Source organism: Anaeromassilibacillus sp. An200 (genome assembly GCF_002160025.1).
GTDB classification, from domain to species: Bacteria; Bacillota; Clostridia; order Oscillospirales; family Acutalibacteraceae; genus Caccousia; species Caccousia stercoris.
The window spans coordinates 1-56,497 of record NZ_NFJU01000021.1 but is presented as its reverse complement, the minus strand read 5'-3'; the positions used below and the strand labels follow the sequence as shown (position 1 = coordinate 56,497).

At 54.8% G+C, this 56,497-nt stretch carries 62 protein-coding genes (1 of these 62 cut by a window edge); 9 read left to right on the top strand and 53 right to left on the bottom strand.

Features of this window, described 5'->3' with window-relative positions; genetic code table 11:
* The 6 genes from B5F35_RS11485 to B5F35_RS11460 form a co-directional block, all read right to left on the bottom strand.
* Nucleotides 1-1,205 carry the start of an EAL domain-containing protein gene (locus B5F35_RS11485; RefSeq protein WP_087241083.1) on the bottom strand. 1,867 nt of this gene lie to the left of the window's left edge, so only the first 1,205 of its 3,072 coding nucleotides appear in the window; its start codon is at nt 1,203-1,205; its stop codon lies beyond the left edge, outside the window.
* A gap of 146 nt (nt 1,206-1,351) precedes the next feature.
* A complete protein-coding gene (locus tag B5F35_RS11480; RefSeq protein WP_087241081.1) occupies nt 1,352-1,753 on the bottom strand; it encodes a bacteriohemerythrin in 402 nt (133 codons plus the stop codon).
* Between the two features lie 123 nt (nt 1,754-1,876).
* Entirely contained in the window at nt 1,877-2,629 is a 753-nt protein-coding gene (locus tag B5F35_RS11475) for a hypothetical protein (RefSeq protein ID WP_087241079.1), read from the bottom strand.
* Nucleotides 2,630-4,591 (bottom strand): cell division FtsA domain-containing protein, encoded by a 1,962-nt coding sequence (locus tag B5F35_RS11470; protein ID WP_242969500.1) that lies wholly within the window; start codon nt 4,589-4,591, stop codon nt 2,630-2,632.
* A gap of 93 nt (nt 4,592-4,684) precedes the next feature.
* Nucleotides 4,685-6,442 carry a methyl-accepting chemotaxis protein gene (locus tag B5F35_RS11465; protein WP_087241077.1) on the bottom strand — a complete coding sequence of 586 codons (1,758 nt, stop codon included), beginning with the start codon at nt 6,440-6,442 and terminating at the stop codon, nt 4,685-4,687.
* A gap of 43 nt (nt 6,443-6,485) precedes the next feature.
* Nucleotides 6,486-7,184, bottom strand: coding sequence for a cell division ATP-binding protein FtsE (locus B5F35_RS11460; protein WP_087241075.1), 699 nt, complete (start codon nt 7,182-7,184; stop codon nt 6,486-6,488).
* Nucleotides 7,185-7,263: 79 nt separating this feature from the next.
* Here B5F35_RS11460 and B5F35_RS11455 point away from each other — a divergent pair, with 79 nt between their 5' ends.
* The gene (locus B5F35_RS11455) at nt 7,264-8,145 is read left to right on the top strand and encodes a C39 family peptidase (protein ID WP_242969499.1); all 882 of its coding nucleotides are present in this window, start codon (nt 7,264-7,266) and stop codon (nt 8,143-8,145) included.
* An 80-nt stretch (nt 8,146-8,225) separates the two neighbouring features.
* Here the strand turns inward: B5F35_RS11455 and B5F35_RS11450 are convergent, their stop codons facing one another.
* The 3 genes from B5F35_RS11450 to fliD are packed head-to-tail and all read right to left on the bottom strand — an operon-like array spanning nt 8,226 to nt 11,653.
* Entirely contained in the window at nt 8,226-8,633 is a 408-nt protein-coding gene (locus B5F35_RS11450) for a hypothetical protein (protein ID WP_087241073.1), read from the bottom strand.
* 12 nt (nt 8,634-8,645) lie between these two features.
* Nucleotides 8,646-9,029: a flagellar export chaperone FliS gene (gene fliS, locus B5F35_RS11445; RefSeq protein ID WP_087241071.1), complete on the bottom strand. Its 384-nt coding sequence runs from the start codon at nt 9,027-9,029 to the stop codon at nt 8,646-8,648.
* Between the two features lie 35 nt (nt 9,030-9,064).
* Entirely contained in the window at nt 9,065-11,653 is a 2,589-nt protein-coding gene (fliD, locus tag B5F35_RS11440; protein WP_087241069.1) for a flagellar filament capping protein FliD, read from the bottom strand.
* 263 nt (nt 11,654-11,916) lie between these two features.
* Between fliD and B5F35_RS11435 the strand changes: the two genes are divergently transcribed.
* The 4 genes from B5F35_RS11435 (at nt 11,917) to B5F35_RS11420 (ending at nt 15,723) form a co-directional block, all read left to right on the top strand.
* Complete coding sequence (locus B5F35_RS11435) at nt 11,917-12,705, top strand: ParA family protein (protein ID WP_087241067.1); 789 nt, start codon at nt 11,917-11,919, stop codon at nt 12,703-12,705.
* Between the two features lie 2 nt (nt 12,706-12,707).
* Nucleotides 12,708-13,514 (top strand): late competence development ComFB family protein, encoded by an 807-nt coding sequence (locus B5F35_RS11430; protein WP_087241065.1) that lies wholly within the window; start codon nt 12,708-12,710, stop codon nt 13,512-13,514.
* A gap of 191 nt (nt 13,515-13,705) precedes the next feature.
* Nucleotides 13,706-14,659, top strand: coding sequence for a PDC sensor domain-containing protein (locus B5F35_RS11425; RefSeq protein WP_162611408.1), 954 nt, complete (start codon nt 13,706-13,708; stop codon nt 14,657-14,659).
* Nucleotides 14,660-14,751: 92 nt separating this feature from the next.
* The gene (locus tag B5F35_RS11420) at nt 14,752-15,723 is read left to right on the top strand and encodes a methyl-accepting chemotaxis protein (RefSeq protein ID WP_242969498.1); all 972 of its coding nucleotides are present in this window, start codon (nt 14,752-14,754) and stop codon (nt 15,721-15,723) included.
* Here B5F35_RS11420 and B5F35_RS18460 read toward each other — a convergent pair.
* The 42 genes from B5F35_RS18460 to B5F35_RS11210 form a co-directional block, all read right to left on the bottom strand.
* On the bottom strand, nt 15,690-15,893 hold the full coding sequence (locus B5F35_RS18460; RefSeq protein WP_140401207.1) for a hypothetical protein: 204 nt from the start codon (nt 15,891-15,893) through the stop codon (nt 15,690-15,692). The genes B5F35_RS11420 and B5F35_RS18460 overlap by 34 nt on opposite strands.
* Before the next feature lie 88 nt (nt 15,894-15,981).
* On the bottom strand, nt 15,982-16,170 hold the full coding sequence (locus tag B5F35_RS11415) for a YjfB family protein (protein WP_087241061.1): 189 nt from the start codon (nt 16,168-16,170) through the stop codon (nt 15,982-15,984).
* Nucleotides 16,171-16,175: 5 nt separating this feature from the next.
* Entirely contained in the window at nt 16,176-16,442 is a 267-nt protein-coding gene (locus tag B5F35_RS11410) for a carbon storage regulator (RefSeq protein WP_087241059.1), read from the bottom strand.
* Complete coding sequence (gene fliW / locus B5F35_RS11405) at nt 16,436-16,888, bottom strand: flagellar assembly protein FliW (protein WP_087241057.1); 453 nt, start codon at nt 16,886-16,888, stop codon at nt 16,436-16,438. The genes B5F35_RS11410 and fliW overlap by 7 nt, the downstream gene beginning before the upstream one ends.
* A gap of 15 nt (nt 16,889-16,903) precedes the next feature.
* Nucleotides 16,904-17,509 carry a DUF6470 family protein gene (locus B5F35_RS11400; RefSeq protein ID WP_087241055.1) on the bottom strand — a complete coding sequence of 202 codons (606 nt, stop codon included), beginning with the start codon at nt 17,507-17,509 and terminating at the stop codon, nt 16,904-16,906.
* A gap of 72 nt (nt 17,510-17,581) precedes the next feature.
* On the bottom strand, nt 17,582-18,694 hold the full coding sequence (locus B5F35_RS11395) for a flagellin family protein (protein ID WP_087241053.1): 1,113 nt from the start codon (nt 18,692-18,694) through the stop codon (nt 17,582-17,584).
* Between the two features lie 17 nt (nt 18,695-18,711).
* Nucleotides 18,712-20,349, bottom strand: coding sequence for a flagellar hook-associated protein FlgK (gene flgK, locus B5F35_RS11390; protein ID WP_087241051.1), 1,638 nt, complete (start codon nt 20,347-20,349; stop codon nt 18,712-18,714).
* 12 nt (nt 20,350-20,361) lie between these two features.
* Nucleotides 20,362-20,829, bottom strand: a complete 468-nt coding sequence (gene flgN / locus B5F35_RS11385; RefSeq protein ID WP_087241049.1) for a flagellar export chaperone FlgN — start codon at nt 20,827-20,829, stop codon at nt 20,362-20,364.
* 4 nt (nt 20,830-20,833) lie between these two features.
* Nucleotides 20,834-21,145, bottom strand: a complete 312-nt coding sequence (locus B5F35_RS11380) for a flagellar biosynthesis anti-sigma factor FlgM (protein WP_087241047.1) — start codon at nt 21,143-21,145, stop codon at nt 20,834-20,836.
* Between the two features lie 342 nt (nt 21,146-21,487).
* The gene (locus tag B5F35_RS11375) at nt 21,488-22,423 is read right to left on the bottom strand and encodes a chemotaxis protein (protein ID WP_087241045.1); all 936 of its coding nucleotides are present in this window, start codon (nt 22,421-22,423) and stop codon (nt 21,488-21,490) included.
* Nucleotides 22,424-22,455: 32 nt separating this feature from the next.
* The gene (locus tag B5F35_RS11370; protein ID WP_087241043.1) at nt 22,456-22,938 is read right to left on the bottom strand and encodes a chemotaxis protein CheD; all 483 of its coding nucleotides are present in this window, start codon (nt 22,936-22,938) and stop codon (nt 22,456-22,458) included.
* On the bottom strand, nt 22,931-23,551 hold the full coding sequence (locus tag B5F35_RS11365; protein WP_087241041.1) for a chemotaxis protein CheC: 621 nt from the start codon (nt 23,549-23,551) through the stop codon (nt 22,931-22,933). The genes B5F35_RS11370 and B5F35_RS11365 overlap by 8 nt, the downstream gene beginning before the upstream one ends.
* Before the next feature lie 15 nt (nt 23,552-23,566).
* The gene (locus B5F35_RS11360; RefSeq protein WP_087241039.1) at nt 23,567-24,283 is read right to left on the bottom strand and encodes a flagellar hook-basal body protein; all 717 of its coding nucleotides are present in this window, start codon (nt 24,281-24,283) and stop codon (nt 23,567-23,569) included.
* A 22-nt stretch (nt 24,284-24,305) separates the two neighbouring features.
* Complete coding sequence (locus B5F35_RS11355) at nt 24,306-25,061, bottom strand: flagellar hook-basal body protein (RefSeq protein ID WP_087241037.1); 756 nt, start codon at nt 25,059-25,061, stop codon at nt 24,306-24,308.
* Between the two features lie 39 nt (nt 25,062-25,100).
* On the bottom strand, nt 25,101-25,922 hold the full coding sequence (locus tag B5F35_RS11350; protein WP_087241035.1) for a sigma-70 family RNA polymerase sigma factor: 822 nt from the start codon (nt 25,920-25,922) through the stop codon (nt 25,101-25,103).
* Nucleotides 25,923-25,937: 15 nt separating this feature from the next.
* A complete protein-coding gene (gene flhA, locus B5F35_RS11345; RefSeq protein ID WP_087241033.1) occupies nt 25,938-28,037 on the bottom strand; it encodes a flagellar biosynthesis protein FlhA in 2,100 nt (699 codons plus the stop codon).
* A gap of 13 nt (nt 28,038-28,050) precedes the next feature.
* Nucleotides 28,051-29,118 carry a flagellar biosynthesis protein FlhB gene (gene flhB, locus B5F35_RS11340; RefSeq protein ID WP_087241031.1) on the bottom strand — a complete coding sequence of 356 codons (1,068 nt, stop codon included), beginning with the start codon at nt 29,116-29,118 and terminating at the stop codon, nt 28,051-28,053.
* A gap of 46 nt (nt 29,119-29,164) precedes the next feature.
* Nucleotides 29,165-29,938: a flagellar biosynthetic protein FliR gene (locus tag B5F35_RS11335; RefSeq protein ID WP_087241029.1), complete on the bottom strand. Its 774-nt coding sequence runs from the start codon at nt 29,936-29,938 to the stop codon at nt 29,165-29,167.
* A 9-nt stretch (nt 29,939-29,947) separates the two neighbouring features.
* Nucleotides 29,948-30,190: a flagellar biosynthetic protein FliQ gene (locus B5F35_RS11330; RefSeq protein ID WP_087241027.1), complete on the bottom strand. Its 243-nt coding sequence runs from the start codon at nt 30,188-30,190 to the stop codon at nt 29,948-29,950.
* An 18-nt stretch (nt 30,191-30,208) separates the two neighbouring features.
* Nucleotides 30,209-30,868, bottom strand: a complete 660-nt coding sequence (gene fliP / locus B5F35_RS11325) for a flagellar type III secretion system pore protein FliP (RefSeq protein ID WP_087241025.1) — start codon at nt 30,866-30,868, stop codon at nt 30,209-30,211.
* A 1-nt stretch (nt 30,869) separates the two neighbouring features.
* Complete coding sequence (fliO, locus tag B5F35_RS11320; RefSeq protein ID WP_087241023.1) at nt 30,870-31,247, bottom strand: flagellar biosynthetic protein FliO; 378 nt, start codon at nt 31,245-31,247, stop codon at nt 30,870-30,872.
* A complete protein-coding gene (locus tag B5F35_RS11315; RefSeq protein WP_087241021.1) occupies nt 31,240-31,605 on the bottom strand; it encodes a response regulator in 366 nt (121 codons plus the stop codon). The genes fliO and B5F35_RS11315 overlap by 8 nt, the downstream gene beginning before the upstream one ends.
* A gap of 36 nt (nt 31,606-31,641) precedes the next feature.
* On the bottom strand, nt 31,642-32,967 hold the full coding sequence (gene fliN, locus B5F35_RS11310) for a flagellar motor switch protein FliN (protein ID WP_330396269.1): 1,326 nt from the start codon (nt 32,965-32,967) through the stop codon (nt 31,642-31,644).
* Nucleotides 32,939-33,976 carry a flagellar motor switch protein FliM gene (locus B5F35_RS11305; protein WP_087241019.1) on the bottom strand — a complete coding sequence of 346 codons (1,038 nt, stop codon included), beginning with the start codon at nt 33,974-33,976 and terminating at the stop codon, nt 32,939-32,941. Before B5F35_RS11305 ends, fliN begins: the two co-directional genes overlap by 29 nt.
* Nucleotides 33,977-34,046: 70 nt before the next feature.
* Nucleotides 34,047-34,940 (bottom strand): OmpA/MotB family protein, encoded by an 894-nt coding sequence (locus B5F35_RS11300; RefSeq protein WP_087241017.1) that lies wholly within the window; start codon nt 34,938-34,940, stop codon nt 34,047-34,049.
* Between the two features lie 30 nt (nt 34,941-34,970).
* A complete protein-coding gene (locus B5F35_RS11295; protein ID WP_087241015.1) occupies nt 34,971-35,822 on the bottom strand; it encodes a motility protein A in 852 nt (283 codons plus the stop codon).
* 53 nt (nt 35,823-35,875) lie between these two features.
* Nucleotides 35,876-36,094: a flagellar FlbD family protein gene (locus B5F35_RS11290; RefSeq protein WP_087241013.1), complete on the bottom strand. Its 219-nt coding sequence runs from the start codon at nt 36,092-36,094 to the stop codon at nt 35,876-35,878.
* A gap of 114 nt (nt 36,095-36,208) precedes the next feature.
* Complete coding sequence (locus tag B5F35_RS11285) at nt 36,209-37,279, bottom strand: flagellar hook-basal body complex protein (protein WP_087241011.1); 1,071 nt, start codon at nt 37,277-37,279, stop codon at nt 36,209-36,211.
* A 96-nt stretch (nt 37,280-37,375) separates the two neighbouring features.
* Nucleotides 37,376-37,753 (bottom strand): TIGR02530 family flagellar biosynthesis protein, encoded by a 378-nt coding sequence (locus B5F35_RS11280; RefSeq protein ID WP_087241009.1) that lies wholly within the window; start codon nt 37,751-37,753, stop codon nt 37,376-37,378.
* Between the two features lie 27 nt (nt 37,754-37,780).
* Entirely contained in the window at nt 37,781-38,416 is a 636-nt protein-coding gene (locus B5F35_RS11275; protein ID WP_242969497.1) for a flagellar hook assembly protein FlgD, read from the bottom strand.
* A gap of 2 nt (nt 38,417-38,418) precedes the next feature.
* Entirely contained in the window at nt 38,419-39,570 is a 1,152-nt protein-coding gene (locus B5F35_RS11270; RefSeq protein ID WP_087241007.1) for a flagellar hook-length control protein FliK, read from the bottom strand.
* 45 nt (nt 39,571-39,615) lie between these two features.
* Nucleotides 39,616-40,065, bottom strand: a complete 450-nt coding sequence (fliJ, locus tag B5F35_RS11265; RefSeq protein ID WP_087241006.1) for a flagellar export protein FliJ — start codon at nt 40,063-40,065, stop codon at nt 39,616-39,618.
* Between the two features lie 51 nt (nt 40,066-40,116).
* Nucleotides 40,117-41,418, bottom strand: a complete 1,302-nt coding sequence (locus B5F35_RS11260) for a FliI/YscN family ATPase (protein WP_087241004.1) — start codon at nt 41,416-41,418, stop codon at nt 40,117-40,119.
* A gap of 36 nt (nt 41,419-41,454) precedes the next feature.
* Nucleotides 41,455-42,282, bottom strand: a complete 828-nt coding sequence (locus B5F35_RS11255) for a FliH/SctL family protein (RefSeq protein ID WP_087241002.1) — start codon at nt 42,280-42,282, stop codon at nt 41,455-41,457.
* A complete protein-coding gene (gene fliG / locus B5F35_RS11250) occupies nt 42,275-43,321 on the bottom strand; it encodes a flagellar motor switch protein FliG (protein WP_087241000.1) in 1,047 nt (348 codons plus the stop codon). Before fliG ends, B5F35_RS11255 begins: the two co-directional genes overlap by 8 nt.
* On the bottom strand, nt 43,318-44,916 hold the full coding sequence (gene fliF, locus B5F35_RS11245; protein WP_242969496.1) for a flagellar basal-body MS-ring/collar protein FliF: 1,599 nt from the start codon (nt 44,914-44,916) through the stop codon (nt 43,318-43,320). The genes fliG and fliF overlap by 4 nt, the downstream gene beginning before the upstream one ends.
* Nucleotides 44,917-44,965: 49 nt before the next feature.
* On the bottom strand, nt 44,966-45,277 hold the full coding sequence (gene fliE, locus B5F35_RS11240) for a flagellar hook-basal body complex protein FliE (protein WP_242969495.1): 312 nt from the start codon (nt 45,275-45,277) through the stop codon (nt 44,966-44,968).
* A gap of 54 nt (nt 45,278-45,331) precedes the next feature.
* A complete protein-coding gene (gene flgC, locus B5F35_RS11235; protein WP_087240998.1) occupies nt 45,332-45,778 on the bottom strand; it encodes a flagellar basal body rod protein FlgC in 447 nt (148 codons plus the stop codon).
* 17 nt (nt 45,779-45,795) lie between these two features.
* Nucleotides 45,796-46,182, bottom strand: a complete 387-nt coding sequence (gene flgB, locus B5F35_RS11230; protein ID WP_087240996.1) for a flagellar basal body rod protein FlgB — start codon at nt 46,180-46,182, stop codon at nt 45,796-45,798.
* A gap of 445 nt (nt 46,183-46,627) precedes the next feature.
* Nucleotides 46,628-47,230 (bottom strand): PilZ domain-containing protein, encoded by a 603-nt coding sequence (locus B5F35_RS11220; protein WP_162611407.1) that lies wholly within the window; start codon nt 47,228-47,230, stop codon nt 46,628-46,630.
* Complete coding sequence (locus B5F35_RS11215) at nt 47,223-47,618, bottom strand: EscU/YscU/HrcU family type III secretion system export apparatus switch protein (RefSeq protein WP_087240990.1); 396 nt, start codon at nt 47,616-47,618, stop codon at nt 47,223-47,225. The genes B5F35_RS11220 and B5F35_RS11215 overlap by 8 nt, the downstream gene beginning before the upstream one ends.
* A complete protein-coding gene (locus B5F35_RS11210) occupies nt 47,605-49,044 on the bottom strand; it encodes a hypothetical protein (protein ID WP_206424041.1) in 1,440 nt (479 codons plus the stop codon). Before B5F35_RS11210 ends, B5F35_RS11215 begins: the two co-directional genes overlap by 14 nt.
* Nucleotides 49,045-49,271: 227 nt before the next feature.
* On the opposite strand from B5F35_RS11210, the gene B5F35_RS11205 reads away from it, so the two are divergent.
* The 4 genes from B5F35_RS11205 to cheB are packed head-to-tail and all read left to right on the top strand — an operon-like array spanning nt 49,272 to nt 53,904.
* Entirely contained in the window at nt 49,272-51,377 is a 2,106-nt protein-coding gene (locus tag B5F35_RS11205; RefSeq protein WP_087240988.1) for a chemotaxis protein CheA, read from the top strand.
* A gap of 59 nt (nt 51,378-51,436) precedes the next feature.
* The gene (locus tag B5F35_RS11200) at nt 51,437-51,916 is read left to right on the top strand and encodes a chemotaxis protein CheW (protein ID WP_242969494.1); all 480 of its coding nucleotides are present in this window, start codon (nt 51,437-51,439) and stop codon (nt 51,914-51,916) included.
* Between the two features lie 55 nt (nt 51,917-51,971).
* Complete coding sequence (locus B5F35_RS11195; protein WP_275532262.1) at nt 51,972-52,799, top strand: CheR family methyltransferase; 828 nt, start codon at nt 51,972-51,974, stop codon at nt 52,797-52,799.
* A gap of 46 nt (nt 52,800-52,845) precedes the next feature.
* Complete coding sequence (gene cheB / locus B5F35_RS11190) at nt 52,846-53,904, top strand: protein-glutamate methylesterase/protein-glutamine glutaminase (protein ID WP_087240986.1); 1,059 nt, start codon at nt 52,846-52,848, stop codon at nt 53,902-53,904.
* A gap of 79 nt (nt 53,905-53,983) precedes the next feature.
* Here the strand turns inward: cheB and B5F35_RS11185 are convergent, their stop codons facing one another.
* Both B5F35_RS11185 and B5F35_RS11180 read right to left on the bottom strand, forming a co-directional pair.
* Nucleotides 53,984-54,769 carry an alkaline phosphatase family protein gene (locus B5F35_RS11185; protein ID WP_162611406.1) on the bottom strand — a complete coding sequence of 262 codons (786 nt, stop codon included), beginning with the start codon at nt 54,767-54,769 and terminating at the stop codon, nt 53,984-53,986.
* Between the two features lie 88 nt (nt 54,770-54,857).
* A complete protein-coding gene (locus B5F35_RS11180; protein ID WP_087240982.1) occupies nt 54,858-56,165 on the bottom strand; it encodes a CapA family protein in 1,308 nt (435 codons plus the stop codon).
* Nucleotides 56,166-56,497: the final 332 nt, after the last annotated feature.

The window sequence follows — 56,497 nt, the reverse complement described above, 5'->3', positions numbered from 1 at the left end:
CAGCCGATGGAAAGCTCACAGTTGCGGGACACAATCTCGCGCCGCAAGCGCTCCACCCGCCGGCCAAACTCGGCTTCATCCCCACTTGTGAACAGGACAACAAATTCGTCCCCGCCAATCCGGTACACCTGCTCCTCGGAGAATGCACTGGCAATGGCTTTATAGCAGCTCAGGATGGTTCTGTCTCCACCGTCATGTCCCAGCATATCGTTGATATTTTTCAGGCCGACGATATCGCAGTATACCATGCCAAGCGGCAGCTGGAACGATTCGCTGCGAATAAACTCATCGAGCGCGTGCCGGTTCAGCGCACCCGTAAGCTGATCGTGATGGCTCATGCGCCGCAGATGGGTAAAGAGCTCTCGTCTCTGCCAGATGGACACGATAAAATGCGACAGGATCTTGCAGACCTCCACCGCTTCGCCGACACGTTCCGTACCGGGATTGTCCAGACGAAGGAACCCGCCCACCCGATCCTTGTGCAGAAGGGGAACCAGCAGGACTGTCTCCGCCGCACCGGGCTTTAAATAGGCGTACAGCTCGGGGGAATCCTTTTTAAACTGCTCCATATTGTTGAGGATGATCGGCTCATTGTGCAGGAACGTCTCATACCAGCTGTACAGGTAAGAAAGATGCTCCGCCGGCATCGCTTCCTTGGAGCAAGGAAGCTCTTCGCTGCTCCAATGGTAAGTATGCAGCAGAGCGCCATCGTAGCCGTTTTCATAGATATCCGTCCGATCGCACAGCAGCTTCTGGCCTAGAAAGCGGAGCAGGATATTCATCGACTTGTTCGGATCCACGGTGGAATGTGTCTGGATCAGGCAGTCGTTTACCATCGCCTCATAGTTGGGATTGCGTCCGGATGCATTGGGGCACTCAATGTTCATAGCCATTTCCATCCGGCAGCGCCGCCCCTCCCAATAGATCAGCGTATCCTTGAGGAAAAGCGTTTTCTTCAGAACGGGGTTGCGGTAGCTCCACTCGTAAAATTCATTTTCCCTGAGGCTTTCGTTTGTGCAGAAGGGGCAGACCTGAGAAAGCCCTTGCAGGACGTCATAGCATTTTTTACCGCGATACCCATCCTCTGTTTCTATCTCGAATTGCTCCCGTGCAAAACGATTCATGTAAAGCAGCTCATAGGTATCGCAGTCGGCCACATACACAGACTCGTGAAGATCCTCAAAATATTCCCATGGCGCCTTCATTTCTCCTACCCCCTTTCCAACCTGTGCCGTCCCAGTTTCCAAGATCCGCACAGGCCCTATAACCCCGAAAGGCAGGCCGGCGTCCCACACCGTCTGCCTTTCGGGAACCTGCCCGCCCCCTCATGCGGGGCAAGCATTTCTATGTTTTAGCTGTGCTGCTTGATATGGGCCGCCAACCGCTTATCCTCCACGCGGATATGGCTTATCAAAATCGCTACAACACCATTAAACTTGCCCAGTGTCGAGATGGTCGGTCCGTTTTTCTCAATCTCTCCCACAGCGGCGGAAAGCTTCTCTTTGTAGCTCTCGTGGAACTGCTTGTGGGTGGGATAGCCGGGGTATTTGCTGGTGGTCTGAAGGCGTTCCTCATCCGCGAAATGCTTTGCTACATAGTTCACCAGAAAACCAGCTGTCTGTTTTAAAGAATCGCGTCCCTTGCCTTTTTCGCAATCCTCCGTAAGCTGATTGATTGCCTGGAAAAGCTGACGATGCTCTGTATCGATCAGTGCATTCCCTGTCAAAAGGTCAGGGGTCAGTTCATATTTCATCAAAATCCTCCTTTGTTCTCCGCAAAACAAGTTTACCAAAAAGGCGGCTGTCCAACTTCAAGCATCACGACGCCGCCTTCCTCCTGTTATATACCTTTTTCTATCATACCACTCTTTTTTCTTTTATGCCAGAGCTAATTCCGAAACTTGCTGGGTGGAGCGATCCAGGCTGTAAACATGCTTACCGTCCGAAGAGATGAGAAAAGTTCCCGCAAAACGGCTGGAAACCTTTTCATAGATATTCACCCGAAAGCCCGGAGTTTCATCCACCAGAATATACCCCTCCTCGGGCACAATGGTGTAATCCGACATCTTGTCACCCGCAAGCCCCAGCTGCTGGGGGGTATACGACTCAAAGCGGTCGATCACCTCGTTGAGCGTCATTTCCTGGATCTCCGGCTCCGGCTCAGACTGGATCTGAATTCCTTCATCGTAAGCAGGGGAAATCGTGCAGGAATCCTCGTCCCAGGTAATTTTCAGCAGCATAACGCCGCCTTCGGGAGCCTCACGCCCCACCAGAACATTTCCGCTGCCCGCAGAAAGATCCATCTCTTCCTGCACCATACCGTTTTCATCCACCACAGAGCAGGACTCGTCCTTCTCCAAAGCGGAAACATACTGCGAGACGGTCTCACTGCCGCTTTCCAGATCGGAATACGTGTATGACGTTTCCTCCGTATCGGGATCGGTGGATTCGCTGAAGCTCATTTCCTCTTCGGAAAGGGGTACGGCTTCCTGCAAAGCAGGGAAGGACTCTCCACCCTCCTCTTCTCCAACCGTATAGGACGCGGGAGGCTCCGGGGCCTGCCCCTGTGAGCAGCCTCCTGCAAAAAGTACCATCGTAAGCAACAGACAAAGCCATGTCACATGGCGCATTTACAATTCTCCTTCCTTTGGACCAGCTTGTGTGATCTCCACTTCATCCCCAGGGGAGATCACCTGCTGGAACAGGCTCTCCACTCCGTTCACCAGAAGGCTGACCGGACCGGAAAGATGATCAAAATCAAGGCCTGAATGCTCAAGCAGATCCATCAGATAATACGGTGTACCGTCCTGCTTGGGAGGCAGAATCAGCTCATTGCCGTTCAGGCGCAGACAAAGCGATTGAGGGATGATGGCCTCTGCGGGTTCCTCCGGCGCAGGCTTCACCGGAGCAGCAGGCACAGCAGGCTCCGTCTGGGCAGGGCTTTCTTCCTCCTCCGGCGCCGGCTGGTGGGAAACCGTGCGAGACACGGGCGGGACCGTGGTGATCCTGTCCCCGGATCGAAGCGCGCGGTCAGGCGGAAGCGGTTCCCCGTGTGAATACACAGTCTCCACCGAAAGCAGGCTTGCCAGCTCTCCGGCCGTCATCGCGCGATCCTCGCCGTCCACAGCCGGGACAAACTCGATATTGTCCCCGGCATATATAATCCGGGAGGGCTGCACCTCCACACCGTTGACCGCAAGATGCGCTGCCGTGGGCGGGGATCCGTGATAGGAGATCCGTTTCCCGTCCACATACAGGGAAAGGCTTTTTCCCGTGCGCCCAATCAGATTCGCGTAGCTGTAGCCGTTCATCATGAGAAGCTCCAGAAGCGTCAGCTGGCCGCTGCGGAACAGCCTGGCCGGAGCGTCATTGAGAAAAACGCGGCTGCTGTCGCTGATCAGCCCCAGACAGGAAGAAACCGCAATCCCCAAAGGAGTTGCATATTCCGGATCGTCGAGCGGGATTCCGTCCGCAAAGCAGGTCGTTTTGAAATGGCCGCCCGCCAGTGCCACACGCTTGGTATCCATTTCCAGGGCTTCCGCCACACGGGCGCACAGCCCTGACAGCTTGCTTCCTCCTCCCGCAAGGAAGAGGGCAGACGGAGGGCCGCCATTGAGCTCCAGCACGCGGCGGGCAATCTCTCCCACCAGCGAGCCGATCGCGGGATCCGCTTTTTCCAGGATCTCCTCGGCCGGAACCGCCTGGTCAAAGCCCACCACATCCTGAAATTCCACAATAGTATCGGCGGACAGCTCCGTTTTGATACGCTCCGCCGTGTCATAGTCAATGAGATACGCGCGCATCAGTGCCTCTGAGATTTCGTCTCCCGCCACGGTTGCCATCGTATATCCCACGACGCTTCCATCGCGGCAGGCGGCGATATCGGAGGTGCCCGCTCCAATATCCACCAAAACCAGATTCAGCAGGCGCAGCTGCGGGGGGATGGCGGCATTCAGCGCCGCAATCGGCTCCAAGGTAAGGCTTGCCGTCTCCAGCCCGGCGCGGCGCACAACCGCGTTCAGGCTGTCCACCACCTCGCTGGGCAGGAAGGTGGCCACCACCTCCGCCTCCAGCAAAGTACCGGTATGCCCCTGCAGCTTGGCGAGCGGATACTGATCCAGCCGGAGCTGTGTAGCGGTATATCCCACCAGCAGCATCCTTTGGGCAGTCTCTTCCCCATCCTCCAGAATACCCGCCGCGTTTGCGACAGCCTCGGCCGTCAGCTTCTGCACATGCTCATCCCCGATAACCTCCGGGGCGGAAAGCTCGATCCGGCTGGATCCATGCTCTGTGCGCAGGGAACGTCCGGCCGCCGCCACACACACCTGTGTCAGCCTGCGTCCCACATCCGCTTCCAGACGTCTGGTGATCTGCGTTACCGTCGCGGCTACCTGATCAATGTCCTCGATCTGACCGTCCAGCATGGAACGCCGCTCATGCGGCTGTTTTTCGACCGCCAGAATATGCACGCGGCCGTTTTCCTGCCTGCCGAGCATGCCTATCACGCTGCGCGTTCCAATGTCGAGCGCATAAATCAGCTCCTTTTCCTGCATAGGATACTCTTCTTCCTTTTGCTGCATCGCAACGGACATGGGCCTCTCCTTTCCTCAGACGCCCCGCCTGGACGGAAATGTCCGCCGGACGGGGCGCCCAAAATGCTTCAGCACCAACGCGGTGCATGACTCTTAATATTTGTCGCCGTAGCTTCTGGGAGCGCTGTAGGATGTAACCGGCGCTTCCGACGCAGCAGGCATCGGCATATCTTCGATACTCTCCTCCTGGCCGCGCAGCTTGAATCTCTGCAGCTCCTGCTTCATCATCACAGCCTGAGAGGACAGCTCCTCGCTGGCTGCCGCGGACTCTTCGCTGGTAGCGGAGTTGGTCTGCACCACAGCGGAAATCTGATCCACGCCGGTTGTGAGCTGCTCGATCGCGGAAGCCTGGTTGATCGAGTTCTCAGCCACCTGCTGCATGGAGGAAATTGCATAGGAAGCCAGTTCGACCGTCTTTTCCATGCTGGCATTGACATTCCCCACCAGCTCACGGCCGCGGCGTACCGACGTCATGGAGTCCTCAATGCGCTGCTTGGTCTGCTTCGCTGCCTGATCCGACTTGGAAGCAAGGTTGCGCACCTCATCGGCCACCACGGCAAAGCCCTTGCCGGCCATACCCGCGCGCGCTGCCTCAACGGCGGCGTTCAGGGCAAGGATATTCGTCTGGAACGCAATGTTCTCAATGGTCTCGATGATCTTCTCGGTATCCAGCTGGCCGTTATAGATATCTTCCATCGCCTGATGCATTTCATGCATATGTTCGTTGGAAATCTGAACCTGTCCGGCTGCCATGTCGGACTTCGCCTTTGCGTCTCTCGCGGCATCCGCGTTCGCCTTGGCGGAAACTTCGATCTCGTTGATTGTGGCGGACAGCTCCTCCACAGCGCTGGCCTGCTGTGTCGCGCCCTGCGCCAGAGACTGCGAGCCGACGGACACCTGATCGGAGCCTGCGGCCACCTGATCGGCAGCACGTTTGATCTCGGTCATGGTGCTGTTCAGGTTGTCAAACAGATAGTCCAGGTTCTTTTTGATGGGGGCAAACTGACCGGGATACTCTCTGTTGATCTCGACCGTCAGATCTCCTGCGGCAAGGCTCTGCGTGACGCCGATAATATCGTTGATAACACCCCCAACGATTGTCTGCGACGTGCGCACCGCATCACACATGACACCGATCTCATTCTTCGATTCAAAGGTCACCTCGTGTGACAGGTTGCCCTTGCTGAACGCCACAACGGCTTCCTCTGCTTCGTGCAGGGGCTTGACAACCGCATTGATCAGACGGAGGCTAAAGAAAATGTTGACCGCAATCGTCACCGCCACCAAAACGAACATGATGATCAGGATTCTTGCGACTTCGCTCTGAATAGACGCCACCGTGCTGTCATTGTACCTCTCCATCAGATTGGCCAGCGTATCGCCGTCGGAAATCGCCTGATTGAGCAAGGGGGTGCACTGCTCCTGAAGAAGATTCCGTGCTTCCGCTGTATCTCCGTTTTTCAGGTTCGTGTTAATGGTATCGGAAGCAGTCAGCCAAGCCTGCACGGAATTCACATAGGCCGACACCTCGGGGTTTTCGGACTTCAAACCCAAAGTATTCAGCGTTTGCAGAGACTGGTTAATTTCATCAATCGATGTGTTAATCTCCGCGTTGGTATCCGTATTGTAGCCAAACAGCGCCATATCGCGCAGCAGGCGTGCGATGGAGTTGATTTCCGCCTGGCTTTTCTGAACCGCGTGCACGGCAGCAATCTGGGTGGAAAGCAATCCCTGATAGGTCGCCTGCACATTATAAATTTCCGTGATTGAAATAATCACCATTAAAACGGATAATACTAATGTTATCGCGCTCGATAATAAAATACGGACTCCCACTTTCATGTTTCTCATTGGTAACACTCTCCTTTTTTCGGGTTAAACTTCGGATAACCAGTTACGAAATATCTCCGTAACGGCCCTGGAGTACATCCCCCCAAATCCGCCCATCCACCAGTGTAATCACTCGCTTGCGAAGAATATTTACAAATTTCTTCGCGTGTGTCGCCATTACAATGGTACTCCCCAGACGGTTGATTTCATTGAGTAATTGCATAATATCCCAAATGGAATCCTCATCCAGATCAGCCGTCAGCTCATCCAGAATCAGGACTGGAGGCCTGTTAATGATGGCGGCAACCAGCTCCGCCTTACGGCAGTCCGCAAGGGAAAGCTGTGCCGGATAACGATCCATGGCATCCGCAAGACCAACGGTTTTCAGACCTTGCAGGACACGCTCCTTGGTCGGAGGCCCTGTCAGGTGAGGGACAGTGGCTTCCAGCACATTCTGGCCGATCGTTTTTTTGCGTTCAAAGGCAGATACCTGCGAAACATAACCAAAATATCTTCTAAGAACGCCGGGGCGCCAGCGTGCAATTCGCGGAATATTCAGACGATCGAGAAAAATTGTGCCGGAGGAAGGATACAGCTGTCCGCACATCAGCTTGAGCATTGTGCTTTTTCCTGCACCGCTGCTGCCTGTCACAAAAAGAAAATCGCCCTGCTCAATCGTCAGGGTAATATCCTTGACAGCCGCAATTTTTCTTCGGTCCTTCTTGTAATATCTTGTGACTCCATTTAATCGAATTTGTGGCATACTGCGCTCCTTTGTCCTATACAAGGCGAAAAGAATTTGCTATACTTTAAGTCAGATTATCGAACAGGAGTTGTTGAAATTGAGTGGCAAAAAACCACATCGCGGACGCAAGCTGACGCTGATTCTTCTGCTTGCCGTCGTCTGTGTCGGCGCGGTGGAATTAGCCGTATGCAAATACGCCGATCCCCAACTGTATTCCACCATCACAGAGCCCATCAAAGACTTTTCAAAAAAGGCGGCGAACAGCCTGCGGGAATTTGGCAGCAGCCTGGTGGCCGCTGTCCAGACGGGGAATGACGCTTCCCAAGCCGTTCCTGAAGAGCCGGTGGAACAGAAAGCCGGTGCACCGGAGCTCGACGATGCGCCTCCCGCGGAGGATCCCGTTATCACGGAATTTGTCGAAAGCGAAGGTCTTGAACTCCTGACCGGCGGCGTCGTGGACATGGTATATTATAATCAAAGTGAGGAACCGTGGGCCAGTATGCCGTATGGCAGTGATCCCATCGGCGGCTATGGCTGCGGCCCCACCGCTATGGCCATGGTGGTTTCCTCCCTGACGGACCAGACTGTGGATCCCGGGCAAATGGCCGCCTGGGCCGCTCAGCAGGGATACTGGGCGCCCCACAGCGGATCCTATTATACCTTGATTGAAGGGACTGCCAATGCCTACGGACTGGACGCCGAGAGCTGGGAAATCGGCACCGCAGAAGATCTTTGCAGCGAGCTGGCACAAGGAAAAATCTTTGTTGCCCTCATGACCAAAGGGCATTTCACGAATTCCGGCCATTTCATCGTACTGCGCGGCGGAACGCTCGAGGGGAAAATCCTGGTAGCCGACCCTAACAGCCGGGAACGCAGTCTTGCCGCATGGGAACCGCAGCTGATTCTCGATGAGCTCTCTCCCGCCCGCTATGCCGGGGCGCCGATTTGGGAGATTTCGACACACCGGGAAACTCCCTGATCCAGTGATTCCCAACAATCTCCCTTAGTCGCAACGATTCCCCCTGCCTGATTTTCCCGCCAGGCAGGGGGATTCCGTTTTCAGGTATGAGGCCTCTTTCCGGCATAAAACGACTTCTTGCCGCCCAGCCTCTGGTTGGCAAGCCGATCTGCCAGAACAGCCTTTTGCCACAGCTCCCGGTTGCGTCTGACCTGATCGGCCAGACGCTGTACACCGTCATCCTCCGGCGTTTCCCCCGAGAGAACCCCTCTCAGCGCATTTCCTTCCTTCTCAGGAAGCTCTGCACACTGTTTTTTCAGAATTGCCTTACACTCCGCAAGCTGATTCAGCATATCCTGGCGCATGCCCAGATACAACTGAAAGGAAACCTGATCCTGACGGCTCAGCGCCTCGGATAACTCACCTGTCGTTTCCAGCAGCTCGGTGAGCGCGGTATACATTTTCCGCTCTGTAACGAGCGCGGACATCACCGTCTGTTCACTCAGCATACCGTCCTCACCTCATCTGTTTGCCGCCGCACCCGCAGTTTTATCTGCCTGGCGGAAGCTTTCCCGCAGCTCTGACACCATCGTTTTCACTCGCTCGAGCTCTTGATGGTTTCGCCCCACCTTGACACGGCTTAATTCATAACAGAAAAACTCATATAAGCGGGCCAGAGAGGTACTGATTTCATACTGGTGATCCAGAGTATCATTCAGATAGTGGATAATATCCAGGCTTCTATCGACCGCGCTTTCAAAGGATTCGTAATCTTCCTTCTGCAAAAAAAGCTCCGCTTGTGTCAGTTTCTTGACAAGGCCGTCATACAACTTGATCAGCAGCTCTCCCTGTGTCAGGGAGTTGAGCGCGTCTTCGCGGTAATACTGGTAGCCCCGTGTATCCATCCATCTACCCTGTCCTTTCTCTGCACTCCCGGATTTTAATAGCCGCCCATCAGGCCCGAAAGCGTGGAGCTCTGGGAATTCATCTGCTGGATCAGCATTTCAAGCTGGGTGAACTTGTTGGTATAATAGTCAACCTTATCGGACATCTTGTTCTGCCATGTCTCGATCTGGTCGTCAATCTCGTTCATCTGATCCAGAAGAGTATTGTCCAAAGCAGCGGTAGGCGAATACTTGGAGCCCGCCTTCTCAATCAGGATACCCTTGGTCGCGCCGGTTGTGGCCGCATAGCGATTTGTTACCTTCTGAATAGAAGTCATCAGGCCGTCGCTGGACGCGCCGTTATCTTTGCTCTTGGTAAAGATATCCTTCACCTGATCGGGATTCGTCTCCAACGCCTCGCGCAGGGCACTCTCGTCGAGTTCAATCGTCGTCAGACCCTCGGAATAGCTGGTCTTAATGCCAATCGAGCGCAGAAGGGAGCCATCACTGCCGCCGGGGGTAACCGCGCTGCGCAGCGCATTATACAGGGAGGACAGATCGTTGTCGCCGAAGAGCAGGCCTGTCTTGGCCTTTTCCTCATACGCCTCGATCTCGCTTTCGCTCATATCTGCCTTCTGATCTTCCGTCAGCGGCTCATATCTGGAACCGTTTGTCTGCTGAAGAGGCATATCAGAATAAGCGCCCTTGACCTCGGTGACAATCTTGTTATAATCCTCGACCATCTGCTTAATTGCATCGACGATCGTGTCGGTATCACTCTTGCTGGTGAACGTAACGGACTCGCCCTTCTCAAACATCTTGCTCTCATTGGTGGATGTCATACCAGTGAGGTCACTGCTCTTGATCGGGTCAGCGTCAGTACCCCGATCTGTATTGTTAAACGTCCCCTTGAGCGTAACGGACATGCCGTCCATATCAAAGGTATTGGAGCTGCGGGAGAGATACATGGTGCTGCCGTTCACAGTCGCCTTGAAGATGGCGTCCTGACCGGCGGTATAGGTCGTTTCGTCCTTTATATCAACCTTGCCGAACAGAGCCTGCGCCAAGCCATCGCCCATCTCAATCTGTCCGCCCTCACCGCTTTCCTTCGCGGTAAACACAAACTGGTTGGTCAGGTTGGAATAGCTCACATTCACACCCGCTTCGGTGTCGCTGTTGATCGCGTTCATCACTGTTTCCAAAGCGGTATCCTGCGTAAACTTGCCAACTTCCTTGCCATTCACGGTCAGGGAGAACTCATACAGGCGCTCGCCGTCCTTGCTCAGGCGGTAGCCTTCCGCATCCAGCTTGTTGCCCTGGGAATCGATATAGGTACCGTCGTCCTGCTTGATCCACTGATCCTTCGGCACTTTTTCCATCAGAACACCCTGCAATGGTGTGCCGCCGCCAAACGTCAATGTACCAGTATCAGCATTGAAAGAGCCCAGCTGACCCAGCGTCTGGCTGGTGTTGACATAGGTGGTCATGCTGTCCTCAAAGCCGAGAGCCTTGCCCACACTGGAGGAAACCGCCAGCGTAGAACCCTGCGATACAGCGAAGGAAAGCTTGCCGCCATCAACGCCAACTGTCACTTTCTCCCCACCAAACGCCTTATCCAGAGCGCTTTGCAGGTTGTCTTTGAAAGTATCGTTGGAATTGATATAACCGTTTCCATCCTTGACAATATCCGCCAGGGAAATGGTCTTTTTCACGCCGTTGAGCGTAACGGTGATGCTCTTGTCGGAGAGATATTCCGCCGTTGACACCTGGGTGGTATAAGTGCCCTCTTTAAAGGTAAAGGAGCTGCCGAGCTTATCTCCGGTCAGACCCAGGGAATCCTTCAGTTTACCCGTCGCCCCGCTGATCTCAACGGTGTTGCCCGCGGATGTCTTGTCGGAGAAGGTGATTTCTCCATTGGAGCCGACCTCTACCTTGATCAGCTCGCTGGCAGCCTTCTGGTCACCGCTGCTGAGCGTGATCTTTTGATCTTCCAGCTTTTTCTCAATAGCGGATTTTAAATCATCGGCGGTAATCGTCCCGCTGCCGTCGCCCTTTTTGTCAAAAAATTCCAATTCATCAAAATTGATTGTAATTTCCTTGTTGCCGTATTTCAGCGACAGGGAACCCTCGAGCTCACTGACATTCATTTTGCCGTTCACATCGAAAGTGCCGTCGCCTGTCACTGTCAGCTTGCCGTCCGTACCGACTGTCGCTTGTCCCAGGCCGGAAGCGCTATGTGTATACCGGGAAGATGTGGCCAGCTGTGCCACCGCATCGATGGTGACGTTGCTGCTGGTCTTGCCGGTAGCGGAGACCATATCGGCGAACTTGCCGCCGGTCGTGGTCAGCACAGCATTGTTGAAGAAGCTGGAGCTGAGCAGGTTTGTGGAGGAAGTATAGGACATATACTTTCTTGAGAATTCCACCAGCTTATCCGAAATGCTCTGGTACGCCTCCTGCTGCCACAGCAGAGACTGCCGGTTCTGCTGGAGACCCGTAATCTTCTGCTTATAGCTCTCCAGCATTCCCTCAATCATCGATTCCGTGTCCAGGCCGCTGGCCAGACCGGAAATGATGTTGCTGTTACGGGAACCGTAGATACTGCCCGAAGAGCTGCTTCCCATTAAACTAGAAATGGACGCCATAATTCCCACCTCATTTTCTTTCTATAATCGATTGCATCCAGGATTTTCACTTTGTTGACAAAAAGGCTGCTTTTGGTTACAATGAATTTGGAATTTCAGATAAACGCAAGGATCCCCGTAAGATTGGTACACTCTCTTACATCTAATATATCGTCCACCCGCGCCGGAAATTAAGAGATTTCTCCAATTTTTTTGTAATTTTATCTCTTGGTTGCCATAGGACGCCGAAACCGGCTGCGGATTTACGGCAGGAGGAAAAGCGCATGTCAACTGTCATCACTATTACAAATCAGAAGGGCGGCGTCGGCAAGACCACAACGGCGGCAGCTCTTCTTTCCGCTTTGAACGCCCGGGGAGCACATGTGCTCGGTGTGGATCTTGATCCGCAGGGCAGTCTCGGGTTTAATCTGGGACTGGATATCGAAAACTGCAAAACCATTTACGATGTATTCCGCGGACAAGCGGAGCCTCGGGAAGCCATTGCCCACACGGACACCTGCGATCTTCTCCCCTCCAATATTCTGCTTTCCGCCGCTGAGCTTGAATTTAACAAGGCCGGACGGGAGTTCATGCTCAAAACAGCGCTCTCGAAGGTACGGGACGCCTACGACTATGTGATTATCGACACGCCCCCTGCTCTCAATGTTCTCACGGTCAATGCCTACGTGGCGACGGACAGCCTTGTGATTCCGATGGCGCCGGAAGTTCTCAGCCTGCTCGGCGTATCCCAGATCAAGGAAACCATCGAAAGTGTCCGCAGCTACTACAATTCCACCCTTCGCGTCCTTGGAATCCTGCTCAACCGCTTCAATCCCCGCCTGCGGCTGAACCGTGAGGTGATGGAGCTGGCGGAGCAGATCGCCTCCCAGCTGGGCACACGGGTCTTTCAGGCAAAGATCCGCACCAGTGTTTCGGCGGCGGAAGCTCCCGCACACGGTGTGAGTGTCATTGACTACGCTCCCCGTTCCAACCCTGCTATCGATTTTGAAAATTTGTGCGATGAAATTGCAGGACGCGATTTTCCCCGTCGTGAAATCCGGGAGGAGAAATAACAATGGCTGGAAAGAAAACAAGCAAAAGCAGCAAGACCGATCATGTTCTGAATCTGATTTCGGGGATGTCCCCCAATCAGGAGGATTCCTCGCCCTCTGAGGAGAAAGACGCCGGCCGAACTTCTCCTGCGCAGGAAGTGCCGGCAAAAGAAGCCGCTCCGCAGGAGTCTCCCGCAAAGGAACCCGCCGCGGAACCCCAATCCCCTGAGACACCCTCTCAGGCGGCTCCCACCCCCTATCGCGCCGCGCCGATTCTTGAGGTTGCCCGCACAAACCACGAGGCACTTTCGGAAACCGTACACCAGGCGCTGGAAGATGCTCTGCAGGAAGAGCTGAGAGAGGAGGAGCTGCGGGAGGAAGAACTGAAAGAGGAAAAAGAGAGGGAGGAAAAACTGCGGGAAAAGGAAAAGCAGCACTCAGCGGAGCAGGCCATACAAGCAGAGAAAGAGACCTCCCCCGCCTCGCCGGATACGCACGATCCGCAGCCAAATGCCGCGGCGGAGCAGGAGATTCCCGATTGGGACGCGGCCAAACAGCCGGAAACAGAAATTGTGAACGTGATGCAGATCCTTGTCTCCGAAAACATCGATCGCTATGTTGACATGTTCGATGTTTGCCGGTGCAGCCGGTGTATGGCGGATGTGCAGGCTCTGGCTCTGACCAATCTTCCGGCAAAATATGTGGTAATGGATCACGGAAAGCTCTCCTCGATGCTGGGATATTACCGTCATTCCTTTTCCAGCGCTGTGATGATTGAACTGACAAAAGCCTGCAATATCGTAAAACAGAACCCACATCACAAACTCTAAAAAGAGTGGTTCATCAAAAATATCTTCTTTTTTCCCCTTTTGATTCTGTTGTATGTATTGTATTCCAAATATTGAAATATCCTCTTGTTTTTTAGCAGATTAGGCTTAACTTCTTGAAAAATGGGTCGATTTAATTTGTTAAGAGAAGAGAGCTTTTTACAGAGCTTTCACACATATAGGAGGAAATGAATATGAAGAGCATCAAGTACAAACTACTGGTGAGCTTTCTGGCCCTGGTTGGCGTCTCTGTGCTGCTATGCGGCGGTGTAGGTATCATTTCGAACTACACCAGCGCACAGAACATGATGCAGCAGGCTCTGGAGCTCGCGGCTCCTCTTGCGGCGGATCGAGCTGCACAGGAGCTCAACACTTACCGCACTGCGGCTGAAGACCTGGGTATGGTTTCCAAACTCAGCGACGATATGGTGTCCATCGCAGACAAGGAAGCCCTCATCAATGATTGGGCGGAGCGTTACGGCATGGTGCGCGGCAACCTGCTTGACACAAGCGGAAAAAGCCTTCTGGACGGAAACGACTACTCCGACCGTGAATATTTCCAGCATGCCATTCAGGGTGAAAGCTGGATTTCCACCCCCACCATCAGTAGGGTGACAGGCGAGCTCTCTATCATGGTTGCGGCGCCTGTCTGGGAAGACGGTATAGACGGCGGCACGATTGCAGGCGTTGTGTACTTTGTTCCCGACGAGACCTTCCTCAACAAGATCGTGGAATCGATCCATGTCAGTGACAACGGCTCCGCATACATGCTTTCCAAGGATGGCTACACCATCGCGGATCCCGACGCCTCGCTTGTTGCAGTGGAGAATATTGAGCAGCAGGCTTCGACAGACTCCGCTTATCAGTCCCTGGCCAACATTCACTCCCAAATGAGAGCCGGCGAGACGGGCTACGGCCGTTACACACTTAACGGCGAAGAAAAAGCCATTGCCTACGCGCCTATCAGCGGTACGGACGGCTGGAGCATTGCAGTGTATGCTCCCGTGACTGACTTCCTTGGCTCCACCATTACCAGCATTGTGATCATGGTTATCCTCCTTGTGATTATTATCCTTGTGAGCACAACCATCTCCACTCCATTGCTAACGGCCTCGGCAAGCCGATCAAGGCGTGCGTCGATCGTCTGACTCTGCTGCAGCAGGGCGATCTGACCTCCCCCAGCCCGGTCTTTAACCGTCACGATGAAATCGGCGTTCTCTCATATGCCACGCAGGATGTGGTGGAAACTCTCAACAATGTGCTGGGCGATATGGGGTATCTGCTTGGCGAAATGGCAGACGGCAACTTCAATATTCGTTCCCGCGATTATAACTTCTATCGCGGTGATCTGAAAGCCATGATAAATTCCATCCGCAGAATCAACCGCAAGCTGAGCCACACGCTCTCTCAGATCAGTCTGGCAGCCGAGCAGGTATCCTCCGGCGCCGATCAGGTGTCCTCCGGTGCGCAGGCTCTGGCGCAAGGTGCAACAGAGCAGGCCAGTTCTGTGCAGGAGCTGTCTGCTACAATTGCGGAAATTGATGGCGGCGCGAAAGAAAACGCGGAATCTGCAAAGGAAATGAAAGAGCTTTCCGATCAGACCGGCAACCAGGTTTCCTTCAGCCGTGAGCGCATGTCTGATTTGAAATCTGCCATGAATGACATTCTGAACGGGCATCAGGAGATCAGCCAGATTATCGGTACTATTGAGAATATCGCTTTCCAGACAAACATTCTTGCACTGAATGCCGCCGTCGAGGCTGCCCGTGCGGGTACCGCCGGCAAGGGCTTTGCTGTGGTGGCGGATGAAGTCCGCAATCTGGCTTCCAAGTCTGATCAGGCCTCGAAGCAGACCAAGGAAATCATTGAGCGCTCGGCGCAGCACGTTACAGCCGGAAATCACCTCATGGAAGAGGTGGATAACGCTCTGAATCAGACGGCTGAGCTCACCAACAGCGTGATAGAGCACATCAATATTATGGCCGGAAATATTATGGCAGAGGCCGATTCCGTCACACAGGTGACAACAGGAACGGATCAGATTTCCAGTGTTGTGCAGACCAACTCCGCTACCGCGGAAGAAAGCGCCGCTGCAAGCGAAGAGCTGTCCAGTCAGGCACAGCTTCTCAAAGAACTTGTTGGCCGCTTCAATCTGCGCAGTGAAGAAGATTGCAAGGATTATGACTTTGCCACAGATACATTCATCGAATAATCTCCTATCCATCTAAAACATTTCCCCGCAAGGATTCCTTCTCTCAAAAGGAATTCCTTGCGGGGATTTTCTTTGCGGAGATTTTCTCTTTTAAAAAAACCCGGCCTTTTCATCCCCTGTTCAGGGTTGGAAAAGGCCGGGCATTTTTTCACTTTGCTTTCGGTAAGCATCCATTCCCCTCCGGTGCTTTTGAGCAAGTAACCATGAAGATCCTGTTTGCATCTCCCTGAAAACTCTCAGAAGGGAAAAACACAAGCCTTAGGCGTACACGTCAATGTGCGTTCCCTCTGCAAGCGGCGGCGTTTGCGGAAGCATTTGCAGCATTTGCTGCGCTGCAAGCTCCTGCGTATTCATTGCCTTTTTCATCAGGGAAAGCGAATAATTTTGCTGAAACTGAGCTGCGGAAAGCGATGTGGCTGTCGCAGCAATCGAATCCATCATACCCATTGCAATCAATCTCCTTTTTCGGGCTTCTTTCCGGCTGTGGGATGAAGAAATGCATTTTCCAATGCGGTAATCATCTGCGTGGAAGCATTGGCACTGGCAGCCTCCTGGTTCGTGGAAACCGCCTGCTGAAGCTCTTTACGCAGAATCAGCAAATCCTTTGGTGCGTCAATCCCCAGCGTTACAGTGCCTCCCGGCTCCACCGAGAGAATGGTTACGCTGATATGATCGCCAATCACCAGGGACTCCCCAGCCCGTCTGCCTAAAATCAGCATACACCGGCCCCCTCGCTTTGGAATTCCGAAAGCTGGTGCTTCATATGGTATTCGTCCGTGTCCAGAATCAGCTGGGCCGCACAGTTTGCGTCTGGATTCACGACGACAGGACATTTGAAGTTGACCGTGCTGTTCCCAATGGGATCGCGCACCACACACAGGACATAATAGCACAAATCCTCACTGCGTGCCGCACCCATCAGGTGCAATTCCTCTTCAGAGAGAAGCGGGGCATAAGCGGGATCAAGGGAAAACGGATTCATGGCAATAAAAGCCAATTGTTCCGTCTGTATGCTTTGGAAGCAGAGCAGGCTTCCCTCACTCCCCGCGAAGGGCAGAAGCAGAAAATTGTGCTCCTCCTCAAACCCAAATAAACCATTCGGGAAATGCAGCACATCTCCTGCTTCGTACTCAATCACACCGAAATACTTCGTGTTAAGCTTCAATCAGAGTTCCTCCTGTCAAGCCTTCACATCGAGCGGTTCGTAATTCGGATCGGACGATGGAGGCACATACAGCGGACCACCTACATACTTGATAATCACATCAGGCTGCTGTGTCACGGAAAACTCAATATCTCCCGGCACAAAAGTAAAGGACATATCCTTCATGCGCCAGTCAAAATTCAGCTTATCCATTTCATAGCGAATGCTCATTTCACCGCCCTGCCACGAAATTTCGGGCTGTGCGGACGGAATGAACTTGACATTCACCTGAGACATCTGTCCCATAGTTTGCTGCCGGGCAAGCTGTGGAATAACATTTTCCCCTATCTTGGCCTCCATCATCATGCGGCCCTCCCGCGCCATCACCGCCGTGGCCTCATAAACGGCCTGTTCTCCGCGCTGTGCCTGCTGCTGAACGCTCTGTGCCGTGGTGGGCACAATGGAGCTGCGCGCCTCAAAGGTGTCGATGTTCACGCGGATCGGGCTGCTGCGGATATTGAGTCCGCCTTTATCACGACGAATTTCCACCTGTGCCGTGCCTCGGCTGTATTCGAGATGTGCGGGTGTCACTTTCATCTGAATCTCAATCGGCACGGTTGTAATTTCAATCAACGGATACATAGAGCTTCTTCATACTCCTTCCCCTAAAAATAGTTGCCGGAAAACCAAGTGCTCCGGTAAAAATTCCCCCTGTTATTTCAGATAATCCATCAGCGACTGGGGGATCACGCTGGTACCAACCTGAAGCGCAGCGCTGTAGCACACCTGCGCCCAGGAAAGTTCCGTAATTGTATCGATCATGTCGATATCCTCAATGGTGCTGCGCTCCGTATTCAGAGACGCAAACGTGGTTTCAAGCTGTGTAGCGTTCGTATTGAGGAACGTCGACTCGGCGCTGAGCGCGGACCATTTCTGAATGACATTGTCGCGGGAATCATTCATCTTATTCAGAAGCTCCTGCGCCTGCGCATAATCGCCTTCCTCTCCCCACTCGCAGCTCTCGGTATCATATCTTTCAAAAATCTCCGCCATGCGCAGCATGAGAGAAGCCATGTTTTTGGGATCTCCCTCATCATCCACACCATAGCCGATAAAATCAATGCCGGAAAGCGCGGAATCAAAAGCGGTAGAGTCTACCACATCGCCGTTACCATCCAGCTTAAAGCCCAAGCCAATATCGACAAACTGGGTTTCCTCGTTCCACTTATCCAACATCTCTTTGTTAGTATAGTTTCCGGTACCGTCCGGATTTGGAACAGGATTACCGTTTTCATCCAAATATTCATCATCCAACGTATTCGGATCATCGATGCGGACTCCACGGAACGTAATGTAACTCTTTCCGTCATCCCCCTCCTCAATGGCAAAAGGTGGGTTCTCTGTGTCAGCGCCGCCAAAGAGGAATTTGCTGTCATACTGAGAGTTCATGCTCTGCACAATAGCTTCCGCACCACTGCGCAGCACCTTTCCCAATTCGTTCACGTTTGTCTCGTTTGGACCGTTGAGGCCTTCCAGAGCCGGAATCTTGGCCATACTGTCGGCAATGTCGCTGCCCACGATATCCAACACCTGATAGGCCGTGTCAAATTTATTTTTCACTGTCTCATTGTTGGCTGCCTGCACACGCGTTGCATTCAGCGAGCTGTGAATCTTAAAAGCACGGGTAGCCGCCGCCGGGCTGGATGCATAGGAGTTGAAATTCCGCTGCGTCATCAGCTTGGTCATGGCGGAATTCAGGCTTCCGGTTGTCTGCATCAGATTTGATTTATACATCCGCAGGGTTCCGTTTGTTGTTATTCTCATCATGATTGAATCCCCTCCTCTTATGCCGTTGCAGCCAGCAACGAGTCAATCGCTTGTTCCAGTGCCGTCAGAACACGGCACGCCGCTGTGTAAGCCTTCTGGTACACCATCAGGTTGGTAGCTTCATCGTTCAAATCCACACCCGTCACACTGTCACGATCGGTATAAACATTGTCCAGTGTAATCGCGTAATTGTTCAAAGTAGTCGTCGCAGCCATCTGATCCTGCGCCAGTGTGGATTCAATTCGAAGGAGCATACCCTCAAAGCTGCCCTCGTAGACAGCGCCCTCCGCATCCCCGACAATATCTTTGGGATCAAATTCAATATCTTTTCTGTTAAACAAATTCAAAAACTGTGCCAGATTGGAGCGATCGTCTGTGGGAGCATTCGGATCCGTGGTAGACAGCATCTTGACGGTTCCTTCCGCCCACTCCTGAGAAATACAAATATTTCCGGCGGTAATATCTGTTGTGTTATCATTCGTTTCAAACAGGGCGCCTTCTCCATCCAACGGGGGATTAGCGGTCCCATCATTGGGCATATTCAGCTTGTTCATCTCTTCCGCGAACGTTCTGGCGAGACTGTTAAGCTGATTGATATAATACGGAATACCGCGTTTGGAAGCAGCATTGCCATCAACATTATCAATATCATTCTGCGATGCATACTCACCTTCCTCGGTGAGCAGCTCACGCAGGGACTGCAGCGAACCATAGAGGTCATTATCACCCAAAGTGGTAGCCGTTTGAGGATTTGTCGGATGCGGTTCGTTATCCTTATTGGTCAATCCGCTGACAGTGATATTATAATTTGGCACAAAGTCCCCATTTTGATCTTTAACAGAAATCTGTGCCGCATACTGTCCCTGAACCAGATAAACCGGATCATCAGCAGGGCGATCCGCCAGCTTAACGCTCATTTCCTCGACCATGTATCCGCCGCCGGCATCCACCATTTTGTAGGTCACATCAATCTTCATGTAGCCGCTGAGTTCATCCAGCAGAAGGTTGCGCTGGTCACGCAGCTCCAAAGCGGCATCGCCGCGGACATCGGAATTGCGGATTTGGAGGTTCAGGTCGCGCAGCTCCGTCAGGATCTGGTTCACTCTGGTGGTATCCTCATCCAACTGCGTCTCATAGTCCTCCATCAGCCCCTCCAGCGCCTTTGCATACTGGTGGAACTGGGTGCAGAGCGCATTGGCGGACGCACGAATGGAGCCTTCATAATTCTCAATGCCGTTTGTCAGGGCCTGGTTGATCAGGTCGCGCAGATCATTGAGCTGATTGAGGATAACGCCGTCATCCTGCTCGCCGTCACCCTTGCCGACTTCATCGAGAATACCAGCGAGATCCTCCAGGCCGGCCAGCATCTGATCGGCGGAACCGACATCGGAATTTGCCTTACGATAGGAAATATCCATGCCCGGATCGCGAAGCTGGCTGATGCCGGTGATTACAGGACCCTGGCCGACACGCGCCTTATACTGCGAACCGTATTTATCCGACGCAGAAACAACCAGACTGATCTGGTCCAGACGCTGGCGGGTATAGCCATTGGTGTTGATATTGGTAATGTTGTTGCCTGTTACGTCCAAGCCCTTCTGAGAGGCATAGATGCCAAGGCGGACGGTAGTAATTGTGCCAAATGTACTGCTCATGGTTGGGCCTCCTTATGCTCTGAAATCCGTTCGCAACCCTTTCCCGCGGGCGGGGGGCGCCGTTTTGTAATTATCATCCAGTTCCTGCTCCACACCGCGGGATTCAAGTTGCTTGCGGATAGAGCGCAGATCGCGTTCCATAATGGTGCGGGAGGGAGCTTGCACGCTCTTATAAACCTTGTCCGCTGCCAGAAGCTGATTGACCAGCTCCTGCATCCTGGCCCGGTATTCCTCGGGACAGCGGCGCGGCATTTCACTCAGCGGCACTTTTTCGCAGCCAATGGCTGCCAGAAGCTTTCCCCTCTTTTGCTCCAATCCTCTGAGCGTCAGGGAAACGGCCTGCTCCTGCTTGATGCACTCGTTGAGGACATCCAGCTCGTGATTTTGAATGGCCTCCAGCTTTTGCTTCCCGATTTCGATGAGATGGTTCATCTCATGCAGGAGCTCCTCCAAAAAGGCAAGGTACTCTTCGTAAGCCATCCTGTTACAGCTCCTCCTCTCGAATCAACAGCATCCGGGCCGCAATTTCACGGGCATCCGGCTGGTACGTCCCTTCGCGAATCTGAGTTTGCAGCTCCTCGAGCTCCCCGCGCGAGGGGCGCGTGCGCACTTCCCGGGAAATCTGCCCCACCAGCTCCTGAATCGCTTTCTCTTCACCCTCAGGACGCTGTGAAAGTTCAAATAAATCGTAATGAAGGCGTTCCTTTCGAAGCCGCTGCGCTCCGGAGGATACGCTCTTTTGCGGAGCAGCGCCGCTCAGCGGCATGGCCCTGTCAAAATTAATTCCTGTAAACATCTGTCATATCCTCCCTTCCTATTCTCCAGTCAGCCTCAGTCATGCGGCGCGGAGAAATCAGGCTTGGAAATCGTTAAAAAAACTTTACCATTTTCACAGAAAACCATGGCATTCACCAGGTTGTGTGTAAAAGGGAATCTACATTAGTCATCGTCCGATTTTCCCAAAAATTAAGCGCCAGACTCAAATTTTCAAAGAATTCTTTCGTCTTTGGAAGGATTTCACCGGAACTCTGTAAAAAACAAAGAGCCTTTTGTCTCAATTCCCACAAGTTTCCAACAAAAAAGGACGGCGCCGGCAAAAAGCCGGGCGACGCCCTCTTCCTTATTCCTGCAAAATCTGTCAGAACTCTTCCTCGCTGGCACGGCGATCCTCCAAAAGCTGATCGATCACGTTTACCAGATGGCCAATCTCCGGTTTGCTGAGCTGCTCGTCGGCGCCGATCAGCTTGCCTTTACGGCGCATCTCTTCGGTGATCAGCGAGGAGAAAATAATAACCGGAATGGAACGTAATTCTTTATCATCCTTGATCAGCTTGGTGAGGCGGTGTCCGTCCATTTGAGGCATTTCCAGATCGGTGATGACGACAGAAACCTGCGATTCCAGATCGGTACGGCCGCGCAGAGGCTGGAGTGCATCCCACAGCTCCGCACCGTTCGGAAAAGTTTTCAGATTGACATACCCCGCTTTGGTCAGTGCCTGGCGGATCATCTGTGTGAGAAGGATGGAATCCTCTGCAACCCAGATCGGCGTCTCAGACTTGCCGCGTTTTCCCATGGCCTCAATCTCGCTGATCTGGATCGTGGTCTCCGGAGCGATATCCGCGACAATCTTTTCAAAATCCAGAATACTGATCAGCTTATCACCGATCTGCGCAATACCGGTCGCCACACCGTCCGATCCGTTCGAGATGGTGTTATCCGGCTTTTGAATATCCCGCCAGGAAATGCAGTTGATTCCCACAACCGTGTGAACACGGAAGGCAATAAACATTTTGTTGAAGTTGGTGACAATGAAGAGATCCTTCTCGTGCTTTTCCTCTTCCCTATCGTTCAGGTACCGGGGCAGGTCCACGACGGTGATCACCTGATCTCTCGGCTTGAAAATACCCTCGACGGCGGGGTGGGCATGCGGCATGTAACGCACCGGCGCGGAAACCAGAATCTCGCGCACCTTGGCTACATTAATTCCGTAATAATTGCCGTCGATGGTGAATTCCATGATTTCCACTTCATTGGTTCCTGTTTCCAGGAGAATCCCGCTTCTGCTGTTTTCCATAACGTAACCGCCCCTCTTCTCTCAATTTACCGTCAGATAATCACTTCAGGTTTTCCATAGCTGCGGATAATCCCGCGGCCCGTATCAGCTTCAAATAAAAGCGTCCTGGCCACCGTGCCGCCCACATCCTCTTTCATCAGGCGGATCCCCTCTCTCTTGAGAGCCAAGCGAACGCTGTCTATGTTACGCTGGCCGATCGTTCCGAGGCTGCCGCCGCCGGAAACGTCAAACATGCGCGCTCCCCCGGCAATCTTCGCCACAATGCGCGTGCGGCTGGCGCCTTTTTTCTCCATCTCCTTAAGCGTCTCGCGGATTCCCGTGTCGGCGTATTTCATTGGTGTTTTGCGTCCTGCCTCCATGTTCAGCGGAAGCATGATGTGGATCAATGCCGCCAGCTTGATCATCGGATCGTAAAGGCAAATCCCGACACACGACCCAAGCGCGTAGGTGATCAGGGTCCCTGAGCCCTTCACCATCTTCATATCCGCGATTCCTACTGTCAATTTGTCAGGCATCCATAACCCCCAGCTTTTTCAGAAGGAAATTCAGGGAAAGCACATCAGGGGAGAGCAGGAGACGACAGGGAACCACATTCTGATCGATAATAAAGTCGGCGCCAATCGTCATCAGGTAATCCGTCTGACCGCCAAACTCTACCATCGGCACAGAGAGGATCGCCCCCTGCATGTCAACCGCGAAGCAGGGAACTGTAACGCGGATGGTAATTCCCGCCAGCTCCGAGAGGGCGTTGACAAAGGTGGAAATCATAATATTTCCAACTTCCACAAGGACAGATTTTTCCATATCGGTGAGATCCGCATAATCCTCAATTTTATAATCAACCAGATGCTCCAGCACCAAATTGACAAATTTCAGCTGCTGCACCGAGAGCATAATCCCATTGATCTCGCCGCTCAGACGCACCAGCACACCTGCCGTAATGGCTTCCGGACCGCCGATCCAGTCAATCGCCTCGTTGTAGCCCATGATACGCACCTCAGGCATGGTGATGCGTACCTCGCCGCCCAGCATACCGGAGAGAGCAGTAGCCGCATTTCCCGTGCCAATACTGCCAATCTCACGAAGCGTATCCAGCTCCAGACCATTCAGCTCATGAAAATTTTTCATCGCGTTCCCCCCTTATCAGTTCGTCAGGCCGTTGATCGTCGTTTCCACCTCATCGGCTGTCGTAACCATTCTCAGGGCGTAGCTGTAGGAACGCTGAGCCTCAATCACCTTGCCGATCTCATATGCCAGATCGGTGTTTGAAGTCTCCAGATAGCCCTGCTGCAGATTGGGATCCGCCACAGAGGTGATGGTCCCGTTCTTCGGGAGCGCTGCGAAGCGGCCCGCATCCAGATGCTGCAGGCCGTCCTGATATTGGAATGTATACACGCCGATCGGCTGTACCTCCTCCTGATCCGTTACCACGATGGGGTTGCCGTTGCCGTCGAGCACCTGGCGGCCCTCACCGTCCGACAGATAGAAGGTTTCCTGTCCGTTCACAAGAAAGCGGGAGAGGGTAAAAGAGCCGTCCCGCGTATAAGAAATCTCTCCGTTCGCGGGATCGCGAAGCGCAAAGAACCCATCTCCGACAATGGTGTAATCCAGGCTGCGGCCCGTCTGCTCAATGGAAGAGTCGGAGAAATCCGTGGCGGTGGACACCATGAGGGCGCCGCTGCCGCGCGGAAGCTGAGCGCCGTCCACACCGTTTTCATAACGGTACAGAGCCGCTTCAAACGAGGGCTTTTCCGCCTTAAAGCCGTAGGTGTTGACGTTGGAAATATTATTTCCCTGCACGCCCATGCGGGTCATCTGCTGCTGGGCGCCAAGAGCTGCACTGTAAAATGCCTGTATCATGCTGCTGTTACCCCCTTATCCGTTACATTCTGCCGACTTCGTTCGTAGCCTTTGTGAGCAGACCGTCGTAGAGCTTGAGCACCTGCGCCGCACTTTGCAGGGCGCGCTGGGATGTCATCATCAGGGTCATCTCACGGATCATATCAACATTGGAGTTTTCCGTCCATTTCCAGAGTATCGGCGTCTGGCCCGCGGCAGCCGCCGCCTGGCCGTTAGCTCCGAAAAGGCCGCTCTCGTTTTTGACAAGCTGGTTGTTGTCCGGAAACACAAACACGCCGATCTGCCCAAGATACTGGCCGTCGGCGGTGGAGATTCTGCCGTAACCGTCGGCAGTGATGTTATCGGTGGAAAGTTGAAGCGGCTGGCCCGTGATGCTCAGCACACGGCCGTGATCGGGCAGATACAGATAGCCCTCCTCATCCAGCGAAAAGCTGCCGCCGCGGGTATATTCCACGCCGTCCGCCGTCTGGATGGCAAAGAAGCCCTCCCCCTGGATAGCAAAATCCAGATTCAGACCGGTCTGCTCAAAGCCGCCCTGTGAATAATCGACATAGGCCTCGTCCGGCGCCAGAATATAGCTCTGCTCTCCGATCGGCTGGGAACCTGTTTTATCCTTGTTGCCCACCAGGTTGATCATCACCTCGTCGAAGGTGGTGTCCGTATAATACTCCGTCTTGTATCCGGGGGTGGAAACGTTGGTCATATTATTGCCCACCACATTCAGCCGTCTCGTCTGAGAAAGCATACCGGAGGTCAGATTGTAAAAGCCCTTTGTCATAAACCGCACACTCCTTTGATGCAGGGAAAACTCCCGCGGTTATTCCTTTGCGTACTGCTGCATAATCTCCCGCAGGTGCTGGATTGCCCCGCTGTGGATCTGAGAAACGCGCGGTGCGCTCACACCGAGCACCTGCGCGATCTCTTTCATTGTTAACTCTTTTTCGTAGTAGAGGGAAAGCACCAGCTTCTCGTTATCCCGCAGGGAATCGATCCCCTGTTCGAGAAGCTCGTGCAGCTCCTTCTCCTGGCAGACCTCCTCAGGGGGGCTGTCTGTGGAGGAGAGAGCATACTGCTCATTCGCGGCCGCACCGGACGAACCGTAGCTGTCCAGCAGAGCCTCAAAGGACATCAGATTGGAAACAGCGGCCTCCGCGCGCAAATTCTCGTATTCCTCGGGAGTAACCCCAAGACGATCCGCGATCTCCTTGCCGGTGGGGGCACAGCCGAGCTCCCCGGCCAGCTCCTCCGCGGCGCGGTTCAGCCGCACCGCCTTCTGACGCACCAGCCGCGGCACCCAATCCTGCTTGCGCACCAGATCGATCATCATGCCGCGCAATCGTTTGGCAATGTATGTTTCAAATTTGATCCCCTTGGAAGCGTCAAATTTATCCACCGCGTTGAGCAGGACAAGAATCCCCTCATGTATGATATCGTCCAATTGTGCAAAACTGTTAAATAATCCGCGCGCCTGAAACGCAACTTTTTTTACCAGATCGGTGTATTGCAGCACAATCTGCCACTTAAGCTGTTCATCCCCTGTTTCATGGTACCGCTCAAGCAGCTCTCTGGTATCCGCTCCGCCGTCTGCCGGCGCGCCGGCCTGCGGCACAGAGGGGGCCTCCCTTCTTTTGTCGTCCATCGCACGCACCGTCCTTTATCGTCCCGCTTTCGCGTCGGGCTGAAGGGTGATGTTGCCGATCGCCTGGATCTGCACACTGCCCGTCACCTCGTTGAAGGAGAGAACGTAGACGTCCGGATAGAACTGAGAAATCATGCGGCTCAGATAGACGCGGATAATCTGGCTGGTAAGCACAATCGGCGTCTGGGAAAGCTCCGCGAACTTCTTGCGAAGATCGCCAAGCTGGGCAATAATCTGCTGTACCACATCGGGAGAAAGCGCGAGATACACACCATGCTCGTTCTTCGTGAGCGCGCTGAGCACCTTCTTTTCCAGCTCGGCGTCGAGCGTGATGACGCGCAGCTGCCCATTCTCGCAGAACTTGCGGGTGATGGTGCGGCTCAAAGCGGCACGCACCTGCTCGGTGATCATATCGAGATCGTGCGTGGTGGAGGCTGCGTCGGCCGCGGTTTCCAGGATAATCTCCAGATCCTTGATCGGGATCCCTTCCCGCAGCAGGTTTTTAAGCAGCTTCTCGAGGCTGGCGTAGGAGAGCACGTTTGGTACCACATCGTTCACCAGATCCGGCTCTGTCTTTTTCAGGTTTTCGATCAGCTGAAGCGTCTCCGCACGGTTCAGCAGCTCGCTGGCATGCTTTTTGATGGTCTCGGAGAGGTGGGTGAGCATAACGGTGAGCGGCGCGATAACCGTATAGCCGTAAATCTCGGCCATTTCCTTGTTCTCCGGCAGAATCCAGCGCGAGGGGATACCGTAGGCAGGCTCGATCGTCTCGATGCCGTCGATCTCTCCCTCCGGGTTCTCCGGCTCCAGCGCCAGATAATAGTCGACGAGAATTTCGCCGCGCGCGACTTCCTCGCCGCGGATCTTGATAATATACTGGTTTGTCCCAAGGGATGCGCCGTCGTGCAGGCGGATCGACGGGATGACCAGGCCCATGTCCTGCGCGTACTGCCGCCGGAAGATGACGATACGGCTGATCAGCTTGCCGCCGCTGGTTTCGTCAACCAGAGGGATCAGGCTGTAGCCGAATTCCATCTCAATCGGCTCTACGTTCAGGAGAGAATAGACATTGTTAATATCCTTGTAATAGTCGGACTCGCTGACAGCCTGCGTTTCCGTCTGCTCGGGAAGAGCGTTTTCCGCAAGCTGGGCCTGCTCTTCGGCGGTACGCGCCGCAAGCATGCGGCGATCCCCGATAAAGCCGCCCGCGCCCAGACCGCCGCCCACAAGCAGAAGCGGGAGGGTCGGCGCGCCCGGCACCAGGCCGAGCAGGGCAAGGATAATACCGGTGGACATAATGGCGCGCGGCTGTGCCTTGAACTGTCCCACGACGTCCGTATTCAGGCTGCCGTCGGAGACGGAGCGTGTGACGATCATGCCTGTTGCGGTGGAGATCATCAGCGCCGGAAGCTGGGACACCAGGCCGTCGCCGATGGTGGCGATGGAGTAAACCTGAAGCACATTGTTGATATCACCGCTGCCTTGCACCACGCCGATAATAAGGCCAGCCACAAAGTTGATGACGGTAATGATGAGCGACATGATCGCGTCGCCCTTGACAATCTTGGTCGCGCCGTCCATGGCGCCGTAGAAGTCGGCTTCCTTCTGGATTTTATAGCGGCGCATGCGCGCTTCCTTCTCCGTGATAAGGCCCGAACTCAGATCGGCGTCAATAGCCATCTGCTTGCCGGGCATGGCGTCCAAAGTGAAACGGGCCGCCACCTCGGAGACACGCTCCGCGCCCTTTGTGATAACAATGAACTGCACCAGCACGATGATCAGGAAGATCAGCACGCCGATGACGATGTTTCCCTGGGTAATCAAAGTACCAAAGGATTGGATGACGATACCGGCGTTGCCGCCATTGGAAAGGATCAGGCGTGTTGACGAGACGTTTAGTCCCAGCCGGAACAACGTCGTGACAAGCAAAAGCGAGGGGAAAATGGAGAATTCCAGGGCTTCCGAAATGTTCATCGTGATCATAAGGATCATGATGGACAGAGCGATATTCACGACGATCAGGACGTCCAGCATAAAGGTGGGAAGCGGTATCACCAGGAACAGGACGATGACGACCACCATCAGTGATACGGCGTTATTCAAAATCCTTCTCATAAGCTACAGGCTCCTATTTCTTCGGCTTGGAATCCAGGCGGTACAGGTAAACCAGGACCTCCGCGACGGCGTTATAAAGCTCCGGGGGAATTTCCCGGTTGATTTCGGTTGTCGCATACAGGGCACGGGCCAGGGGGACATTTTCAATCACGGCCACCTTGTGCTCCTGCGCTGTGCGCACGATGCGCGCTGCCAGCTCGTCCTGGCCCTTTGCCAGCACGATGGGGGCGTTATCCTTCTCCGCGCGGTAGCGCAGCGCCACCGCGAAGTGGGTCGGGTTTCGGATGACGACGTCCGCATTCGGAACCTGCTGCATCATGCGCGACTGCGCCATTTTGCGCTGCATTTCCTTGATCTTTCCCTTGATCTGCGGATCGCCCTCTGTCTGCTTGTATTCTTCCTTGATCTCCTGCTTGGACATCTTGATTTGGCGTTCATAATCCCACCACTGGTAGAAAATGTCTGCGCCCGCCAGCACAATATAAGCGACGGCGATCTGAATGACAAGCTGAAACAGCTGGTCAAACATATGGGAAGCGGCACTGACCAGATCAGTATAAAGATATTTGGTGAAGATCAGATATACGCTGGAAAGAAACTGAAAAACAATATACAGCAGGATCCCAATCTTGAGCAGGCCCTTGAGGGCCTCAATCACACTGCGCAGGGAAAACAGCCGCTTGAAGCCCTGAAGCGGGTTGATGCGGCTGAATTTCGGCTTGAGCAGTTCTCCTGAAACAAGCAGCTTTGTCTGAAAAAAAGTGACTCCCACACCGGCCACCACAGTGGCCGCCAGCACAGGCCCGGCCGCCTTGAGGAAGGCCAGAAGCAGGCTGGTGAACAGATCCCCCAGATCCCCCACGAAATCCGTGGGCGACTCCTGGGAAGACAGCTCCATGCAGTGCCGCAAAAAATCATAGATCGCTTCGATTGCACCGGGAACGGTCAGCTTGAGGACAAAGAAGCCGGACAGCAGAACCGCCACCGAAACGGCGTCGTTACTGAAGAAGATGTTGCCCTTTTTTCGTTCGTCACGCCGTTTTTTCGGTGTTGCCTTTTCAGTTTTGGAGCTGTCCGCCAAGCTTCACCACCACACTCCCATACCGCTCCACGGCAGGCGGGACGGCTCAGCCGCCCGCTCCGATTACCTCCAGGGCACGCGCTATCTGATCCAGCATCTCCGATTCAATCCCAAGAAGGAACTCGTTGATCGGGGTGAGAAACAGGAAGAGCAGCACCAGCCCGATGATAACCTTCAACTCTATATTAATGACAAAGGCGTTGATCTGAGGGATCGCCTTCATCAGAATTCCCATTCCAACCTCGCCCAGAAGCTCCGCCACCAGAATCGGCATCGCAAGCTTGAGCGAGAGCACAATGCAGGACAGAAAAATCTGTACTACATAATCCGCAATCCCTTCTCCCAGCGCGGCCGTCCCATAGGGAACCGCCTCTCCCGACAGAAGAAGGATGCGCAGAAGGGTATAATGCCCGTTCTCCGCAAAAAAATTGAGCATCATGAGCAGGTTAAGCAGCGAAGCGCTCACGCTCATATTGGTCTGGCTGCTCGCGTCGTACGTCTGCGCCATCGTCATGCCCATTTGCGCGTCGATGATTTCTCCTCCCGTCTGTACGACGGAAAAAGTGATGCGCATCAGAAACCCGATCACCAACCCTACCCCCAGCTCCATCAGAAGCGTGAGGATGAGCGCCACTGTGCTCTGCGGCGCTTCAGGGCCTTCGCCCACAATGCCCATCATGAAATAAGAAAGCACCAGCGTAAAACCGGCCTTTACAATTCCGGGGACATTGCTCCGGCCCAGAAGCGGGGTCAGCGCCACGAAGCCCGTGATGCGCATGACCACCAGTTCAAAAAGATAAAACTGTGTCAAATCGAACATAGCGCGCCCTTACATCAGTGTGAACAGATAGTTCGAAAAATCCAGCAGCGTTTGCAGCATCCATCCGCCGCCAATCAGAAGCACCAGCACCACCACGATCATCTTGAGGATGAAGGAAAGCGACTGCTCGTGAATCTGTGTGACAGCCTGGAAAATCGCCACCAGAATGCCTACCGCCATACTGAAAAGAAGGAGGGGGGCGCCTAGCTTCAGGGCCACCCCAACTCCTTCCCGCAAAACGTCCACCACCACGGCGTCCGCCCTCCTTTCTTATCGGAATCCCTGTACCAGCGTCGAAAACAGCAGCTCCCACCCGTTGAGCGCGATGAACAATAAAAGCTTGAACGGCATGGAAATCATCGACGGCGGAAGCATGATCATGCCCATCGACATCAGCGTTGAAGCAACAACAACGTCGATCAGCACAAACGGCAGATACAGATAGAATCCGATCAGAAACGCACGCTTGAGCTCACTCGTCATAAACGCAGGCACCACAATGCGCAGCGGCAAATCCTGCGGCTCCTCGATCTGCGTTTCATCCAGACCCGCCAAATCCCCGAACAGTTTGAGCGAGCTCTGCTCCGTTTGCTCAAGCATGAATTCCTTGAGCGGCACCTCTGCGCGGGCCATAAATTCCTCCTGGCTGATCTCGTCCGCGATATACGGCTCATAAGCCGTTGTCTGAATCTCAGAAATCACCGGGGACATGGTAAACAGCGTCAGGAACAGAGCAATGCCAATCAGGACAATGTTCGGCGGGTTCTGCTGAAGGCCCATGGCCGAGCGCAGAAACGAAAAGGAAATGATGTAGCGCGTGAAGGAGGTCATCATGACCACGATGGACGGAAGGAGAGTGATCAGGGTGGTCAACAGAAGGATCTCTATGGTTTGGACGTTCTCTCCATTTACATTGATTATTGAATCCACCTTACGGCCTCCCTGATTTTTTCCTCTGGTCGATAACCTTCTTCAATGCTTCTCCGAAGCTCATACCCTGTGCGCCGTCCTGTGGCGGATCGCCGGAAGGCGGCTCCTCCAGGGCTTCCAGCTCGGACGCGGGCAGCTTCTCCAGACGGCTTACACCGCCCGGCGTCACCCCCAGCAGGTAAAGCGTGTCGCCCATGCGCACCAGCACAAGACGCTGATCCCTTCCGAGAGGAACCTGCTCCACCACGGTCATACGGCGCCTGCGCGGACGGAACATACCGTTCAGCCGCCCGGCGCCGTATCGGGTAAACAGATACGCCAGCGCCAGCACCGCAATGATGACGAGAAGCGCCCACAAAAGCTGAAGAATCTCAGGCATTGCCCAGAATGCTGGTGACGGTCTTCATGAGACGATCTTCCTTGAAGGGCTTCACGATAAAGTCCTTGATGCCCGCCTGCACAGCCTCAACAACCATAGCCTCCTGGCCCATGGCGGAGCACATGACGATGTTTGCGTTGCCGTCCTTGGAGCGGATCTCCTTGAGAGCCTCAAGACCGGTCATGTTCGGCATGGTGATATCCATCAGCACAAGATCCGGACGCTGTTCAAAATACTTCTCCACAGCGTCCTTGCCGTCAACGGCTTCGTACAGATCCGTGTATCCATTCTTGGTCAGGGTGTCTCGAATCACCTTGCGCATAAACGCAGCGTCGTCCACAATCAAAATCTTAGCCATGTCAATCCATCCTTTTCCGTTTGTATTATGTTTTATTTATTTCTGCTTATTCTGCAGTTTGAACAGCTCGGGCTGATGTACTACTTCTGTGATGCGCACACCGAAATTATCATCGATGACGACCACATCGCCGTGGGCAACACACAGGCCGTTGACAAAGATGTCAACCTGATCGCCCGCCAGCTTGTCAAGCACCACCAGCGTTCCCTTGGAGTAGGAGAGGATTTCATCCACTTTCTGTGTTGTCCTTCCGATTTCAACGGAGACCTGAAGCGGAACGGACATAATCATTTCCAGGTTCTGCGCCTGCTCCTCGCCCAGACGATCGCCCAAGTCAAAGGTCGGCAGGGTAACAGGATTAGTCTGAATCAGATTCGGCTGCTGGTAATACACCGGCTGCTGCTGCGGATAATAGGTGGGCTGCTGCATAGGCATCTGCTGCATCGGCTGCTGGACTGGCATCTGCTGCATGGGCTGCTGCTGCGGAGCCTGCATCGGCTGTACCGGCGCCTGCTGCGGAGCAGGCTGAGCGGCCTGCGGATTCATCAGCTGATCAATCATACCCTGATCCATTGCCGCAGCGGAATCTTGCGCAGCGGCAGGCTGCAGGGCGGGCGCGGCTGCCTGTGGGGCAGCGGCCTGCGGATTCATCAGCTGATCAATCAGGCCCTGATCCATTGTCGCAGCGGAATCTTGCGCAGCGGCAGGCTGCGGGGCAGGCGCGGCTGCCTGCGCCTGCTGCTTTTCTCCTCCATTGCCAGTCAGGCCGAAGCCCTTCAGCAGTTCTCTTGTCAGCTCAATCGACATGACGTTGACAAACTCACTTTCCAGAATATCTTCGATCCCCAGTTTGAAACGAACCACAACCAGCATGCCGCATTCGCTGTGGAAATGGTTGCGTTTGAACTCGTCAAGATCATCCAGTGTATAGGATTCCGGTGTCGAAATATTCACCAGAATGCCGAGGAAATCCGAAAGCGCCGTGGAAGCAGCACCCATCATTTGGTTCATAACCTCACAGACAGCGCTTACCGTCAGCTCATCAAGCTTAAATTCCTCATCCGGCGTCTCGGTACCCATAAGGATATCGACGATCGTTCTCACATCGCCGCGCTTGAGCAGCATGATGTTGCTCCCATCCAGGCCCGAAACATATTTGATTTCCACGGCGATCGCCGGTTCCAGATCGCCAAGCGTAAAATCTTCAATGGAAACGACAGACACCGTTGGCGTGGTGATATCGACCCGATGGTTCAACATATTGGAAACTGCAGTGGCGGAAGAACCGAGGCTGATATTCATCATCTCGCCGATGGCGTCCAGCTCCATCGAATTAAAGATCTTCTGTTCCATATCGCTCATTTTCCCCTCTTTCCTGAATATGACAGGTATCTACAATTTTAACAGCCATGCTGTTGTTCTGGACGCCCATTTTCCCGTCAAACCACCTTTTTCCTCCGATATACAGTTGAATCGGTTCGGACGTGGGGTGGCCCAGATCCAGCACATCGCCTGCTTTCAGGAAATAGATATCCTGCAGTCTGACCTCTGTGCGTCCCAGCTCCGCCGTAATCTCCAGTGTGGAGCCTTTGAGGACGTCCATAATCTCATCGGAATTGTCCTCCGATTTTTTCCGCTGGTTCTGGTTGGTGATGGCCATGTGGGAGAAGATATTCAGAAGCTTCATCCCAGGGATACAGATGCTGATCCGGCCGGAGGCATTCGCAAAGCGGATGCTCGCGCCGACAATCACCACTGTTTCATCCAGTCCAATCAACTGCACCAGCGTGGGATTGGTCTCAATCCGCCGGAGGGCAAAGTCGATGTCGATGTAATCGACCCAGCTGTTCCCCAGCATTCCAATAAGATCGCGGACAATATTCTCATAGAGCTTGAGCTCGAGGTCTGTAAAATTGTAGCCGTCCGGAAGACTGCGGTCCGTGGAACCGTCGCCGCCCATCAGACGATCCATCATGCTCAGCATCAGGGTCGTGGTAAAGTGGAACAGAACGGGCGCGCCGTCCGATGTCGGCTCCCCTTCCACGGAAACATCCGATAAGGCCAGGACGTCTCCTTCTGAGAGCGCATTGGAAAATTCGTAGTAGCGCTGTTCCTCGACCGATTCGACCTCAATTTCGCACGAGGTGTGCAGAAGGCCGTTGATCCAGGAATTGATGATTCTGCTGTAGCTTTCAAAGATGCCGCTGATCATCTTCAGCCTGTCTTTTGTAAACTTTCTGGGGCTGTAGAAGTCATATTTCCGATATTTCTTTTCCGCCTTGTTCTCTGCCGTAGACGCCAAATTCATCTCGCCGTTGCGAGCGGCATTCAACAGCGCGTCAATTTGACTTTGAGACAAAACTTCTGCCATTCTCATCCCTCCCAGGCAGAGTAAACTTGCCGGTAATAGAAGCTGTCATAGTGATAAGGAAATTCCGCTTTCATCCGGATGCAGCCGGAGCGGAGGAAACGGAGGCCGAAGACTCCGTCGGAGCAGCGGAGGCCGCCTCCGGCGGTATCGCCCCGCTCTCAGCGGGGACTCCCGCATCGTCGCGCATGGTGTAATATTTGGTAATGTCATCTCCGTTTCCGTCTTCGAGGTCAAGCCCTGTCACAATCAGCTCGACGCGCCGGTTTTCCGCACGTCCCTCGGTGGTATCATTCTGCGCCACCGGCCTCCACTGGCCATATCCCACACTGACAATACGGGACGGCGCCACAATTCCCTTTTCCTGCAAATATACCGTAACGACTGTAGCACGGTTGGAGGCAAGAAAACGGTCGAAGGTCGGATCGTTCGGCGAACTGGGGTTGGCCTGGGCTGTGTGTCCCAGAACACGGATCTCGTCGACAGAGGCACTCACCTCCCGGATCGACTCCCCTACCTGATCGAGAGTTTCCTTTCCCGCATCAAGCAGCTGGTAGCTGTCTCCGTTGAAGAAAACCGTGTCGTCGAAGGAAATAAATACATAACCGTTGCCCTTGCCCACTGTCACCTTACTGCCGATACCAGACTGCTGCACATATTGCAGAATCGCCTGATACAGCTCTTCCAGATCCTGCTCCACATCCTCCTGCGTCAATTGGCCGATCACCGCCGAAGCCGTGTCCGACGGATCTCCCTGCGAAGGATTCGCGGGGAGATTCTGCACCACATTTTGTATGTCCTCCACGCTGCTGGGGTTCAGAGCCTCCACAAGCTGCTCCCATTTCTGCTGATCCATTGTAGACATGGAGTAGAGCATCACGAAAAAGCAAAGCATCAGCGTTACCATGTCGCCATAGGTATCCATCCAGTTTGCGCCGCCGCTGCCGCTTTTATTGCTTCTTTTCATTGGACCTGCCTCCTTGCCGGCGCATATTGCTTACTTTCTCTTTCCCCGGCTTTTCTTTGCCTTGCCCTTCTTGCCGCCTTCGCTTTCCTCGTTTTCCTCAGACAGCTTCTGGTTCAGGAAGGTCATCAGGCGCTCGCGCAGGAACTTCGGATTTTCACCGGCCTGAATCGCCATAATTCCCTCAAGGATAATCTCACGGCAAAGAATCTCTTCCTCATCGCGGGCGGTGAGGTTGGCCGCAATCGGGTTGAACACCACGTGCGCCAAAAGGGAGCCGTAGAAGGTGGTAATGAGGGCAACCGCCATGTTCGGGCCAAGTGAGGTCATGTCTGCGCTGTCCAGCTCCTTGAGCATGTTGATCAGACCGATCAGAGTACCGATCATACCGAAAGCCGGAGCGGCGTTCGAACCCCGCTCGTACATGGCGATAACCTCATGGTGCCGTGCTGATGCCTGTTCAATCTCATTGGTCAGGATGCCGCGCACGCGTTCCGGATCGTTTGCGTCGACAATCAGCATGATTGCCTGCTTGAAAAAGGGATCCTTCTGCTCGTTGGCTTTTTCTTCCAGCGCCAGCAATCCGTTTTTACGCGCGATCTGCGCCAGCTCCATCAGTTCATCCACATACTGATGCGGATCAAACGTCTTGGAGTGCAGCATAATCATAAAATGCTTGGGGATCGAAAGCGCCAGCTTAGGGTAGCAGGCAATGACCACAGCCAGGGTACCGCCCACCACGATGAGAAGGCTGGAAATATCTCCAAAATTCTTGATGGTTTCCAAATTCACCGTGAAGCCGGTTTCCGGCGAGATAGTGGCCGCTATTCCGAAGAAGGTAAAGAAAACAGCCAGGAGTATACCGATCAGGTACACGATATTCATGCAGATTCCCCCTCGTAATTCTTAAAGCCGCAAACAGGGAACGCCGAGGGAGATCACCTGCGGTGATCCACAACCTTCAGGCTGCGGCTGATATCCATCACTTTTGCGTTATATTCCGCTATTTTCTGTATGATTTCCTCTACCTTGTCCTTGACAATGTAGTAATCGTGATTCATCATCACAATTTTACTTTCCGGGATGGATTCGATGTATTCAATCTGATTGTGGTTCAGAAGGAACGTCTCATTGTTCATTTTCCGAAGTAAAATCATAAACGCTTCTCCCTCCCAAACAAAGCCCGGGCCGGGGGAGCCTCCCCCCGGCTCAGGTGGACCTTGTGTGCCGTTACAGTGTTTGGCTTGCGCAAAGCCTCAAAGGCTCAAAAATCAGCGCTTCATGTTAATGAGCTCTTCCAGCATGGTGTCCGTCACGGTCACAATACGCGTGTTGGCCTGATAGCCACGCTGGTAGATGATCATGTTCGCGAACTCCTGCGCGAGATCCGTGCCGGACTGCTCCAGGAAGCCGCTCTTGACGCCCGTGCCGCTGTTCGCGAGAAGGTTCGGCGGCTGATTGCCAGCTGCATCATTTGCATCATTGTTCATCGGACCAGTTACCGAACTCTTCGGCGTGCTGATGGAAATCTCACCAGCGCTGTCCGTTGCCTGGTAGTACGGGCCATCCGTATGGGTCAGGCCTGCCGGATTTGTCACGGTGCCAAGGGCAATGTAACCAATCGTCACGATATCTCCTGTCATCTTATTCGTACAGCTTACCTTGCCGTTGTCATCAATCTTGAGATTCTCGTATTCAATGCAATTGCCGTCTGCATTTACGTTATTATTTCCTGGTGTAGGATCCACGTTGGTGGCACCATTCTGACCCGGATAAATTGCTTCGCCAAGTTCCGTATTATTTTGTCCATCTGCAGCTAAGGGCAAACGGATAGGAACCAAAACCGTACTAATCGTTGGATCCTTATCTGCACCCGGAGTGGCATTATCCGTTGTTGACACAAAACCATACACAATATTACCCTTGCCATCCGTCAGATAACCGTCATCGTCGATCTTGAAGTTGCCCACACGACTGAACATCAGTCTGTCCAAGCTGTCTACCCCTACACCGTTCTTATCTCCCAACAAGAAAAAGCCGTCACCCTGGATAGCCACGTCGGTCGTCATACCGGTACTCTCAAGCGCCTGCGTTCCCATATCCAGATCGATCGTGCCAACGCTCGAGCCGTAGCCGATCTGGCTCGGGTTGGTACCACCAGTGACATCCGTACTGGCCGAGCCTGCGCTCTGTGTACTGTAAATGCTCTCGCTGAAGGTGACACGTCCGGCCTTATAGCCGTATGTATTCACGTTCGCGACGTTGTTGCCCACCACGTTCAGAGCATCCATGAAAGCTCTCAGCCCGGCAATACCGGAACCCATTGCTGCTGTTAAAGCCATAAGCCTGTTTCCTTCTTTCTCTATACTCCGGCGCCGCCGGGAGACTGCCAGTCGGGCAGTTCCCAGAGCGTCCTGCTATGGTCCCGCTCTCTGTTGTTACAGGATCACGGCGCCATCAATGTTTGTAAAAACGTTCTCCTTCATCTCGTCCTGCCGCATCAGGGTAATCACCTTGTGGTTCGGAACATTGATGATAAAGGCAAGGCTTCGGTCCAGTGCAAGGATGTTCGTCGCACCCTTCGCTTCCGCCTTTTCCACGGAGTCGTTCAGCTTATCCATCAGAGTGGGGGTCATTTCGATCCCACGCTCCTGTGCGCGTTCCATCGCATGGCGGGACAGGTTTACCTGCCGGTTCCCGGCATCCTGCATGGTCTGCCGCAGCAGAGCCTCAAAGCCGGATCCCCTCGCAGGACTGGTTTCCTGCCCGGTGACGGGCATCCGCCCGGTCAACGCCTGAATTTCAGGGATCAGCATCCTCCCGCCTCCTCTCGTTTCCTTCTGTCAGACGCCTTCTGTTGTAGTGTCGCCGCCGTCACCCGTTCCGGTGCCGCCGCCGTCACCACCTTCACCGCCGTCTCCTCCTTCGCCGCCCTCACCGGGCTCTTCGGGAATCTCCGGCAGCGTGCCGACTGCCATCAGATTGCTCAGCGGATACATTTCGCCGTCCACAAAAATCACCTGCATGCCCTGGTATGTACCGGTACCGGTGACTGTGCCGACAATTTCCTCAATCTCGTTGTCGTCGTTCAGCTTGCCGACTGTTACGGTCTTGCCGACCAGAGAAGCGGCATAGTTGAGCGCCGTCGCATCCGCGACCGTCTGCATGCTCGTCTGAAGGGAGGCCATCATCTGCACAGTGGACATCTGCACCAGCTGCTCCAGCATTGCGGTACTGTCCATGGCGTTATCCATGGTCTGGTTCTGGAGCTGGGCCACCATCAGCTGTAAGTAATCCGTGAAGTCCAGGCCTAAATCTTCGCCGGGCTGGTTGACTTCAATGCCTTCCTGGTCCAGCCATTCCTGAAAATCATCGTCTACCTTGGTGTTCGAACCGGAATTCGTCTTTTTGTATGCCGAAGAAGCCAGCGTTTCCAACCCCATCGGCATAAAATCAGTTGCCAATGCGTTCACCCCCACATTCAGTCATCCTGCGTCTCGACGGAGAAGAGTCCCAGGCGGAGCTGCTGTAAAAAGTCCTCCGTGCTCTGCCGGTGCTCCTGCTGCTCCCGCTGCTGTCCGCCGTGATTCTGTCCGTCGTCCTGATCCGGATGCTGCCACTGCTGATTTTCCTGCTGCGGCTGCCGTACCTCAACGCGGACCTCACCTTGGTTGTTGTTCTGCAGCATCAGTCCCAGCGTGCTGGAATGCTCGCTCAGAAGGCGCGCCGCGCTTTCTGTCTCTGTGTGAAGCACCACATGGAGGGAACCATCCTGACTGCGGGTCATTTCCACAACCACGCTGCCCAGATTTTCCGGGTTCAGACGGATTTCCACCCGCTGCTCACCCTGCGAAAGTGCCTTTTCGACGTTCTGCGTCAGCTTTGCGTCAAAATCGGGCTGCTGTGTATCAATGGTATCACCGTTGCCTACCTTTACAGGCATGTTTTCCGTGTCAGAGAAGAACGGCTGCTGTGCGGTTGTGACCGCTGCCTGCGCGTCGGGATCGCTGGAATCGTCCTGCGCCGTCTGTGCAAAGGTCTCGGCCTGTGCCTGCTGGCTTTCGGGCTTTGCCTGCACAGTCTGCACCTCCACGGGCTCGGCCTGCGTTTCCGCCTGCTGCACGGGAGACTGCTGCACCGCTGCCTGCTGTTCGGGAAGCTGCTGCTGTGCCGCCGCCTGCTGTGCCATGCCGTTTGCCGCGACAGGCTGTTCCACCGCGGCGTTGGCCGCGTTCACAGGATTGGCCGCCTGCTGCGTAACATCCTGCACGGAAACCAGCTGCAAGCCGTTCGGCGATTCCTGCACCAGCGCGATGTCAAGCACCTGCACATAGGTGAGGTTCCCTGCCGCTGCCTGCATGGCTGCGGACTGCTGTGCCGCCCCGGCATCCTTCGCGGGCTCCTCCGTCTTTCCGGCGGAATCGTCCGTCTCCGTTCCCTGCGGCTTCTCGGAATCCTTCGAGTCCTGCGTTTTCTGGGAGTTCTGCGAGTCCTGCGCTCTCTTGTCCTCCATCAGGGTTTTAAAATCCTGTCCGGACTCCGACGCCTGCTGGGAAGGAACCTGCGGGATCGTATTCTGGGCGATCTGCGCGGCTGCAAGGCTCATCTGCATAACCAAATCCATTGCGTTCATATTCTTTCACCTCCTTTCGCTGTCTTTGCATCTATCTGTTCTGGATCAGGAGGCATGCGCGGCGGCGCGCTGGGCGGAAACCAGCTCGTCGATGAACTGCTCCTCACTTTTCTGCACGCCCTTGCGATAATCCTCCAGCTTCTTTTCCTTCAGCTTTTCAATGGTTGCGGTATCCTGACGGGCAGCCACAAGCTCTTTGCGCTTCGCTTCCGCCTGATCCTGGTATTCCTTGAGCAGCGTTTCCTCACGCTGGATCTCCATTTCCAGAAAGCGCAGGCCGCTTTCATACCGGCGGGCCTCCACAATCGTCATACCGAAGGCTTCCTTCTCCCGAAACTCCTGATTCAGATCGGCGTAGCGCTGCCACGCGGCCCGCACCCGCTCCTCCTGCTGCCGTACCTTTGCCGTCAGCGCCGCGTACTCATTCTGGATGCCTTCGAGTACCTGCTGCTTGTAGCTGAGTACGGAGTCAAGGCTGAACTGGAATTTCTTCATGACTGCAATCACCTGGCTTTTCTAAATTGAAATCAGAGGGCTGGACGCTCGCTACATGAGCGCGCGCATCAGATTGAGATCTTCCTCGTAGGAGAACGATTCGTTGACCCCCTGCATCAGGAAACGGTTGATCCCGTCGATCTTGCCCAGCGCATAGTCCAGCTTGGGGTTTGTTCCCGCCTTGTACGCGCCGATGGACACCAAATCGGCATTTTTCTCATAGACACCCATCACGTCACGGATTCGGGCGGAAAGCTGCCGGTGTTCCTCCGGCACAATATCGACCATCAAACGCGAGATGCTCGCGCTGACGTCAATTGCCGGGAAATGGTTGCTGTTAGCCAGCCGCCGCGAAAGGACGATATGACCGTCGAGAATACCGCGCACGGTATCCGCAATCGGCTCGTTTGTGTCGTCACCTTCCACCAGCACCGTATAGACGCCTGTGATGGAGCCCTTCTGAAAGTTGCCGCTTCGTTCGAGCAGCTTCGGGAGCTCCGCGTAAATCGAAGGTGTATAGCCGCGCGCCACAGGAGGCTCTCCTACAGCCAAGCCAATCTCACGCTGCGCCATGGCGAAACGTGTCAGCGAGTCCATCATAAGCAGCACGTCGTAGCCCTGGTCCCGGAAATACTCCGCGATACCGGTAGCAACAGACGGGCAGCGCTTGCGCAGCATAGCAGGCTGGTCCGATGTGGCCACCACCAGAATCGAGCGGCGCATGCCCTCCGGACCGAGATCCTTTTCCATGAACTCGAGCACCTCACGGCCACGTTCGCCCACAAGGGCAATGACGTTGATATCGGCCTTGACGTTCTTCGCGATCATGCCCATGAGCGTACTTTTGCCGACGCCTGAGCCGGCGAAGATGCCGATACGCTGGCCCTTGCCGATCGTCAGCATCCCGTCAATGGCTTTCACGCCGAATTCCATGCGCTCGCGGATTGGCGGGCGCGCCATGGGGTTGATATATTCGCTTCCGTCCACACAGAACGGCGTTCCGCCGTGAAAGGGGCCCTTGCCGTCAATAGGCTGGCCCAGAGCGTTGATTACGCGCCCCTTGAGGAAGGGGCCCATCATCAGACTCAGCCGGTGGCCGGTGTTGCGCACAAAGTTGCCGGCGGAAATACCGTCCATGTTGGAGTACGGCATCAGAAGGATATGGTCGTTTTTGAAGCCGACCACCTCCGCCATAACCTGTCCGCCGGATTCTCCGCTGTAAATCCGGCAGATATCCCCGATCGCCGCACGGCCTCCGGAGGCTTCGATCGACATGCCAACGATGTTTTCAATCTTGCCGGTATAGCTGATCGTCTCCGCGTTTTTTATCTGGCGGATCATCGTCTCAAACATGGGCTTGGGCCTCCTTTCCGGTAGTTTTGGGGATTTTCAGCTCTCGTGCATAATATCGCGGATGTTTTGCAGCTGAGTGGAAACACTGGCGTCAATAATCTCGTCCGGCATCTCGATGATGCAGGTTCCGGATTCGTCGTCCGCCATGGGAATGATGCGAATATGGTCCGACAGGCTGGCCAGCGCCACCGTCAGCTCCGGGGTAATCTCCGCAAGAGCTGGGGCGTCGCAGCCACCTACGTAAATGTGAACCCATTCGCGGCGTTTCATCTTCTCGGTGACAACCTGGATCATCCGGGCAATTACCTCGCTGCTGCTTTTGAGGCTGATGTGAATCACCTTTTCCGCAATGGAGACGCTCAGCTCGCACAGCTCGCTGCGTGTCTCGCGGATCATCTCTTCCCTTGCCAGCGTAGCCTTTTTGAGAAAATCTGCGATTTCCTCAGCCTGCTCCCGCAGCTGAGCGTCCAGACTAGCTTTTGCCTCCACGGACGCTTTGGAAAGACCCTCCGCATAGCCCTGGCGGTATCCCTCCGCCTTGGCTTCCTCGCGGGCATTTTCGATCTCAGCCTCTGCCTCCCGCATCCGCTCCTGGACTAGCTCCTGCGCACGCTGTTCGGCATCTTCCACAATCTTCTGGGCCTGCACGGCGGCAAACCCGATGGTCTGCTCCGCTTCGGACTCTTTTTTCGCCCCGGACTCCTGTTCCGCTCCGGCGTTTTCCGCCTCGGCGGGGCCGTCCTCCTCCCGTTCCGGTTCCCCGGGCTCCTGCTCCTCCGGGAGATCGTCCTCAAGCTCCTCCGCCTTCGGGAAGATATAGGATGTGACCGCCGATTTGCGGAGCTGCTTGAAGATGTTAGGCAATGATATCGTCCTTCTTTCCCTTGATAATGATCAGCTCGTTCTTCTCCTCGAGCATACGAATCACATTCTCAATGCGCTGCTGTGCCTCTTCCACGTCACGCACACGCACGTTGGTGGTAATTTCGAGGTCGTCGCGGATGCTCTGTGCCATACGGCTGGACATATTGGAGAAGATCTTCTGTGCGACCTCCTCGGTCGTTCCCTTGAGGGCCAGCACCAGGTCCTTCTGCTCGCACTCGCGCAGGAAGCGCTGCACGGAACGGTCGTCCATGGTGATGATATCCTCGAAAACGAACATACGCTTGCGGATTTCCTCGGCCAGCTCGGCATCCTTGCGCTCCAGGCGATCGAAAATGGCGCGCTCGCTCGAGCGGTCCAAGTTGTTCATGACGTCCGCCACATAATCGATGCCGCCGACCTTGACATTGGTTGCCGACATCATGGTAGTAAATTTCTTCTCCATTTCGGATTCAACGATCTTAACGGCGGACGGAGCGGCGCTGTCCATTGTGGCAATGCCCTCCACAACCTTTACGCGGACCTCGGGATCGAGATCCTGAATGACGGCCGCCGCCTTATCCGGCTCCACATAGGAGAGAACCAGGGCGATGGTCTGGGGCCGCTCATATTGCAGAGCCGCCAGAAGCGACTTTGCATCCACATTATCCAGGAAGGAAAACTTCCTGTTCTTGAGGGATTTCGTTACTTTTTCCAGCAGGCTGTCTGCCGTCTGCTGGCCGAACGCACGCTCCAGAACGGCGCGCGCATACTCCATTCCGCCCTCTGTAACTGCCTTGTTCGTCAGGCACATCTGGTAATATTCATCCAGAATGCCTTCCGTCTGGTCAGGGTCGATGTAGCCGAGCTTCGCGATCTCCATGGTGAGACGCTCGACGTCCTGAGGGGTCATGTATTTATACAGCTGCGATGCCTTATCCATTCCCAGCGAGACGATAACGGCGGCAGCCTTCTGCTGCTTGGTCAGCTTTCTGGCAGCATTTTTTACCTTTACGTCAGATGCTATCTCAGCCACACTCATTCATCCCCTTCCTTGAGCCAGTTCTTCACCATCTGGGCTGCAATCTCGGGATTATTCTCGGCGAACTTGCGGACATCCTTGCGAAGCTGCATGCTCTTCTCCGTGCGCAGCTCGGAGATATCCGGCCCGTTCTGCACCTCGGGCAGAGGCACATTCGGCGCCAGGAGATCCTGAGCAGCCTCTGCCTCACGGCGCTTGCGGCGCTTATGGCTGATCACAAGGATCAGGGTGAGCAGAAGCAGGAAGAGAACCAAGCCGCCCGCAGCCGCGATAAGGATCCATTCTCTCGAGACATTATCCGGCAGCGCAATCGGGGAGGTGGTCTCCTCATAGAAGGGCTCCACCACGATGGAAATCTTGTCATCCTGCACGTCCGGCGAGATTCCCGCCGCGCGCGCGATATGCTGGGTCAGGCTCTGCACGTCAACGTTGCCCGCCGTCGTGCGGTTAATGGTGACGGAAACCATCACATCCTCGATGGTGCCGCCCTGCTGCTCCACCTGCTGGATCTCCTGATCCACCAGATAGTTCTTGTCCTCGGAGGAGCTGATCAGCGTTTCGTCGCCGTTGGCCTGAAGCTGTTCATCCACATAGGTGTTCAGGTCGGAGTTGGTTTCCGTGCCGGCCACACCGCCTGCGGTGTCATCCTGTCCGCGGATCACTTCCTTATCCGTGGTCTGCGAACCCACAATGCCTTCGCCGTTGGTGCTGCCGTCCTGCGCCCAGTCCTCCGTGCTGTAGTTCGTGGACTCGGTCACGCGGCGATCCACGTCGACCACACTGTTGACGCTCACGGTGAAGTTGTTCTCACCGTAGAGAGGCGAGAGGATCTGGAAGATGTTTGTGCGGATGAGGTTGTTCACCTGCTCCTCAAGCTGAAGCTTGAGAGCCGAGGCATCCTGCGTGTCTCCGATCCCATCCCCGCCGGAATAGCTGTTGCCATAGGAATCGACGATGCTCACATTGTCAATCTCAAGCCCTTTGACCGCATGGCTGACGAGATTGCGGATCGCCGTAACCTGTGTGCCGGAAAGCTTCTTTCCGTTCTCCATGATAATCATCACGGATGCCTTGGCCTCGAGCACATTGCTCTTGTCCAGCACGTAGGTGTTGTCCTCCTGCGGCGTGAGCTGCACGGTAGCGTCGCTCACCCCGTCGAAGCAGCGCAGCGTGGCCTCGATGCTGTCCTCCAGATCGTAGAGCATGAGACTCGTCCGCTCCGACTCCGTCGTAAGGTTGTTTACATTGTCAAAATAGGTGGAATGGGCGTATCCCGACGTCGGGTAGCCCTGCAAGACGAGATCCGCCTTGAGCTGATATTCCTGACTTGACGGCACCATAATGGTGTCGCTGCCGCTGATCCGGTAATCTGTCACGCCGTTGTCCGAAAGATAGGAGACGATTTCCGTCATCTCCGTCTGGCTCAGGCCCGTAAACAGAACGGAATATGGCTGCTTAAGAGTGACAGCGGTGATAACGCCGATCACAATCAGGACCGCCAGCAGCACGGATCCCAGGAGGATTTTCATTTTTTTCGTGGCGGCTTTCCACCAGTCCTTTGCCTTTCCGGGAATCCCCTTTAGCTTTTCCTGCACCACTGTCACCCCTAGTTTTCGTTTCTATGATCTGCCTGTTTCATGGAAATCAGATGCTCATCCTGCTCAGCTCACTGTAAGCGTCCAGTGCCCTGTCGCGTACCTGCACCAGAAGGCTGGTTGCCACCTGGTATTTGTAGGCAGCGATCGACCATTCCGCGGGATTGTCCAGCTGGCCTGTCGCCAGGAGATATTGCTTTTCGGTCTTTACGGCATCGGTTTCCTGTACATTGTCGATCAAGGAATTAAAAATATCCGAAAACATCGTGGGCTGCTCCGAGGAGCTCTTTTCCCCGCTCACACCGGAGGTGAGCTGAGACGGCCACAGCATCTGGATCGACTGGATCGGCTGAAAGTTCATGTCTTATTCCTTCCCTTTCCTCATTCACAAACACAAAACAAAAAAGGCCTCAGCTCACTGAGCGATTTCAAGGCCCTTGGCAATCACCTGCTTGAGCACGTTGAACGCCGTAACGTTCGCGGAATAGGCCTGATTGGCTGCCATCGCATCGGAAATCTCCTTGACGAGATCCACATTCGGCAGTTCTACATAGCCATCCTCGTTCGCGTCAGGATTCTCCGGATCGTAGCTGAGCTTGAAATCCGACTCATCCTCGACGATCTCCGCCACGCGCACGCCTCCTTCGGCGGAGCTGCGGCGGCCCATAGCCTTGTCCAGCGCCTGACGGAACGGGGAATTGGAGTTTTCCTCCTCCAGCACCACCATCTTGCGCCGGTAGGGTCCGCCGCCCTCGGTACGGGTCGTGTTGATGTTCGTCACATTTTCAGAAATCACGTCCAGCCGCTGCTGCTGTGCCGTAAGGCCGGACCCTACCACATTGACAGAACTGAGAAATGCCATCTTTAAAATCCCCTCCTTTATCCGCGGATCGCTGTCATCAAAACAGAAAAATCACTGGAAATGGCTTTCATCACATACTGCTGCTGGTAACCGTTTCGTACCATCTCCACCATTTGTTCTGTGACATTGACGCCATTGTCATCCATCCGTGTGCTCTCGTTATCCGCCTCATGGGTTTCAATCTGAGCGTCCAGAATCGCCTCGCGCACCTGCGCAGTCGATCCGTTTTTCTTAACAGAGGAACGGATGGCATTTTCCAGTGATTCCTCAAAAGTAGCATATTTCGTTTTGTAGCCTGGTGTCTCCACATTTGACAGGTTGTCCAGGATACAGCTTTGTTTCGTCCAAAGGAACTGCAGAGAGCGCTCCATCATCAGCATGGAGTTGCTGGTCAACATATCCATGGTATTCTCCCCTTCTCGTTGGTGAATGGATTGGCAGATAAAAGGATCTGAGGGAGCCGGCCTTTCCTCCGCGGAGAAGGTCGCATAACGACAGGATCTGACAAAACCATTACAGAAATTATAACTCAGTTGCTTCAAATCCGCAAGTGCTTTATCCTGAAAAATATCAGATTGGAAAGAATCACATATTTTCCCGCAAACTTTTTCCACTTCCTTTTCATCGCGAAGCACATCCATTTTCTTTTTTGGGAAAACCATACCTATTTATATGCGTGGCCTGTAATATGTAATACCGGGCTTTTCAGCTGAAAGTAATTTTTACCCTTAAAAGGTAATTAAAGGTAAAAATGTATGTATATGATTAAATGCCCAAAATAGCAATATACACAAAAATCCAGGCAGGCCTCTAAAAAAGCCTGCCTGGATTTTTGCAACATGCACAAATTCAAAAAGAAGGAAGGGTATCAGCAGACACGCGATCCAATTCCAGCTGGAGACCAAATACCGCCTCCCGCACCATACTTTCCTCCTCGTGCACCATTTCCTGGAACTCAGCCGCGTAGGGAATACCATCCTCGCCCGCTTCTCCCGCACGCAGGATTTTCAGCTTCAGCACCAGAGGCTCCGTGGTGACCGGAATCACAATCTCACAGATCTCCCCCACCTTGAGCTGCTTCTCAGAGAGGAAAGCAATGCCTCCGCAGCTCAGGTCACGGCTCACAATCGCCGCCCTTCCTTTCCAGGAACCGGAAATGGGATACAGGAAGCTTTCAAAGCGGACCGGAATCCGCAGATTCTGCCGGATCCCAGAGTCGAGCATGCGCACCATCTCAAACTCCGCCGACTCCCCTCGGCCCCGCAGGAAGCGGACCTCGGCGAAATTGCCGTCGCGGATTCCCATCAGCTGGAACAGCTCTCCCGGCACCAGCTTTTCGGCGTCCTCCTCGTGTTCCAGCTCCATCCGGCAGACGCCTCCGTGCAGCGCCTGGCGCATCGTGCCCCTCATCAGAGGCTTGCCGGAGCTGTCCAGAATCAAATATTTATGCATTGGTTGCTCCTCCTTCCGCCTGCGCGTTCTCTTCCTGCTGCTGTGCCTGTGCAGCATTCTGCCTGCGTTCCCTCCGGTATTTTTCGGGATCGGAAGGATCGAACTTCAAAAAATACAGATAGATTTCGACGATCGCCTGATACAGTTCCTCCGGAATCTCCTTTCCCAGCTCCAGCTGAGAAAGGACTGTTGCGAGGGAATTATCCTCGTATACAGGGACGCCTGCTTCGGACGCTGTCTCCACAATCCGCTCCGCCATATATCCCATTCCCGACGCCACGATAACCGGAGCTCCGTTTGTGGGGTCATAGCGCAGGGCAACCGCGCGATCCGCGGGCTGACCCGTGTTCTGGTTTTCCTGTGCCTGCTGGCCGTTAGATTTTGACATTGATGCTCCGCTTCCCTTCAAACAGATCCGGGAATACCTCCGTCAGCGTCAGAGGACGTTTTTCCTCCAGCACGCGGACATTTCTTCCCGGCAAGCCGTGTGATTTCAAAATTTCCAGCAAATCCTCCGCGATGACGGAGGAATGATCCGTAACGCCGGACGGGCCGTACACGTCCACATCGACACGCCCCTTTGCCGCCGCCAGCGTCATTTCCACAAAACCGAGCGATTCCACGTCCATCTTGAAGAGGAACTGAATTTTTCTCTCCCCCTGCTGCCCGTTTTCGCCCTTTTCCTCCGCGTCCGGGTCCACCCAGAATTCGGAGTACATCTTTTTCCCCTCGTATTCCAGGGGCATCAAAAGGTGATTGAGCGGCATGAATACGCTCTCATTGACCATCATCGCCCGCACAATCTCCTGGAACGCCTCCCGCATATCCGTGCCAAGCTCTCCTCTGAGCGCACGCGACGCCATGTGGGCCAGCTGCTGGGCAAACTGATTCGATTCAGCCGCCTGCGCGAAGCTGTTGTCCCTCAAAAGCTTCTGCGCGGCCTCATCGTCAAGCTGGGAGAGGCCCGCCAGCGCATCCCCGCACGCCCCAAGCTGCCGGAAAGCCATCATAAGGCCCTCCTCGGAGCCGTTTTCATAGCGCGCCACATCGAGCATGAGCATGCTCAAAAACGTCCGCACGCTTCCCAAATCGTGGAAACGGCTGATGTACGAACCGAGATACGGTAAGATCCCGCCCTGCAAAAGCTGCAGGTTCCCCGCGCGATCTCCCGCCGCCAGGCCGTTTTTCAGCTGGCCGATCATCTCGGAGAGCTGGCCCTTCCAGCTTTCCGGGAGGCGGTCGGAGATCTGCCGGAGCATGTCGAGCATATGGCGGCCGATGTGCTCCGTGGAAGAAAAATCGCTGTACCGCTTCGCAAAGGCAAGGATCGCGTCGCGCACCCCTTCGCTGCCGGATCGCTGATAAGCCTGGCGCAAAAGCGCGAACAGCGGGCCGCCGAATCGGGTCCCCGAGCGCACCTGCGCCAGAAAGAAGCTGCGGAATTCCTCCGCGTCCATACGGAACATCTGGAGCAGGGAGGCAAGCTCCTGCGCCACGCCCGCGTCGAGCCCCGGCGCGGACACCATCGTCTGGAACAGGGTCACAGCCTTGGAAAGCTCCGCGGTGAGCTCCGGCATCTCCCGCAGCTGCTGGAGAAACACCTGAAGGTTGGAATCATACCGCAGGCTGCCCGAGTTCAGGGCATTGCCCGCGTCCTGCTGCTCCGTCCTGTTGTCGGGGCGGACCACCCGGTTCGGATCCGCCACATTCTGCACAAGCGAATTGTCCGGTCTCTGCGCGCCGGGCAGGGGCCGGTTGTTGATGGTATTATCGTAATTGGGGACGGGATTGGTCACCCCCAAAAGATTTGGCATATGTGGTCATCCTTTCCTCTCTCTTCACACATGTGTGCACAATGGGAATCTGTGCGCAGCGAGTAGTAATTTTAGAATTTATATGTTATAATTTAGAAAGATTGTACCAAGCCGTCCGGCTGAGCGGTGGGAAATACAGAATTGTTCCGCGCCGCCCTTAATTTTTCCGCCGGTTTGGTCGACATATAGTAATAAGAATGCTGATTATGCAAAAGGATGGATGGATCATGAGCGCTAATAACGACAGCCTTCTTGAGGCTTACCTCTTTGAAACCGGTTCCCTTCTGGAGCAGCTTGACAATCTTGTTCTTGCCGCCGAGGATAAGGACAGCTTTTCCGAGGACGATATCAACACGATTTTCCGAATCATGCATACCATTAAAGGCTCCAGCGCCATGATGGAATACAACTCCCTGATGACGATTGCACATCGCGTGGAGGATTTGTTCGCCATCATCCGCGATACCTCCATTGACATTGTGCCGGAAAGCCACCGTCCCGAGCTGTTTGATCTGCTGTTCCAAAGCATCGATTTCTTCCGCCAGGAGACAGAGCATCTCGAAAACGGCGAACCGCTTACTGATAATATCGACAGTTTGCTTCAGAAAATTAATAGCTTTATCGAGCAAATTCAGGGAGGCGGCAAGGATCAGCCCGCCGCCGCGGAAAACACCCCGGCGCCAGCCGCGGGCGGACCTGCCGGCGTACCTGGATATCCGTATCTGCTTCAGGTCTTTTTCGATGAGGGCTGCGGCATGGAAAACCTGCGCGCCTTCATGCTGGTCAACGAAATCCGTTCCTTCTGCCAGGAGGATGATTTCAAGTTCCAGCCCGAGGATGTGCAGACCAACCCGGCAACCTCCGCGAAGATCGCGGAAAGCGGATTCCTTCTGTGCTTCCGCAAGCAGGCGGAGCGCGATTCCGCCATTCACAGCGTGACCGGCTCCGGGTTTGTGCGCACCTACCAGACCATTGACCATACCGACGAACCTGCTCCCGCGCAGCAGCCGGAAAAACCGGCCGCCCCTGTGCAGCAGGCAGCTCCCGCGGCTCCTGCCGCTCCCGCCGCCCCCGCTCCGGCCGCGCCTGCCGCCCAGCCGGCGCAGCCCGCAAAGGCCTCTGCTTCCCCGGCCCCGCAGCAGGACAGCGGCGCACGGCATCACAAGGAGAGCCTGATCAGTGTCAACCTGAGCAAGCTTGACCAGCTGGCCGCCGTTGTGGGCGAGATTGTTATCACCGAGTCGATGGTCACCTCCTCCCCCGAGCTCAAGGGCATGAAGCTCGACACCTTCCTCAAATCCGCCCGCCAGCTGCGCAAGCTGACCGACGAGCTTCAGGATGTTTCCATGTCCCTGCGCATGGTCCCTGTCTCCAGCACCTTCCAGAAAATGCACCGCATTGTGCGCGACATGTGCAAGAAGCTGGGCAAGGAAGCGCGTCTGACGCTTGTGGGCGAGGACACCGAGGTTGACAAGACCATCGTGGACAGCATCTCCGACCCGATCATGCACATCGTGCGTAATTCAATGGATCACGGCATCGAGGACACCGAGGATGAGCGCGTGGCCGCCGGCAAGGATCCCGTGGGCGAGATCATCCTCTCCGCGCGCCACACCGGCAGCGAGGTCATCATCGAGATCAAGGATGACGGCCGCGGCGTGGACGACGAGGCCGTGCTGAGAAAGGCCACCAACAACGGCATCGCCTCTCCGGATGTCGAATATTCCCACCGCGAAATCCTCAACTTCCTTCTTGCGCCCGGCTTCTCCACCAACACCGAGGTCACGGAATACTCCGGCCGCGGCGTGGGCATGGACGTTGTCAAACGGAATGTGGAGGATGTGGGCGGCACCGTGTTCATCTCCTCCGAGCAGGGCAAGGGCATGACCACCACACTGAAAATCCCGCTCACCATGGCCATCATGGACGGCATGGAGGTCTCTGTGGGCGATTACATCTTTACCATCCCGATTCACAATATCCGCCAGTCCTTCCGCATCGAAAAGGATGCCTTGATCCGCGACGCGTCCGGCGGCGAGATGTTCAAATGCATGGGTGAGTTTTATCCCGTCGTGCGCATGCGCGATCTGTATCAGATGGACGAGGGCTTCACGGATATTCAGGACGGCATCCTCATGTGGCTGGAATCCGGCGAGCAGTCCTACTGCCTGTTTGTTGACCAGCTTCTGGGCGAACAGCAGGTCGTTGTCAAGCCCCTGCCGTCGTACCTGAACTCCTTCAGCATCAAGCGCAGCGGTATTGCGGGATGCACCATTCTGGGCGACGGAAACATCAGCATCATTCTGGACGTCGCAAACCTTTACCATTCCTGAAAAGTCCCCGCGCCCGGGCGGAAAGCCGGGAAGAATGACTGAATACTGGAGGAATTTCTGTGGCACAAGACGTTTTGTTTGCCGTTGAGGATACGGACGATACCCTTTTGGAAGAGGATCAGCAGGAAACTCTGACAGAAAAATACCTGCTCTTCACCTCTGCCGATCTTCTCTTTGGCGTCCCGTCCGAATATGTGGTGGAAATCATCACCAATCATCCGATCACCAAGCTGCCCCTGGTCCCGACTTATGTGCGGGGGATTATCAATTTGCGCGGCCAGATTATCCCGATTGTCGACACCCGCATCCTGCTCCGCTGCGACGGAGAGGATAACCAGTGCATCATTATCCTGAACATTGACGGCACACTGGTGGGGATTCTGATTGACTCCGTGATGAAAATGGTGGATGTGGACAAAGAATCCCTGCGTCAGGATCTGGCTCAGAAGACACAGAACCTTGTGTCCGGCATGTGCTCGCTTCCGGACGGACAGACCATGCTGGTATTTGACTGCGCGCAGATCCTCAATCAGGTCTGATCGCCGGGCTGCGCCGCTTCTTATTTCTTTATCAATATGGACGGAGGCTTTTGCTTTGCAGGATACGTTTTTTCATGATCTTGAGATATCAGACGCCGATTTTAACCGAATGGTAAATTTCATGCAGAAGGAATACGGGATGGATCTGAGCAAAAAACGGCAGCTCATTTCCAGCCGTCTGTCACATTCGCTGCGTGAGCGCGGATATCGGGACTTTCATTCCTTTGCCGACCATCTGCTTTCCAAAAAGGATGACTCCGAGGTTGAGCTGATCATCAACAAGCTGACCACGAATTATACGTTTTTCCTGCGCGAGAAGGATCATTTCACCTATCTGCAAAACACCATCCTGCCCGAGCTGGTGCGGCGGCATAAAAACGATCGCGTCCTCTCTATCTGGAGCGCAGGCTGCTCGAGCGGCGAGGAACCCTATACCATCTCCATGTGCCTCAAGGAATTTTTCGGAAAGGAAGCTTCCGCGTGGGATACCCGTGTACTTGCCACGGACATCTCCCCGCAGGCCCTGGCCAAGGCCCGGGCGGGCATCTATAAAAAGCCGGCGGACATGCCTGCCGAATGGCTGAACCGCTATTTCACGGAGGACAAGGCGACAGGCCAGTATGCCGTCGTTCCCGCCATCAAAAACAACGTAATTTTCCGCAGCTTCAATCTGATGGATCCCATCCAGTTCCGGCTGAAATTTGACATTATTTTCTGCCGCAACGTTATGATTTATTTTAACGCGAAGACAAGGGACGCCCTGGTGAGCCGTTTCCACGGCGCCATGCTCCCGGCTTCCTATCTGTTTATCAGCCATTCGGAGTCCCTGGGACAGAATCCCCTGTTCCGCATGACGGCTCCGGCTGTTTACCTGAAACGATAAAACCGCGCCCTCTGGCGCCCGAACACGCAAAGAAGGGTGTGTTGCGATGTTTCCCGATAAGAAAATTCGTGTGCTGGTGGTGGACGATTCCGCTCTGGCACGTCAGATGATTGTGGGGGGCCTGTCCAAGGATCCCAATATCGAAGTAGTGGGGTACGCCTTCAACGCCCCCGACGCCAAATCAAAAATTGAGCTGATTAAGCCTGATGTGGTGACGATGGATGTGGAAATGCCCGGCATGAGCGGAATTGACTTTCTCAAGCAGTATCTGCCAAAGCATCCAATCCCCGTCATCCTTGTCTCCTCCCTGAACCTGCGTGTGTTCGACGCACTGGAGGCGGGCGCCGTGGATTTCGTGCGCAAGCCTGACGCGGAGGAGAGCAAGGAAACCTTTTTCCGCGCGCTTCGCCAGCGTATTCGCGCCGCATCCTGCGCCCATGTCCGCCATCGCTCCACGGCCGCTGCCGCCGCTCCCGCGGCGCCGATTGCTCCCCTGGCTTCGGGTACAGGGGCGCTGCATTATCCGGCGAACCAGACCATCATCGGCCTGGGAGCCTCCACCGGGGGCACGGAAGCCACGCTGGATGTGCTCAAGCGGCTGCCTGCCGATATTCCCGGCATGGTTGTGGTGCAGCATATGCCGGTAGGCTTTACGAAAATGTACGCGGAACGGCTCGACAAGATCTGCAAAATGGAGGTTCGCGAGGCCGTGAACGGGGACGAAATCCGTCCCGGCCTAGTGCTGATTGCTCCTGCCGACTTGCAGGTGAAGGTGGTGCGGATGGGCGAACGCTACACGCTCTCCTGCTTCCCCGGAGAAAAAGTCAGCGGCCACCGTCCTTCCGTGGATGCGCTCTTCTCCTCCATGGCTTCCACGGTAAAATGCCATATGGTAGGCATCATCATGACAGGCATGGGACGCGACGGAGCAAGCGGCCTGCTGGCCATGCGCAAGGCGGGCGCGTACACCATCGGCCAGGATCGCGAATCCAGCGTTGTGTATGGCATGCCGATGGTCGCCCACGATATCGGAGCGGTGACGATCCAGGCTTCCTGTGAAAATATCGCCAGCGTACTGATGACGCACCTGAAAACAGGAAAATAAAAACGACACAGCAAAAGCGGCACATGGAATTCCATGCGCCGCCTTTTTCATGTTTTGAGGAAATCCGGCCGGGGCCGGATCAGCGGAGCAGGGTTTTCCCTTCCCACTCCGTGAGCGGATGCAGCTCCAGCAGCGATGCCACTGTCGGCGCAATATCCAAAATGGTAAGCCCCTGGGCCTGCACGCCCGCCTGAAACGGCTCACCCCAGAAAATCATGGGGATTGTCATATCCTCCGGACATTCCGTGCCATGGTTCTGATCGTGCCCGCCATGATCCGCCGTGACGATCAGGGAATATTCCTGCGGCAGCATTTCCTTGATCCTGCGAATGCACTGGGAGGCGTTGGCAATCGCCTGCAAATACGGCTCCGTCATCCATCCATACTGATGTCCGGCAATGTCTGTATATCCCAGGTACAGAAACAGGAAATCGGGGCTTTCCTGCCGGATATAATCTACCGTCCAATCCGTGAGCGTATGTTCGCTCTCCATGGCTTTCTGGTGGTTGGCGGGAACCTCTGTAAAACAGCTGCGTGCCAGGCTGCCTGGCCGGTTCAGATCGCGCAGCTGCTCCCAGTTATAGAACATCGCCGCTTTTTTGAAATAGCGGGCCACCAGATCGCCCAGACTGTCGAACGGGCGCACCATCGGGTGCCAATCGTTGGTGAGAATCCCATGGCGCTGCGGCTGCACGCCGAAAAACAGCGAGGTGTGGCACGGCAGCGTGACAGACGGGAAAACCGTCTGAGCCGAGAAGGATGCCGTGCTTTCCGCCGCCAAATCGCTCAAAAAGGAATCCCCGCACTGCAAAATGCCGTCCGGGCGCATTCCATCCACCAAAACAACAATCGCTTTCTTTTCCATGAACCGAAATCCCCTTTCACGCATTTTTCAAAATCACCGGCAGACTTTCTCACCGCCGCAGCGGGCTGAAAACGCCTTTTGCCGCGCCTTAATCCAGCCTGAGATACTCCGGCGCGACAATCTCCTGCAGCATGGAGCGGACATAGGAGGGCGACACACCGCTCAGGCCGTGGGAAGCGGCAAGCTCATCGGTGTAATCACGCAGGAGGTACAGGCGCATATTGGCATAATAGCGCTCATAGAACATGACGACGGGCGTGGCGGAAATGCCGCCGATCGCAATCGTGCTTTCCCCGCCGGGCTGTGTGGTTTTCGTCACCTCAAAGCCCAGCACAATCCCGACCATATTATCCACCCGATCCTGCGCTGAGACAAAATTCCCCAGGGAATACGCCACCGGTACTTCCCTGCCGTCGGAGGACGTCACTGTCTCGATTGGCTGCGCCACATGCGGATGGGTTCCGATCACGATGTCCGCACCCCAATCGGCCAGCTTCTGCGCGAACGCACGCTGGCCATCCGTCACCTCATGGGTGTTTTCCACGCCCCAATGGGCGCTGACCACCACCACATCGGCCAGTTCATGGGCCCGCTCGATCTGGCGGCGGATTACGTCCTCCTGCGAGGTGTAAATCACGCTCTTTTCGGCCCCCGTCGGTGTGGGAAGGCCATTGGTCATCTCGGTGTAGGCGAGGAAGGCAAAAGAAATCCCGTTATATTCACACACGGGAAAATCCTGCTCATCCCCATAAAGACCGGAGGTGAAGGCATCCTCGGGCATAGAATCCCAGAAACGAAGCGTTGAAGCCAGCCCCTCGCCGTCCTTATCATAAATATGGTTATTGGACAGGAAAAAGCCGCGAAAGCCGATGCGGTACAGCTCCCGAGCACAATCGCCGGGCGTACAGAACCGCGGATACGCGGAAGGCGTCAGCTCATCGCTCATAAGTGTTTCCACGTTGATCAGGTTGAGATCGAAATCCTGATACAGGGAAGCCACGTGCTCATACAGGGCGGCAAAATCATAGCCCTCTTTCCCGGCAGCGGCAGCACGCTTTTTCGCCTGCAAATACAGCCCGTCGTGGATCAGATTATCCCCCGAGGCGGAAACGCGCACAGTGGTTATTTCCGGCTCCGGCTCGGGTTCCGGCTCGGACGAAGGAAGGGACACGGCGTCCGGTGCGGATTCCGGCGGCAGAGAAGAAACCGCCTGTCCGGCCTGAGAGGAGGAAGCCGGTGCGGACGCAGGCGGCGCAGCCGCAGGCACGGTTTCGAGTGAGCCGCCCAGCCAGAAATAGACGCCCGCGCAGACAGCCACAGCACACAGCAGGCTGCATGCCAGCACCGCCCAACCGGTTCCGCGCCGTTTGCGATAGTGATTCGCATTCTTTTTCATGATGCTTCCTCCGTTTTCACAACATCTTTTTTCGTGTGAATCCGCCCTTATTATCTATGACGGGACAAGCTTTGTCAAGTGCCACACGGGGGTGTTTCTGCATAGAATGGATTGGGCGGGGGAGCTCCTCTGCCCGCCGCAAAACTGAAACAGAAGGGTAGCGATTCCATGAATATTTTCCATTGCGAGGAACGCCGCGGCCAGACCTCCTGCGGACACGACTCCTGCTCTCAGGGTGGCTGCGGGCACTCCTGCGGTTCCCAGAGCTGCTGTGAGCCGGGCTGCTCGCACAGCTGCTGCCCGCCGCCTCCCCCGCCCGCTCCGTGCTGCGT

Coding starts and splice junctions, on each gene's coding strand:
- B5F35_RS11480 (WP_087241081.1), bottom strand. CDS start 1,753: ATGAAATATGAACTGACCCCTGACCTTTTGACAGGGAATGCACTGATC.
- B5F35_RS11475 (WP_087241079.1), bottom strand. CDS start 2,629: ATGCGCCATGTGACATGGCTTTGTCTGTTGCTTACGATGGTACTTTTT.
- B5F35_RS11470 (WP_242969500.1), bottom strand. CDS start 4,591: ATGTCCGTTGCGATGCAGCAAAAGGAAGAAGAGTATCCTATGCAGGAA.
- B5F35_RS11465 (WP_087241077.1), bottom strand. CDS start 6,442: ATGAGAAACATGAAAGTGGGAGTCCGTATTTTATTATCGAGCGCGATA.
- B5F35_RS11460 (WP_087241075.1), bottom strand. CDS start 7,184: ATGCCACAAATTCGATTAAATGGAGTCACAAGATATTACAAGAAGGAC.
- B5F35_RS11450 (WP_087241073.1), bottom strand. CDS start 8,633: ATGCTGAGTGAACAGACGGTGATGTCCGCGCTCGTTACAGAGCGGAAA.
- fliS (WP_087241071.1), bottom strand. CDS start 9,029: ATGGATACACGGGGCTACCAGTATTACCGCGAAGACGCGCTCAACTCC.
- fliD (WP_087241069.1), bottom strand. CDS start 11,653: ATGGCGTCCATTTCTAGTTTAATGGGAAGCAGCTCTTCGGGCAGTATC.
- B5F35_RS11435 (WP_087241067.1), top strand. CDS start 11,917: ATGTCAACTGTCATCACTATTACAAATCAGAAGGGCGGCGTCGGCAAG.
- B5F35_RS11430 (WP_087241065.1), top strand. CDS start 12,708: ATGGCTGGAAAGAAAACAAGCAAAAGCAGCAAGACCGATCATGTTCTG.
- B5F35_RS11425 (WP_162611408.1), top strand. CDS start 13,706: ATGAAGAGCATCAAGTACAAACTACTGGTGAGCTTTCTGGCCCTGGTT.
- B5F35_RS18460 (WP_140401207.1), bottom strand. CDS start 15,893: ATGCTTACCGAAAGCAAAGTGAAAAAATGCCCGGCCTTTTCCAACCCT.
- B5F35_RS11415 (WP_087241061.1), bottom strand. CDS start 16,170: ATGGGTATGATGGATTCGATTGCTGCGACAGCCACATCGCTTTCCGCA.
- B5F35_RS11410 (WP_087241059.1), bottom strand. CDS start 16,442: ATGCTGATTTTAGGCAGACGGGCTGGGGAGTCCCTGGTGATTGGCGAT.
- B5F35_RS11400 (WP_087241055.1), bottom strand. CDS start 17,509: ATGTATCCGTTGATTGAAATTACAACCGTGCCGATTGAGATTCAGATG.
- B5F35_RS11395 (WP_087241053.1), bottom strand. CDS start 18,694: ATGATGAGAATAACAACAAACGGAACCCTGCGGATGTATAAATCAAAT.
- flgK (WP_087241051.1), bottom strand. CDS start 20,349: ATGAGCAGTACATTTGGCACAATTACTACCGTCCGCCTTGGCATCTAT.
- flgN (WP_087241049.1), bottom strand. CDS start 20,829: ATGGCTTACGAAGAGTACCTTGCCTTTTTGGAGGAGCTCCTGCATGAG.
- B5F35_RS11380 (WP_087241047.1), bottom strand. CDS start 21,145: ATGTTTACAGGAATTAATTTTGACAGGGCCATGCCGCTGAGCGGCGCT.
- B5F35_RS11375 (WP_087241045.1), bottom strand. CDS start 22,423: ATGGAAAACAGCAGAAGCGGGATTCTCCTGGAAACAGGAACCAATGAA.
- B5F35_RS11370 (WP_087241043.1), bottom strand. CDS start 22,938: ATGCCTGACAAATTGACAGTAGGAATCGCGGATATGAAGATGGTGAAG.
- B5F35_RS11365 (WP_087241041.1), bottom strand. CDS start 23,551: ATGAAAAATTTTCATGAGCTGAATGGTCTGGAGCTGGATACGCTTCGT.
- B5F35_RS11360 (WP_087241039.1), bottom strand. CDS start 24,283: ATGATACAGGCATTTTACAGTGCAGCTCTTGGCGCCCAGCAGCAGATG.
- B5F35_RS11355 (WP_087241037.1), bottom strand. CDS start 25,061: ATGACAAAGGGCTTTTACAATCTGACCTCCGGTATGCTTTCTCAGACG.
- B5F35_RS11350 (WP_087241035.1), bottom strand. CDS start 25,922: ATGGACGACAAAAGAAGGGAGGCCCCCTCTGTGCCGCAGGCCGGCGCG.
- flhA (WP_087241033.1), bottom strand. CDS start 28,037: ATGAGAAGGATTTTGAATAACGCCGTATCACTGATGGTGGTCGTCATC.
- B5F35_RS11335 (WP_087241029.1), bottom strand. CDS start 29,938: ATGTTCGATTTGACACAGTTTTATCTTTTTGAACTGGTGGTCATGCGC.
- fliO (WP_087241023.1), bottom strand. CDS start 31,247: ATGCCTGAGATTCTTCAGCTTTTGTGGGCGCTTCTCGTCATCATTGCG.
- B5F35_RS11315 (WP_087241021.1), bottom strand. CDS start 31,605: ATGGCTAAGATTTTGATTGTGGACGACGCTGCGTTTATGCGCAAGGTG.
- fliN (WP_330396269.1), bottom strand. CDS start 32,967: ATGAGCGATATGGAACAGAAGATCTTTAATTCGATGGAGCTGGACGCC.
- B5F35_RS11305 (WP_087241019.1), bottom strand. CDS start 33,976: ATGGCAGAAGTTTTGTCTCAAAGTCAAATTGACGCGCTGTTGAATGCC.
- B5F35_RS11300 (WP_087241017.1), bottom strand. CDS start 34,940: ATGAAAAGAAGCAATAAAAGCGGCAGCGGCGGCGCAAACTGGATGGAT.
- B5F35_RS11295 (WP_087241015.1), bottom strand. CDS start 35,822: ATGAATATCGTGTACCTGATCGGTATACTCCTGGCTGTTTTCTTTACC.
- B5F35_RS11290 (WP_087241013.1), bottom strand. CDS start 36,094: ATGATTTTACTTCGGAAAATGAACAATGAGACGTTCCTTCTGAACCAC.
- B5F35_RS11285 (WP_087241011.1), bottom strand. CDS start 37,279: ATGGCTTTAACAGCAGCAATGGGTTCCGGTATTGCCGGGCTGAGAGCT.
- B5F35_RS11280 (WP_087241009.1), bottom strand. CDS start 37,753: ATGCTGATCCCTGAAATTCAGGCGTTGACCGGGCGGATGCCCGTCACC.
- B5F35_RS11270 (WP_087241007.1), bottom strand. CDS start 39,570: ATGAACGCAATGGATTTGGTTATGCAGATGAGCCTTGCAGCCGCGCAG.
- fliJ (WP_087241006.1), bottom strand. CDS start 40,065: ATGAAGAAATTCCAGTTCAGCCTTGACTCCGTACTCAGCTACAAGCAG.
- B5F35_RS11260 (WP_087241004.1), bottom strand. CDS start 41,418: ATGTTTGAGACGATGATCCGCCAGATAAAAAACGCGGAGACGATCAGC.
- fliG (WP_087241000.1), bottom strand. CDS start 43,321: ATGAGTGTGGCTGAGATAGCATCTGACGTAAAGGTAAAAAATGCTGCC.
- fliE (WP_242969495.1), bottom strand. CDS start 45,277: ATGAACTTTCAGCCGATCCAGTCGATCCAGATGCTGTGGCCGTCTCAG.
- flgC (WP_087240998.1), bottom strand. CDS start 45,778: ATGGCATTTCTCAGTTCTGTCAATGTGGTAGGGTCCGGCCTTACGGCA.
- flgB (WP_087240996.1), bottom strand. CDS start 46,182: ATGGATATGTTGACCAGCAACTCCATGCTGATGATGGAGCGCTCTCTG.
- B5F35_RS11220 (WP_162611407.1), bottom strand. CDS start 47,230: ATGCATAAATATTTGATTCTGGACAGCTCCGGCAAGCCTCTGATGAGG.
- B5F35_RS11215 (WP_087240990.1), bottom strand. CDS start 47,618: ATGTCAAAATCTAACGGCCAGCAGGCACAGGAAAACCAGAACACGGGT.
- B5F35_RS11210 (WP_206424041.1), bottom strand. CDS start 49,044: ATGCCAAATCTTTTGGGGGTGACCAATCCCGTCCCCAATTACGATAAT.
- B5F35_RS11205 (WP_087240988.1), top strand. CDS start 49,272: ATGAGCGCTAATAACGACAGCCTTCTTGAGGCTTACCTCTTTGAAACC.
- cheB (WP_087240986.1), top strand. CDS start 52,846: ATGTTTCCCGATAAGAAAATTCGTGTGCTGGTGGTGGACGATTCCGCT.
- B5F35_RS11185 (WP_162611406.1), bottom strand. CDS start 54,769: ATGGAAAAGAAAGCGATTGTTGTTTTGGTGGATGGAATGCGCCCGGAC.
- B5F35_RS11180 (WP_087240982.1), bottom strand. CDS start 56,165: ATGAAAAAGAATGCGAATCACTATCGCAAACGGCGCGGAACCGGTTGG.